At 35.0% G+C, this 57,671-nt stretch carries 50 protein-coding genes (1 of these 50 only partly in view); 11 read left to right on the forward strand and 39 right to left on the reverse strand.

Annotated elements, in window-relative coordinates:
• Nucleotides 1-238 precede the first annotated feature (238 nt).
• A complete protein-coding gene (locus DM447_RS15160; protein ID WP_112182028.1) occupies nucleotides 239-2,113 on the forward strand; it encodes a sensor domain-containing diguanylate cyclase in 1,875 nt (624 codons plus the stop codon).
• A 108-nt stretch (nucleotides 2,114-2,221) separates the two neighbouring features.
• On the opposite strand, the gene DM447_RS15165 is transcribed toward DM447_RS15160, so the two are convergent.
• On the reverse strand, nucleotides 2,222-3,457 hold the full coding sequence (locus tag DM447_RS15165) for a dicarboxylate/amino acid:cation symporter (protein ID WP_112182029.1): 1,236 nt from the start codon (nucleotides 3,455-3,457) through the stop codon (nucleotides 2,222-2,224).
• A 274-nt stretch (nucleotides 3,458-3,731) separates the two neighbouring features.
• Here DM447_RS15165 and DM447_RS18715 point away from each other — a divergent pair, with 274 nt between their 5' ends.
• Entirely contained in the window at nucleotides 3,732-3,860 is a 129-nt protein-coding gene (locus DM447_RS18715) for a hypothetical protein (RefSeq protein ID WP_255421362.1), read from the forward strand.
• A gap of 38 nt (nucleotides 3,861-3,898) precedes the next feature.
• Here DM447_RS18715 and DM447_RS15170 read toward each other — a convergent pair whose 3' ends face one another.
• Nucleotides 3,899-4,687: an SDR family oxidoreductase gene (locus DM447_RS15170; RefSeq protein WP_112182030.1), complete on the reverse strand. Its 789-nt coding sequence runs from the start codon at nucleotides 4,685-4,687 to the stop codon at nucleotides 3,899-3,901.
• A 376-nt stretch (nucleotides 4,688-5,063) separates the two neighbouring features.
• Between DM447_RS15170 and DM447_RS15175 the strand changes: the two genes are divergently transcribed.
• Entirely contained in the window at nucleotides 5,064-5,447 is a 384-nt protein-coding gene (locus tag DM447_RS15175) for a hypothetical protein (RefSeq protein ID WP_112182031.1), read from the forward strand.
• 47 nt (nucleotides 5,448-5,494) lie between these two features.
• On the opposite strand, the gene ggt is transcribed toward DM447_RS15175, so the two are convergent.
• The gene (gene ggt, locus DM447_RS15180) at nucleotides 5,495-7,135 is read right to left on the reverse strand and encodes a gamma-glutamyltransferase (RefSeq protein WP_112182032.1); all 1,641 of its coding nucleotides are present in this window, start codon (nucleotides 7,133-7,135) and stop codon (nucleotides 5,495-5,497) included.
• A gap of 149 nt (nucleotides 7,136-7,284) precedes the next feature.
• Nucleotides 7,285-9,969, reverse strand: a complete 2,685-nt coding sequence (locus tag DM447_RS15185) for a GTPase domain-containing protein (protein WP_112182033.1) — start codon at nucleotides 9,967-9,969, stop codon at nucleotides 7,285-7,287.
• A 456-nt stretch (nucleotides 9,970-10,425) separates the two neighbouring features.
• Between DM447_RS15185 and DM447_RS15190 the strand changes: the two genes are divergently transcribed.
• Entirely contained in the window at nucleotides 10,426-11,520 is a 1,095-nt protein-coding gene (locus DM447_RS15190; protein WP_112182034.1) for an NAD(P)-dependent alcohol dehydrogenase, read from the forward strand.
• 63 nt (nucleotides 11,521-11,583) lie between these two features.
• On the opposite strand, the gene DM447_RS15195 is transcribed toward DM447_RS15190, so the two are convergent.
• From DM447_RS15195 to nagA, 7 genes are all read right to left on the reverse strand, one after another.
• Nucleotides 11,584-11,823, reverse strand: coding sequence for a Parvovirus coat protein VP1-like protein (locus tag DM447_RS15195; RefSeq protein WP_112182035.1), 240 nt, complete (start codon nucleotides 11,821-11,823; stop codon nucleotides 11,584-11,586).
• A gap of 79 nt (nucleotides 11,824-11,902) precedes the next feature.
• Nucleotides 11,903-12,793 carry a 5'-nucleotidase gene (locus DM447_RS15200; RefSeq protein WP_112182036.1) on the reverse strand — a complete coding sequence of 297 codons (891 nt, stop codon included), beginning with the start codon at nucleotides 12,791-12,793 and terminating at the stop codon, nucleotides 11,903-11,905.
• Between the two features lie 167 nt (nucleotides 12,794-12,960).
• Nucleotides 12,961-13,986, reverse strand: a complete 1,026-nt coding sequence (locus tag DM447_RS15205; RefSeq protein ID WP_112182037.1) for an RpnC/YadD family protein — start codon at nucleotides 13,984-13,986, stop codon at nucleotides 12,961-12,963.
• Nucleotides 13,987-14,110: 124 nt separating this feature from the next.
• Nucleotides 14,111-15,007, reverse strand: a complete 897-nt coding sequence (gene murQ / locus DM447_RS15210) for an N-acetylmuramic acid 6-phosphate etherase (protein WP_112182038.1) — start codon at nucleotides 15,005-15,007, stop codon at nucleotides 14,111-14,113.
• 25 nt (nucleotides 15,008-15,032) lie between these two features.
• Nucleotides 15,033-15,758 (reverse strand): GntR family transcriptional regulator, encoded by a 726-nt coding sequence (locus DM447_RS15215; protein ID WP_112182039.1) that lies wholly within the window; start codon nucleotides 15,756-15,758, stop codon nucleotides 15,033-15,035.
• Nucleotides 15,759-15,837: 79 nt separating this feature from the next.
• Nucleotides 15,838-16,575 (reverse strand): glucosamine-6-phosphate deaminase, encoded by a 738-nt coding sequence (nagB, locus tag DM447_RS15220; RefSeq protein ID WP_112182040.1) that lies wholly within the window; start codon nucleotides 16,573-16,575, stop codon nucleotides 15,838-15,840.
• Between the two features lies 1 nt (nucleotide 16,576).
• Nucleotides 16,577-17,746, reverse strand: coding sequence for an N-acetylglucosamine-6-phosphate deacetylase (gene nagA / locus DM447_RS15225; RefSeq protein ID WP_199286620.1), 1,170 nt, complete (start codon nucleotides 17,744-17,746; stop codon nucleotides 16,577-16,579).
• Between the two features lie 464 nt (nucleotides 17,747-18,210).
• On the opposite strand from nagA, the gene DM447_RS15230 reads away from it, so the two are divergent.
• From DM447_RS15230 to DM447_RS15245, 4 genes are all read left to right on the forward strand, one after another.
• Nucleotides 18,211-18,966 carry an SDR family NAD(P)-dependent oxidoreductase gene (locus tag DM447_RS15230; RefSeq protein ID WP_112182042.1) on the forward strand — a complete coding sequence of 252 codons (756 nt, stop codon included), beginning with the start codon at nucleotides 18,211-18,213 and terminating at the stop codon, nucleotides 18,964-18,966.
• Between the two features lie 200 nt (nucleotides 18,967-19,166).
• Entirely contained in the window at nucleotides 19,167-19,967 is an 801-nt protein-coding gene (locus DM447_RS15235) for a protein kinase domain-containing protein (protein WP_112182043.1), read from the forward strand.
• A 501-nt stretch (nucleotides 19,968-20,468) separates the two neighbouring features.
• Complete coding sequence (locus tag DM447_RS15240) at nucleotides 20,469-22,655, forward strand: type IA DNA topoisomerase (RefSeq protein ID WP_112182044.1); 2,187 nt, start codon at nucleotides 20,469-20,471, stop codon at nucleotides 22,653-22,655.
• A gap of 58 nt (nucleotides 22,656-22,713) precedes the next feature.
• The gene (locus DM447_RS15245) at nucleotides 22,714-23,511 is read left to right on the forward strand and encodes a DUF817 domain-containing protein (protein ID WP_112182045.1); all 798 of its coding nucleotides are present in this window, start codon (nucleotides 22,714-22,716) and stop codon (nucleotides 23,509-23,511) included.
• A gap of 161 nt (nucleotides 23,512-23,672) precedes the next feature.
• On the opposite strand, the gene DM447_RS15250 is transcribed toward DM447_RS15245, so the two are convergent.
• The 6 genes from DM447_RS15250 to DM447_RS15275 all read right to left on the reverse strand — a co-directional run bounded on the left by DM447_RS15250 (nucleotide 23,673) and on the right by DM447_RS15275 (nucleotide 31,273).
• Nucleotides 23,673-25,070 (reverse strand): sugar porter family MFS transporter, encoded by a 1,398-nt coding sequence (locus DM447_RS15250; protein WP_112182046.1) that lies wholly within the window; start codon nucleotides 25,068-25,070, stop codon nucleotides 23,673-23,675.
• Between the two features lie 229 nt (nucleotides 25,071-25,299).
• Nucleotides 25,300-26,868, reverse strand: a complete 1,569-nt coding sequence (locus DM447_RS15255; protein ID WP_112182047.1) for a response regulator transcription factor — start codon at nucleotides 26,866-26,868, stop codon at nucleotides 25,300-25,302.
• A 15-nt stretch (nucleotides 26,869-26,883) separates the two neighbouring features.
• Nucleotides 26,884-28,308: a sensor histidine kinase gene (locus DM447_RS15260; protein ID WP_112182048.1), complete on the reverse strand. Its 1,425-nt coding sequence runs from the start codon at nucleotides 28,306-28,308 to the stop codon at nucleotides 26,884-26,886.
• Complete coding sequence (locus tag DM447_RS15265) at nucleotides 28,305-29,306, reverse strand: sugar-binding protein (protein ID WP_232824137.1); 1,002 nt, start codon at nucleotides 29,304-29,306, stop codon at nucleotides 28,305-28,307. Before DM447_RS15265 ends, DM447_RS15260 begins: the two co-directional genes overlap by 4 nt.
• Before the next feature lie 134 nt (nucleotides 29,307-29,440).
• Nucleotides 29,441-30,415 carry an SIR2 family protein gene (locus DM447_RS15270; RefSeq protein WP_112182050.1) on the reverse strand — a complete coding sequence of 325 codons (975 nt, stop codon included), beginning with the start codon at nucleotides 30,413-30,415 and terminating at the stop codon, nucleotides 29,441-29,443.
• 159 nt (nucleotides 30,416-30,574) lie between these two features.
• A complete protein-coding gene (locus DM447_RS15275; protein ID WP_112182051.1) occupies nucleotides 30,575-31,273 on the reverse strand; it encodes an HAD family hydrolase in 699 nt (232 codons plus the stop codon).
• A 142-nt stretch (nucleotides 31,274-31,415) separates the two neighbouring features.
• Here DM447_RS15275 and DM447_RS15280 point away from each other — a divergent pair, with 142 nt between their 5' ends.
• The 3 genes from DM447_RS15280 to DM447_RS15290 all read left to right on the forward strand — a co-directional run bounded on the left by DM447_RS15280 (nucleotide 31,416) and on the right by DM447_RS15290 (nucleotide 34,897).
• Nucleotides 31,416-32,216, forward strand: a complete 801-nt coding sequence (locus DM447_RS15280; protein WP_112182052.1) for a Cof-type HAD-IIB family hydrolase — start codon at nucleotides 31,416-31,418, stop codon at nucleotides 32,214-32,216.
• Nucleotides 32,217-32,392: 176 nt separating this feature from the next.
• Nucleotides 32,393-33,919, forward strand: coding sequence for an IS1182 family transposase (locus DM447_RS15285; RefSeq protein WP_112182053.1), 1,527 nt, complete (start codon nucleotides 32,393-32,395; stop codon nucleotides 33,917-33,919).
• A 132-nt stretch (nucleotides 33,920-34,051) separates the two neighbouring features.
• Nucleotides 34,052-34,897: a DUF1206 domain-containing protein gene (locus tag DM447_RS15290; RefSeq protein WP_112182054.1), complete on the forward strand. Its 846-nt coding sequence runs from the start codon at nucleotides 34,052-34,054 to the stop codon at nucleotides 34,895-34,897.
• Nucleotides 34,898-35,092: 195 nt separating this feature from the next.
• Here the strand turns inward: DM447_RS15290 and DM447_RS15295 are convergent, their stop codons facing one another.
• The 22 genes from DM447_RS15295 to gmd form a co-directional block, all read right to left on the reverse strand.
• On the reverse strand, nucleotides 35,093-36,487 hold the full coding sequence (locus DM447_RS15295; RefSeq protein WP_198663192.1) for a M24 family metallopeptidase: 1,395 nt from the start codon (nucleotides 36,485-36,487) through the stop codon (nucleotides 35,093-35,095).
• 270 nt (nucleotides 36,488-36,757) lie between these two features.
• On the reverse strand, nucleotides 36,758-37,885 hold the full coding sequence (locus DM447_RS15300; RefSeq protein ID WP_112182056.1) for a GGDEF domain-containing protein: 1,128 nt from the start codon (nucleotides 37,883-37,885) through the stop codon (nucleotides 36,758-36,760).
• A gap of 322 nt (nucleotides 37,886-38,207) precedes the next feature.
• Nucleotides 38,208-39,989: an ABC transporter ATP-binding protein gene (locus DM447_RS15305; protein ID WP_112182057.1), complete on the reverse strand. Its 1,782-nt coding sequence runs from the start codon at nucleotides 39,987-39,989 to the stop codon at nucleotides 38,208-38,210.
• A 32-nt stretch (nucleotides 39,990-40,021) separates the two neighbouring features.
• Nucleotides 40,022-40,315, reverse strand: coding sequence for a lasso peptide biosynthesis PqqD family chaperone (locus DM447_RS15310; RefSeq protein WP_112182058.1), 294 nt, complete (start codon nucleotides 40,313-40,315; stop codon nucleotides 40,022-40,024).
• Nucleotides 40,308-41,234 (reverse strand): phosphoenolpyruvate carboxykinase (ATP), encoded by a 927-nt coding sequence (locus DM447_RS15315; RefSeq protein ID WP_112182059.1) that lies wholly within the window; start codon nucleotides 41,232-41,234, stop codon nucleotides 40,308-40,310. The genes DM447_RS15310 and DM447_RS15315 overlap by 8 nt, the downstream gene beginning before the upstream one ends.
• A gap of 124 nt (nucleotides 41,235-41,358) precedes the next feature.
• Entirely contained in the window at nucleotides 41,359-41,511 is a 153-nt protein-coding gene (locus tag DM447_RS15320) for a paeninodin family lasso peptide (RefSeq protein WP_112182060.1), read from the reverse strand.
• A 15-nt stretch (nucleotides 41,512-41,526) separates the two neighbouring features.
• Nucleotides 41,527-43,446 (reverse strand): asparagine synthase-related protein, encoded by a 1,920-nt coding sequence (locus tag DM447_RS15325; protein ID WP_112182061.1) that lies wholly within the window; start codon nucleotides 43,444-43,446, stop codon nucleotides 41,527-41,529.
• Nucleotides 43,443-43,901 (reverse strand): lasso peptide biosynthesis B2 protein, encoded by a 459-nt coding sequence (locus DM447_RS15330; RefSeq protein WP_112182062.1) that lies wholly within the window; start codon nucleotides 43,899-43,901, stop codon nucleotides 43,443-43,445. Before DM447_RS15330 ends, DM447_RS15325 begins: the two co-directional genes overlap by 4 nt.
• 1 nt (nucleotide 43,902) lies before the next feature.
• A complete protein-coding gene (locus tag DM447_RS15335; protein ID WP_112182063.1) occupies nucleotides 43,903-44,589 on the reverse strand; it encodes a response regulator in 687 nt (228 codons plus the stop codon).
• Nucleotides 44,590-44,629: 40 nt separating this feature from the next.
• A complete protein-coding gene (locus tag DM447_RS15340; protein ID WP_112182064.1) occupies nucleotides 44,630-45,808 on the reverse strand; it encodes a phosphohexomutase domain-containing protein in 1,179 nt (392 codons plus the stop codon).
• Between the two features lie 101 nt (nucleotides 45,809-45,909).
• Nucleotides 45,910-47,289: a sugar phosphate nucleotidyltransferase gene (locus DM447_RS15345; RefSeq protein WP_112182065.1), complete on the reverse strand. Its 1,380-nt coding sequence runs from the start codon at nucleotides 47,287-47,289 to the stop codon at nucleotides 45,910-45,912.
• An 80-nt stretch (nucleotides 47,290-47,369) separates the two neighbouring features.
• Complete coding sequence (locus DM447_RS15350) at nucleotides 47,370-48,545, reverse strand: nucleotidyltransferase domain-containing protein (RefSeq protein WP_112182066.1); 1,176 nt, start codon at nucleotides 48,543-48,545, stop codon at nucleotides 47,370-47,372.
• A 6-nt stretch (nucleotides 48,546-48,551) separates the two neighbouring features.
• A complete protein-coding gene (locus DM447_RS15355; RefSeq protein ID WP_112182067.1) occupies nucleotides 48,552-48,851 on the reverse strand; it encodes a PqqD family peptide modification chaperone in 300 nt (99 codons plus the stop codon).
• Nucleotides 48,852-48,879: 28 nt separating this feature from the next.
• Nucleotides 48,880-50,091, reverse strand: a complete 1,212-nt coding sequence (locus tag DM447_RS15360) for a glycosyltransferase family 4 protein (protein ID WP_112182068.1) — start codon at nucleotides 50,089-50,091, stop codon at nucleotides 48,880-48,882.
• Nucleotides 50,092-50,117: 26 nt separating this feature from the next.
• Nucleotides 50,118-51,632 (reverse strand): oligosaccharide flippase family protein, encoded by a 1,515-nt coding sequence (locus tag DM447_RS15365; protein WP_162632668.1) that lies wholly within the window; start codon nucleotides 51,630-51,632, stop codon nucleotides 50,118-50,120.
• A gap of 35 nt (nucleotides 51,633-51,667) precedes the next feature.
• Complete coding sequence (locus DM447_RS15370) at nucleotides 51,668-52,774, reverse strand: polysaccharide pyruvyl transferase family protein (protein ID WP_162632670.1); 1,107 nt, start codon at nucleotides 52,772-52,774, stop codon at nucleotides 51,668-51,670.
• Nucleotides 52,775-52,812: 38 nt separating this feature from the next.
• Nucleotides 52,813-53,814 (reverse strand): glycosyltransferase, encoded by a 1,002-nt coding sequence (locus tag DM447_RS15375; RefSeq protein ID WP_112182071.1) that lies wholly within the window; start codon nucleotides 53,812-53,814, stop codon nucleotides 52,813-52,815.
• A 41-nt stretch (nucleotides 53,815-53,855) separates the two neighbouring features.
• Complete coding sequence (locus DM447_RS15380; protein WP_112182072.1) at nucleotides 53,856-55,013, reverse strand: glycosyltransferase family 4 protein; 1,158 nt, start codon at nucleotides 55,011-55,013, stop codon at nucleotides 53,856-53,858.
• A gap of 13 nt (nucleotides 55,014-55,026) precedes the next feature.
• Nucleotides 55,027-55,599 carry a glycosyltransferase gene (locus tag DM447_RS15385; protein WP_162632672.1) on the reverse strand — a complete coding sequence of 191 codons (573 nt, stop codon included), beginning with the start codon at nucleotides 55,597-55,599 and terminating at the stop codon, nucleotides 55,027-55,029.
• Entirely contained in the window at nucleotides 55,586-56,167 is a 582-nt protein-coding gene (locus tag DM447_RS15390) for a glycosyltransferase (RefSeq protein WP_112182074.1), read from the reverse strand. The genes DM447_RS15385 and DM447_RS15390 overlap by 14 nt, the downstream gene beginning before the upstream one ends.
• 25 nt (nucleotides 56,168-56,192) lie before the next feature.
• Nucleotides 56,193-57,146, reverse strand: a complete 954-nt coding sequence (locus DM447_RS15395; protein WP_112182075.1) for a GDP-mannose 4,6-dehydratase — start codon at nucleotides 57,144-57,146, stop codon at nucleotides 56,193-56,195.
• A gap of 3 nt (nucleotides 57,147-57,149) precedes the next feature.
• Nucleotides 57,150-57,671: the 3' portion of a GDP-mannose 4,6-dehydratase gene (gene gmd / locus DM447_RS15400; protein ID WP_112182076.1), read on the reverse strand. It continues 468 nt past the right edge of the window; the window shows 522 of its 990 coding nt (coding positions 469-990); its start codon lies beyond the right edge, outside the window; its stop codon occupies nucleotides 57,150-57,152.

Below are 57,671 nucleotides of genomic sequence, written 5' to 3' on the forward strand. Positions count from 1 at the left end.
AATTTTGAATGAACCGAATCCCCTCTTATTATTACTGTATGCCTAACCCCCTTTCCATCCATGCAAAAAAATCCAATTGGGTCACCGTTATATAGCCACACTATTAGCCGTTTTTTATTATTAATAACATTAAAGATCAGACAGTGACAGCACCTTGGTTCCATGATATTCTTACAATGCGGATTTCTTATACATATAATTTAAAGTTAATCAGATTTTGGCTAGAGAGGGATAAATAATGAAACTGAGACGATCGATCTTACCCATACTGTTTTTCATTATACTGACGCTACAAGGATGCTCGAATCAACTAGCTGAGTCTGAATACTTAGCTAATAATGGCCAATTGGATCTATCTAAATGGCATGATACGAATTCTCTAATTCAATTAGATGGCGAATGGGATCTTTATTGGAACCAATTACTTGAACCAGTTGATTTCATAAATGATCCATCTATACAACCAACCGGTACAATATCTTTACCAAGTAACTGGCATACCACTTCTGTAAACGGGTCGTCACTCCCTAGAGAAGGTTTCGCTACTTTCCAAGTAAGCGTTACCAACGTGAAAGACGAGGTGTTAGGTTTAATGCTTCCCATTATGTATTCAAACTATATTATATGGATCGATGATAAACCTCTTGCTAAAAGCGGACAAGTTGGCACAAACAAGGATACAAGTGTTGCACAGAAAAATACCCAAGTTGTTTATTTTGCGCCTGAAGATAATAAATTCACTATCACAATGCAAATATCTAACTACGACAATGCCGCAGGTGGCATGTGGGAATCTATTAAACTAGGCGGATTTGAAGCCATCCATCAAAGTAATTCCAAAAAAATTTTTGTACAATCTATCTTACTTGGAGTTTTAATTTTATCCGGTATTTATCATATTAGTTTAGGTTTATTCAGGAAAACTGAATCATATTTCTTATACTTTGGATTATTTTGTTTAGTTGCTGGATTTCGTTATTTGCTGGTTGGTGAAGTTTTTATAACAAAAATGTTCCCTATGTTTGATTGGGATATTCTTATGAAACTAGAATACATAAGTCTATATAGTCATGTCCCCTTATTTGGAATGGTAATATATCGCCTATATCCAAAAGAGAGTAATAGATTATTCACTCTAATAACTATCATCGTCGCCAGTATATACGCGTTATTAACCATTTTTACTAATGCAAAATTCTATTATCATTTTTTAACCTATTTTCAAATATTTATAATTATAGGTGTACTCTATGTGTTGTTTGTCGCTGCCAAATCTCTTAGAAATAAAAGAAATGAAGCTGTATATCTACTTGTCGGAATCATTCTTTTAATGGCTTCCGTTCTCTTTGATACATTTGGTTTTATTCTTGCCTATCCTGAGTTAAATTTCTATCCTATTGGAATTGCACTCTTTATTATTTCTTTCTCAATAGTTCTATCCAAAAGACTCTCAAGTTCACTTGAACTCTCAGTTAATCTGACTAAGGATCTATCAAAATTAAATAATGAACTAGAAGCTAAAGTCGACCAGCGTACTAAACAAATTCAATTGGCTAATGTTAAATTAGAAGAACTTAACGACAAACTTAAAAAGATGGCACTAATTGATGGTCTAACAGGTATACCCAACCGGAGACGTTTTGATGCATATTATAAAGAAGAATATGAAATATGCGTGCGTGAAGATAAATTCCTGTCTCTATTATTTTTAGACATCGATTACTTTAAAGACTATAACGATTATTATGGACATCAATTGGGAGATGAGTGTCTTAAAAAAATAGCTACTGAATTAAATAGTTGTATAACAGGCTTATCAGAAGGAATAGTTGCGCGATATGGTGGCGAAGAATTTGTCTGTGTATTACCTAATTCCAATGAAATTAAAGCAAAAAAAATTGCGCAGGAACTTAAAGAACGAGTAGAAAAAATACAAATATCTCATGTGAAATCCCCAGTTTCCAAGTATGTAACATTAAGTATTGGGTTAATTACTGTCCGTCCTAACAGCATGATAAACAAAAATAATATATTAAAACAAGCGGATCAAGCCTTATACCAGGCAAAGACATCTGGAAGAAATAAAATCTCCATTTTTCCGAATCTGCAATAACATGTATCATTGAGAGAGAAGCACATAAACCACTAAAAACCTGTACGCAACATATTGAAATGTTACGTACAGGTTTATTATTTCTAAAAGTAATTTATTAGGTTTTCACTATGAATTTTCGGATAAATTAGGTTCACTATCATATTTCTTTTCCGTTTCGGCTACGATGACAGCACATGCTGCGTCACCTGTAATGTTAAGTGAAGTACGAGCCATATCAAGTAAACGATCGATACCGATAATTAATGCTATTCCTTCAACAGGTAGGGATACTTGTTCTAGTACCATCGCTAACATGATGAGACCTACACCTGGAACTCCAGCTGTCCCAACACTAGCAAGTACAGCTGTTAGAACGACCATAATCAATTGTGCAAACGATAGTTCTGTTCCATAAACTTGAGCAATAAATATCGTTGCCACACCTTGCATAATAGCTGTGCCATCCATATTAATCGTAGCCCCTAATGATTGAACAAAGCTACTGATTGGTTTAGGTACACCTAATTTTTCCTGCGCAGTTTTCATTGAAATTGGTAGTGTTGAACTACTACTTGATGTACTAAATGCTACAGTCATAGCTGGGAAGAAATTCCTGAAAAATAAAATTGGATTCATCTTTCCAAGCAACATAATTGCTGAACCATACGTTACAATTCCATGAATTAATAAGGCAATTAAAACAACACTCATATAAGAGAACATGGCATCCAGCCCATCTAATCCCATTCTACCAACTGCTGATGCTAATAAACCAAATGCACCATATGGCGCAAATTTCATAATAATATTTACAAGAAACATCATAATATCGTTTCCTTGTTCTACTAATTTATAAATACCTTCTGATTTCTTACCGAGCACCGCTAAAGCAAAGCCTACAAAAACAGCAAACGTAATAATCTGTAACATATTTCCTTCTACCATTGATTGAATTGGATTAGTAGGGATAATACTTGTAAACGTTTCTACTACAGATGGCGCTTCAGTAGACTCATATTCAGCACCTGATGTATCGATTCCTGTATTTCCTGGTTTAAATAAGTAAGCTAACCCTATTGCGATTGAAATGGCAACAGTTGTTGTCGCTAAGAAAAAGCCCAGTGTTTTAGCACCAATTCGTCCTAACTTTTTTGGGTCACCTAAGGAAGCAGTTCCTAATGTGATCGAGAAGAAAACAATTGGAACAACTAGCATCTTAATTAAATTAAGAAAAACAGTACCCAGAGGACTAAATAGATAACTATCCAGCGTAGTAAATAAATCAGGGGCTGTAAAATGTAGTAGTATGCCAATCCCTAAACCAAGTATAAGACCAATAAATATTTTTTTCGTTAAACTCATCTTGCTAACCCCCTATATGATTAATCCTATTATTTAAGACTACTTATACTAATCGTCGACTCATTTTTAAAAGAATATAAAATACGCGACCTTATAATTGAAATATAAAATCAATCATTTGTCAATTTCAGACTATTAAAGATTAAATTGAAATAACTTAACTACTAGTGCAAAATAACACGAAAAGAGAAGAATGTTTTATTTAGTAAACGCTTACAATATGGTGTATAATAAAGTTATAGAAAATATTACCTTAATACAGGAGGGATCGACCATGATCATATTTGTTCTAGGCGCTTTACTTGTTGGTATCATAGGTGTATTTATAATGAGCTTGATGGTAGTTGCTAAAAGAGCTGATGAAATAAGTGAAGAAAGAAGACATATTATCCAGCATCCCTAAAACTCCGGGATGCTTTTTCTTTGAATCAACGTACTAGTTCATAACAAGGATTCTGCCCCATCAATATATACCTCTGTACCTGAAATATGACTTGCGGAATCTGACGCTAAGAAACAAACCAAATCCGCCACTTGAGCAGGAGCACCAGCTTTGTGTTCTAATGGCTGACTTCCATTTGGGTAATTAACCGGTATTTGAACTTTTTTGAGATTATCCTGCTCAGCAAACGTATTCTTTCCTATATTCGTTTCTATCGCACCTGGACAAATAATATTAACTCTAATCCTATAAGTAGCAAGCTCTAAAGCTGCCATCTTACCAAATGCAACCTGTCCTGCTTTACTGGAACTATAAGCTGACATCCCGATCCCAGAAAATGTTCTATTGCCATTAATAGAACTCGTGATAATAATACTACCACCCTTTTCTTTCATATGTGGAATAGCATACTTCACTGTGAGAAATGTACTTTTCAAATTTGTCGTCAGTGTTTGGTCCCATTCCTCAGGCATTATATCTTCAATAGGTGCAACCTTCCCATTTATTCCTGCATTAGCAAAAACTATATCGAGTCTTCCCCACTTACGCACAATTTCCTCGATACTACTTTTCACTCGCTCTGGGTCTGAAATATCTGTATCCGTTATGATTGCTTCTCCACCCGTAGCCTCAATTTCACTTTTGACCGCTTCTGCATTTTTTTCCTTTAAATCAACTAGGCCAATTTTTGCGCCTTCTTTGGCAAGTCGAATAGCAGCTGCTTTACCAATTCCAGAGCTAGCACCAGTAATGAACGCTACTTTTCCAGCTAATAATTTTTCTGTCATGATATAATACCTCTTTTTTTAGTTATTGTTTACAACAGATGTCTAACTATGTATATTCCTTAGACTAAAATCATGTATATTCGGCGAGACTAACAGTAAGAATACGTAAAGGAGAAGATTACATTGAAAGAAAATGATTTCCTCAAGGGACTAAGATGGGGGTTACTACTTTGTTTACCATTTTGGGGAATCGTTATTTTTTTAATACTAGCCATGCGTTAATTATTTCCTGTCCTATCCTTTTACTTGGAACTGAGTAAGAATAACTCCCTTTTTTCTAACATAAGGTGATATAATTGGATCAAGCCTTCTCATCTCTACTAGTAAGACTAAAGCAGTCATGTACTACTAATCCAGAAAGCGAGGAGAGTTTATGATGTCAGTGAAAAACAATGTAATTGATTTCAGCGACTATAAACGAAAAAGAAATGGATTAGATAGACCTATTTTTGATGAACCGACAAAGATTCACGTCGGAGATCCGAGTAATCCAGATACGTCCGCTACCTACATGGTAGTATGTAATTTTGTTCGGCATGATCGTCAATTTTTAGCACTAGAGTGTGAGAATAAATTAGAAAAACAGTGTGTTATTGTAGAAGGTATCTTAGAAAATGGCTCTTTGTCAAAAGTAATCCCTATTACAGAAGCGGAATACCCTGAAATGGAAGCACTATTCAAAAAGATTTTCTTGAAAATTAACAAAGAAACAGGTCAAAACAATAAACCTGCTTTACGATTAGCTACAAAAAGATTCTAATAAAAGAGAGAAGCAGGACATGTATCCCGCTTCTCTCTTTTTCTACTTCAATATCCAAGTGCTGCTCCATCTCCTCTAGGATCCGCAGCTCCAAATTTCACATGATTCTTTTGATTAACTAATATTGCTCCAGCATGACCCATTACATCAGAAAATGGCGGTACCATTTCGATATCATGTCCTTTTTGTCTTAGAGCAGCTATTGTTTTCTCGGAAAGACGTTTTTCTACCTTAAGTGAATTTGATTCCTCTCCCCACGTTCGGCCATAAAGCCATCTTGGTGCCTCGATCGCTTGTTGAAGATCAAATTGATAATCGACTATGCGCGTAACTAAAGCAGCCTGTGTTTGCGGTTGGCCTTCTCCACCCATTGTGCCGTAGACCAAGTGTGGTTTATTATTCTTTAGTAACATAGCTGGATTAAGTGTATGGAATGGTCTTTTATTTGGTGCTAAACCATGTATGTGGTTTTCATCAAGATTAAAGAAACTTCCTCTATTTTGTAGTAAGACTCCTGTTCCTTCAGGTATAATTCCTGAACCAAAATCATGATAGATACTTTGAATAATCGAAACGGCATTACCATCTGAATCAACAATACCAAACCAAACTGTATCCCCTTTTGGATCTAAGCTAGCCAGTTCCTTTGCCTTTTCCTCTTCCACAATGCCTCGTGCAATCTCTTCTCCATATTCTTTAGATAACAGCTGCTCTATCGGCGCCTCCATATACGCTGGATCCGTCACATATTGGTCTCTAGCCTCAAATGCCTTTTTCGTTGCTTCGACAATATAATGAATATACTGGTCTTCTCCTTCTTTTACCTTACTAAAATCAATTTGATTTAGCGTATTAAGAATCATAAGAGAAGCTAGACCTTGGGTATTTGGTGGTAGATTGATAGCTTTAAAACCACGATAATCTGTTTCGATTGGGTGCACCCATACCGCACGATGGTTAGCGAGGTCATCCTTCGATAATAACCCTCTATTCTTCTTCATATCGGCAACAATTTTATCAGCTATCTTTCCTTGATAAAACGCTGATACACCTTCATCTGCTATAGCCTTCAACGTTTTAGCTAAATCAGGTTGTTTAAAAACTTCTCCCGCTTGATAGATATCTTTACTCTCTTTAAGATATGTCTTTCTAAATCCATTAAACCTTTGTAGATAACGATTCTCCTGTTGTGTAGAGTCAATATTTGTTCTTGTCCATTTTTCCTGACTTGGTGTTACTGGAAAGCCCTTTTCCGCGTAATCAATCGAATCTTGTAACAGCTCCGACCACTTAAGCTCCGAGCCCATTTCATTTTTTGCGTATGTATAAACCTCATCCCAACCAGAAAGCGCGCCTGGAACTGTATTAGCAGCTTCATAGCCTCGTGAAGGAATACGATCATGTCCTTTTTCTTTATACCATTCAATCGTAGCATTTTCACTAGACTTCCCGCTTGCATTTAATCCTTTTGTTACGCCTGTTTTCGCATTATAAATAAGCCAGAAGTTATCCCCACCTAAACCGTTCATATGCGGGTAAACAACAGATAAGACAGATGCTGCTGTAATCGCTGCCTCAACAGCATTTCCTCCTTTTTGTAATGTTGCAATTGCTGCTTGTGAAGCTAAATAATGAGGTGTGGTCACCATGCCATTCATTCCCATAGTTGTTGGTCGATATGATTTCATCGTAATCAGCCTTTCATAATGCATTTGTTTTCTAACTTAAATCATACTATTGCTAATATTCTTTATTTTATAACAAATACGAATTAAATCAAGACAGGTACTACATAACACTAAAGAACCTCTCAAGAGACTTGAGAGGTTCTATGCATCTATTCTCTTCCAGCAACTGCCATCCAATCGTATTGACGTAGCTTTAATTCAAACAAGTTAAGTGGGTCACGGTAGATTTCTGGATTTTTTTGCATGCCAGTTAATGCTGCATTATTTTCCTCAATCTCCGTTTTTGTTTCCCCTAACGTTCTATTTAATACGGCAATTGGCTCCTTGAAAAACATACTAATATCTCGTTCTAGCGACCTCTCAAATAGTTCGAATTGTTGCATGAAATTATTCGTAATGGTTATCGTTGTCGCCTTATAGTCTTTATTTTCAATGTATTGCTTATATTTATTATGAAGCAATTCCTTTTGCGATAGTGCATCAAATAGCTTTCCAGCACCTTTTAATAAAAACTGTGATTGCGTAAAACGCATGAGAATATTATTTTTTTCAAGTTGAACACTTCCAAGTGTCATTCTATCTACATCACGACGCCAATCATCGATAACTTTAAAATCACAATTTAGAACGATCTTTTCTTCTCCATATAGTTGATTGAAACTTTCACTCATCTCATCTAAATAGGACTGATTTTCATTGAACGCCCCTTCACTTTCCACAATCCAACTTTGAATTGCCGCTCGAAAGTTTGGCATTGCGGTACCTTCTAAATAGGCAGTCACTTGTTTATTCATTTCATCATTTAGTTCGACATGTATTTTACCAAAATCACTATCTTTCGTGACCATCTTAGAACAATTTCGGAGGATTTCTGGTACTTTTTTCATTATATCTTTTTTCATTTCATTTTTAATCGTACTATAAGCGTGTTTTGTAACACGAACTTGATTCTCTTCCATATCACTTAATTGATTAAATGCGCCATTTAGCTTTGCGACAATTTCTTCATTCCATTTGATATGGTCAACGATATCATTTTCCATTTCTACGCGTTTTTCAAGCAGATAGGCAATTGATTCCTTCATATAATAAAGAAGACTATTTGATTGTGCATTTTGATTTTTCAAATTTAAGGATTGAACAAGCGTAGATAACTCATTGAATAACCCTGTAGTCTCTTCATTTTCGTAAAAAGTAAATATTTTTGCACCTGGAAAATATTTTGTAATTCTTGTCGTTGTTTGTTCCACTATCTCATTATCTATTAAATTGTCTTTCTTACTTAATAGAAAATGAATTGGCATTGTTGGAATGCGTTCGCCTATTCTGATAACTGTATCCAACTCTTTCCCTGTTAGAGAAGTATCAGCGTCAAGGACAAATAGGATACTATCGGCTACATGCATATCTCTAAATCGCTCACCCTTACCCACAAGCAATCCAAGCTTATTTTCATTTAGAAAGGAATGTGGCATATCGCAACGAATAAACGTATCCTTCTGTTTTGAAAAATCTTTCAAATCACTCAAATCAGTAATGTTTTTAATCTCTTCATCTGAAATCGCCTGAATATCCGTTTCTTTAGCATCTTTAAAAAGTATGGTAGCTGCGCTTGCATGGTCTACGAGTTCATCACCTAATAACCTATTTACAAAAACAGACTTTTTACTACTTGCTGTTCCGGCAACAAGTAAGTGGTGATGATCAACATCCAATAGCTCACTAACCATCGCTTCCATTCGCTTACTAACAGATAAACTCTTACTGTCAGCCCATTTCCTAATCGATTCAAAGAGGTCTAAAGCATCACTTAAAAGCCTCGGATAGGTTCCAGCATTACGCACCAAATTTTCCGCCTCATTGACTACAGAATCTTCAAGATCCGAAGGGAAAACCTCGTTCCAAGCAAGTACAGCAGCTGACGCAACCAAAGCGTCTGATTCAGTAGATAATTTGATCCAATTTGTTAAATGATTTGCTATTAAATAAGAGAACTCCCTTATTACATACTGCCCGTTTATCAATGAAAAATAGGTTTCTTTATATAGGAGAGAAAGATCTTTCCAAATAAGCCCATACTCTGGTGCAGTATCCAAAATCAAGTCATTGATCTCTTTTAGCCAAGTGAAGTAATAATCTGTTTCCCTATAGCTCTTCCATAGTGCAGCAGTAAGACTTTCAAAACGAACATGATCGCTATTGTAGACCACCATCAAGACATCACTAAAATAGCCTGGCTCCATTTGAGCTGTATGTCCTTGTCTTATATACGATTCTAAAGAGTCTACCCAAACAGGTGATTGCGTTCGAATAACTTCATCAACCGCAAGCGCTACTGCATTATCATAATCATGATTTTCCTCAAAGAAAGTACGAGCAGTATTCGTGACATCTGCATCGTCTGGGTTTAGACGTACCGCTTTCTTTATTGTTTCTGTTGCCATATCAAGCTTCCCCTGTTGTATGTAAAGTGCCATTAATTGCAAGAATACTTCTATTTTCAAAATATCTGAATCCGTTTCAATTTCTTTATAATTCTCCTCAGCAATAGAGAATGCATGCATTTCATAATGCGCATCGGCAATATTTAATTGTGCCCAAGATTGTAACTCATTTGATACATTTTTCCATTTATAAATAGCCGTTTCAAAGTCTTTATTCAAGAAGTAAACTTCACCCTGAGCAAAGCGAATCGAAGCTAAATCGTCCGTCTCATTCTGTTGAGCTATCCTATATTGTTCACCCAAAACCTTAATTGGATGTTCCTCTTCATTGCTTTCCATAAGCGTCTTATAAAAAGATTTACTGATCAGTTGTTTCTCTAGTGTTGTCATTTAAATCCCCCATAGCACGTATTTAGAAATGTGCATCTTCATTTTGCACATATACATTATCGATGTCTTAAAAGTCCATTTTTCTACTTTCTTTCATTGTAACAAATATTATGTTTGTACATTGTTTCATTTTCTTATCATTTTTAATACATGCTTAATGAGCAGATTATTTAGAGGATAATCCGCTGTTTAGTTAATACATAATCAATGGTTAGAGAACTCATATGTTTCAAATCATAATAGATTTCATCAGAAATGATTAGATATCCTTACAGACTATTCATCCTAAAAGATCAAGTTGAATTAATTGAAGCGCTTTCAAATGGTGTGTTAACATTGTATTATACTAGAAAAGGAGGTATGGATTTCATTTAATCGTAAATCAGATGGTTACAATAGTAGATTCTAGTAAAATTCACAGACAAACTTTTCAAAATAATAACTGGAGGGAATTTAATGGAAATTAAAGCAATTGTTACAAATGAAGAAGAACATTTTAATTATACGACGATAGCATTGGATGATCCTGGTGAGAATCAAGTGTTAGTAAAAGTTGTTGCTTCTGGTATTTGTCATACTGATGCTACGGTGCTCGATGGATCCATACCAACACCTTATCCGGCTGTTTTAGGACATGAAGGTTCTGGAATAGTCGAAAAAGTAGGTAGTAATGTAAAAAGTGTAGTAAAAGGGGACCACGTTGTCTTAGGATTTTCCTATTGTGGTCATTGCGAAGGTTGTTTAAGCGGAAATCCCGGTGGATGTGAAAACATGATCGCGTTAAATACTTCTGGTACAGATGAGAACGGAGAAACACCACTTCATTCAACAGAAGGAAAAGACATATCGCAATTTTTTGGTCAGTCGTCTTTTGCACATTATTCTGTAGCTGATGAAAAAAATGTTGTTAAAGTTTCAAAAGATGTAGATTTAAAACTATTAGGTCCTTTAGGTTGCGGAATTATGACAGGTAGCGGTACAATCCTTAATTCTTTAGCACCAAAACCAGGATCTAGCATTGTTATTTATGGTACTGGTGCCGTTGGTTTAAGTGGTTTAATGGCTGCGAAGATTAGTAACTGTTCTACAATCATTGCAGTTGATATTCATGATAGTCGTTTAGAGTTGGCGCGTGAATTAGGCGCAACACACACTATTAATAGTACAAAAGAAGATCCAGTTGAAAAAATTAACAAAATTACGAATGGTGGCGCCAATTATGGATTCGAAACCACTGGTGTCAACACCGTAATTGTTCAAGCCGTAAAATCTTTACGTGTTAAAGGGGTACTGGCCTCAGTAGCAGTAGGTAAAAAAGATGTGACATTGGATTATACAAGCGATGTGGTTTTTAAAGCCGTAACGATAAAAGGTGTCATAGAGGGCGATGCTGTTCCACAAACGTTTATACCAAAACTAGTGAAATTCTATCAAGATGGGCTCTTCCCATTCGATAAACTAGTGAAATTATACAAATACACAGATGTGAAACAAGCATTTGAAGACTCGAAGAATGGTAGTACGATTAAACCAATACTTGTTATGGAATAAGGGACTTTATTTTATAAACTGTTAGCTTTTGTTAAAGCTAACAGTTTTTTATGATGAAAAATATTAGTACCTATTGCGTTTATTTCCGATAACTCTATTCATAAATCTAGCATCTCTCCCTATTTTATTAGGTTGATTTGCTAATCGACTCGTTTGTCTTAAGAAGATATCATCACACACTTTTTGACCATATCTTCGGTAACAAGCATCATGTTCTATACAAATTGCATCTAATCGATTAACCGGCGTACCAGGACCGCTGCAACCAGGACCACAATAACGATAACCAGGATAACAAGGCATACCAGATTCCTCCATTTCATATTTTATAATATTATATGGGAACGGAGAGAGAACGACTGTGTGTGCAACTTACTGCTATTTATTTATTTTTGTAGGGTACTCTGGCTGATGGAATGTTTTTTGATAAATGAACTTCCTGATCATCAAAGAAGATATGCGCTCCAAATGCTTCTAGAATCTTTTCTTTTGAAGCCCCTCCAAGAAAAAATGCCTCGTCAATTCGAATATCCCATGATCTTAAAGTGCGAATAACACGTTCGTGGGCATGCAAATTCCGAGCTGTGACTAAAGCTGTTCGAATCGTCTTTTCATCTGATCCAAACTCTTTTTGCAGGAATACCAAAGTCTTTAATAATTTAGCGAAAGGCCCTTCTGGTAATGGATTTTTCGCATTATTCCTTTCATGTTCCTCAAATGCTTCTAATCCCTTTTCTTTATAGATTTTTTCCGATTCATCAGAGAACAGAACTGCATCGCCGTCAAAAGCAATTCTTATTTCTTTCAATGTTGATTCGTGATAAGAAGTATCATTTTGATAGATTAAGCCTGCCGCTACTCCAGCATTAATTGCTTCTTGAACATCTGATTCATCTGCCGAAAGAAATAAGTCGACATCAAAAGCATTTAAATAAGGTACTAATGATGCACCACTTGTTAAAGCAGCCCTTTGAATATCTAAATCATATTCTTTAAACGAATTAAATATACGAAGACTTGTATCAGGGTTATTACGAGACATTATAACTACTTCTGTTTTCCTTTCTCCTTCGGTCACTTCATTTAACTTTAAAATGCCTTTAATAAGACTAAAACCTAATCCAGGTTCTAATTTCTTATCCTCATGTTCAATTTGATAATTGGAATAAGCTTCTACCCCATCCTTTTCATATATCTCATTTTCTTTTCTAAGATCGAATAAAGCTCTAGAAGATATACCAATAACTAAGTACTCAGAAAAATTGAAAGCCATTTATCTATCTCTCTCCTCTACTTTAAATCTATACTAGATTCGATTATTACTTTAAATAATGAAACTATCAATTAATTATAGCATGTTACAAAAAAGCCTTGCAGCGATTACTCTCCACAAGACTCATCAGACACCATTATATTTCAAGAAGTTGTTGAACCTAAAAATTATTTCAAGTACTCTCTTACTTCATCTATATTTTTGAAATTATCTATATGGTCGATAACCAATTCTAATGTCTCGATTTCTTGTTCATTTAACTTTTTCTCCATCTCATCTGGAAGGGGAGCTACAAATTTTGTGATTAATCGAATAGCAACAGCTGCAAGTGCCTCTGTTTTTCCTTCGATCTTGCCTTCTATCTTTCCTTCTATCTTTCCTTCTATTTTTCCTTCTATTTTTCCTTCGATCTTTCCTGCTTCCCTTCCTTCACGCAAACCTTTATCACGCCAGGAGTTAGGCAGTTTTTTCACGAATTCCTCTAGACTTTCATCTTTGGATTCTCGCAAACTTTCCATTAGAATTTCCTCCTCTGTTTGATTTAGACTCATATACGACTCAAAAAAGCCGAATATTAATTCCATTTTGGCTGGATTCAGTTCCATTCTCGCTAACATACGTAAGAATTCCTTTTTCACTTGTATTCTCTCTGTCTGTTTATAACCCATTTTACTTAATAATGCCGCTGCGATCGGATTATCAGACGTTAAAAAAGTACGCCAATTATGTTTCTTTAATTCAACTTTTAAAAATTGGAAAGTTAATACATGGTGAAAAGGAAATGTCATTTCAAAAACGTCTGGTTCATCTCGAATCGCATCATAGGTAAATAGTGCAATTGGAAGGATTGGTTTTCTATATTTAGTATACAACAAACTGAAGTATTGAAACATTCTTTCATCAAAATTTTCTTGCGGATAACTCTGTGATTCTACATGTATAATGAGTAGTGTATCCTGTTCTTTCCATGTTGCTTCCATCACCATATCTGCTTGGCGTCTTTCTCCATGAATTAAATCAGTAAATACTTCATCTGCTAGGGGCTTTAAGGATGAGAAATCTAGTTGTTGGTGAATCTCGGGGAAAAATAGCGATATAAATTCTTCGAAAAATGTACCGATCAACTGCTTGAACAACTGATCGTGGTCCATGTATATAGGCCTATCTTCATGAACTGTTAATAACGCTGGCAATCATAATCACCACCCTTTCATATAGTTACTATAAGTATACATCAAAGGAGCATACAAATAAAGAACTAATGTTCGTTTTTTCCGGATCGTTTCATTTCAGAAAGTGACTAAACAGGCAGGATTACTAGAAGAAATCATGTAATGCCTTTTTCAAGTGTCCGTTTGATTCTCGTAAATATTTGTCCGCTTGTTCAACACTTGCATCTGTCATACTTATAAAAATAGCCTTTTTCAAATCATTTCTTGTTTTTTTCATAAGTTCTTTTGCTTCAGGTTCTGATATATCTGTAATCGCCATTAAAGATTGCTCAGCGCGTTTGACTAACTTTTTATTGATAAGTTGTACTTCTACCATTTGATTTTGATAGACTTTTCCGAGTCGAATCATTGTAGCTGTAGACAACATGTTGATAATCGTCTTTTGCGCTGTACCTGCCTTCAACCGAGTTGAGCCGCGTATAACCTCAGGACCAACCACAGCTTCAATTGCGCAATCACTTATAGCAGAAGCAGCTGCTTCATGATTACAACTTATCGCTATCGTCACCGCGTCCACCTCATTCGCATAATTGATTGCCGCCAGTGCAAATGCGGTTGATCCACTAGCAGTTATTCCGATCACAACATCACGCGAATTTAATTTATACTGTTCTAATTCCTTCATAACCTTAGCGCTCTCATCTTCATGCTGTTCAAGTGGATGCCACATCGCCTCATAACCTCCAGCAACAATCGCTATCCAACGATCTGCTGAAACGGAAAAGGTAGGTCCTAGCTCGACCGCATCAAGTACACCAATTCTCCCACTTGTTCCAGCCCCAACAACAAATACACGTCCACCTTTGTTCCATTGGGAGACGATTAAATCAACAGCACGTGCTATATGAGGTAAACAGGACTTTACGCCTTGATATATCACGCGGTCTTCTTCAAGCATTAATGTAACAATATCCATTGCATCCATTTCATCTATCGCTAAACTGTTTTCATTAACCGATTCCGTAATAGGTATTTTTTTCATTGCATTCACCCCGATACATAGAAATTTAAAGCCTCGTTAATTCAATCATAAACTTGTATCTATCTGCACGATAAGAGGATTTGACCACTTCAACTATTGTGCCGTCTTCAAGACTAGTTGCACGCTGAATTAACATAATCGGTGAATGTTCTGGAATTTTTAAGTATTCCACTTCTTCATTGTTTACAATAGCTGCCTCAATTTCTTGCGTGCCTTTAGCAATTTTCAAAAGAAGTTTCTCTTCCATATATTCATATAGAGATTGTTGTACGATTTCCTCTGTTAAGCCTTTTACTTTATTTGCAGAAATATAAGTACGCTCCAGTGCCATTGGTTCTTCTTCAGCTAAACGAATTCGTTTTATTTCATAGACCGGACCATGTTCTTGAATTCCCAACTGATTTGCTAGTTTGCTGTCAGCAGGAATAATCTCAAAGCTGATTAACTTACTACTTGCTTTCATACCTCTTGATTTCATATCCTCAGAAAAGCTAGTTAGTCCTTGTAAACTTTGTTCTAACTTTTTTTCCTTAATAAATGTTCCTTTGCCTTTTACACGATAAAGATAACGCTCATTTACTAGATTCACAATTGCCTGGCGTATTGTCATTCTACTTACGTTATACTTATCAGCATATTCACGTTCAGATGGAATCATATCACCTGGTTTTAAATCACCTTTTTCTATTAATTGTTTAATATGTTGCTCTAGTTGGTGATAGATTGGAACGGGTGAATTTTTATCAATCATTCTCGGTTACCCCTTTCAAACGTGCAAACAATCTATTCATTTGATCCAATGAATAGATTATCTCTTTAAATAGCCTTATTTAATTAACATTAGCATACTGCAATGCTTCTTCATCTGCAACAATCGTTACATTTGGATGATGGTGCAATGCAGAGGCTGGAAACGACGGATCCCATTTTTCATCCTTTAGTAATCTTGTAAGTGCATCACTCTTTTTTTTGCCAGATACTAATAGTAATATTTCTTTACTTTGCAATATGGTGCTAATTCCCATCGTAATTGCATGCGTAGGTACTTCCTCTAGACTATTAAAAAACCTTGCATTTGCAGTACGCGTCATGTCAGTCAACGTTTCTACATGTGTTCTAGTATCAAATTTCGTTCCTGGCTCATTAAATCCAATATGACCGTTACTTCCTAATCCAAGCAACTGTAGGTCAATTCCACCTTGATTTTTGATTTTATTCTCATAAAGCATACACTCATCATTTAAATTGTTAGCTAAACCATTCGGAATATGGGTTTGTTCTTTCGGTAAATGAATAGGATCGAATAGCTGCGTTTCCATAAAACGATAATAGCTAGTTGGATCAGTTGGACCGACACCTACATATTCATCTAAATTAAACGTTGTTACGTGCTGGTAATCCGTTTTATTCTGCTGATAATCATCTATCATATATTGATACGTTTCAATTGGTGTACTTCCAGTAGCTAAACCTAGCGTGAGTTTGTCTGATGACTTGATACGCTTTAATAGTAGTTCTGTAGCAATTCTGCTCATATCGCTATAATCCGTTGCCGTAATAAGTTTCATTTTATATCTCCTTCTTATATGCAAGTGCGCCTCGACATAGCGTCATAGTAATATCCAACTGTTCATCCAGAATGACGATATCAGCATCTTTACCAGTTGAAATACTGCCTTTTCGATTATACACGTTTAATTCTTTTGCCGGTGTCGTTGAGGACATCTTAATTGCATCTTCTATTTCACAATTAGTGAAAGTAATGATATTTTTAAATGCTTGTGCCATAGTTAGTACACTACCTGCTAACGTGCCATCTGCAAGTGTTGCTTTACCATCTATAACCGTTACTTGTTGTCCACCTAGATCATAACTTCCATTTTTTAAACACTTTGCCCGCATCGCATCTGTTATTAATAGTAATCGATCTGCCGTTTTTTGTTGGTAAGCTAATTTGATTGCCTCCGGTTCAACATGAATACCATCTGCGATTATTTCGGTTATTAATTCTTCTCTAAGTAAGGCTGCGCCAACAACACCAATTTCGCGATGATGGAATTCACGCATTTGATTAAATAAATGTGTGACATGCGTTAGACCAGCTGTAATTGCTTGATCAACTTCTTTAAGCGTCGCATCCGAATGACCAATAGAAGCAATAACATTTGATTCTTTCAAATAATTAATCAGTGCATTTGCGCCAGCTTTTTCAGGGGCTAATGTCACTAGTTTAATCGTATCATTCGCAATAGTTTGCCATTTTTTAAATAACGCTAGGTTAGGATCAATCACATGTTCAACTGGCTGTGCGCCAGCTCTTTTTCGATTGATAAAAGGACCTTCTAAGTGCACACCTAATATCTCAGCTTGCCCTGATGATTGTTGGTTCTTTATAAAGTCACCTGCATTACTTAATGCATTTTCTATTGATGATTGCTCTTGGGTAATGGTTGTCGCCAAAAAACTGGTTGTCCCTTCAGATGGAAGAGAAGTGACAATGGTTTGCAAACTTTCTTTCGTTGCATCCATTGTATCTGCACCGTTAACACCATGAATATGAACATCAATCATTCCAGGAATTGCTTTTGAATGATCTGGTAATCTTATTAATTCAAACCCCTCATGATTTGTAAGTTTATCCATATCTTCCACTTCGGTTATTGTTCCATTAACTACTTTAATATAACCATTTTCGATCTTGCCATTATCTGTGTAAACTTCCAAATTGGTAAGTAGCATATTATGATTATTCAATTTCTCACCGCCAGTAATTTTTAATATATAAATAATGATATCACCATAATGTATAGTTGTCTAGTTAACTAAAGCAATTAGTTAAAAATATTAAATACCACTTATTTGTATAGACAATTTTAGTTAAGATTAGTTAAAATAAAATCACTAATAAACGTTTGATTAATAAGGTTTAACACATTAAATTATAATTTTAGTAATATTATATCACAATGAAAATTGGTATAGACAACTATATCACATTTATGCTGATATCTATGTACTTGATTACATTAACTAAGTGAAAGGTTCACACTAATAGTAAAATTTAATATTACTCCCAAAGTAATTTTTATACTTCTTACAAGGATCATCATCAATAACTTTATAATCTTTTTATTTTCAAAAGTAAAATAAGAAGCGTATAATTTTATTAGTAAACAACTATTCTTTAAAAAGGAGTCTTTAAAATGGAAAGTTTAAAAGGACAAGCAATCATCGTAACAGGTGGAGCTAGCGGAATAGGTAAAGAAACTGCTTTAAAGCTAACAGCTAGAGGAGCTAGTGTAGTTATTGCGGACTTTAATGAAGAAGGTGCAAAACAGGTAGTAACAGAAATCGAAGCAACTGGTGGAAAAGTCGCTTCATATAAAGTTGACGTGGCTAACGGGGATGAAATCAAGGCCTTAATTGACTGGACAGTTGAAAAATTCGGAACGTTGAACGGTATATTCAATAACGCTGGAATTGGCCTCGTAAAGCCATTCTTAGAGATGGATCCCGAATCTTATCATAAAGTAATTGATGTTGATCAGCATAGTGTATACTATGGCTTATATTATGGCGCCAAGAAGATGGTTGAACTAGGCGTTAAGGGTACTATTGTTAATACTGCATCTATTTATGGATCACTTGCAGCAGTTGGAAGCTTTAATTATAATGCAGCAAAAGCAGCTGTTGTGATGATGAGTAGATCTGCAGCATTAGAATTAGCAGAATATAACATTCGCGTTGTAGGTGTCGCGCCTGGATTTATTGACACACCAATCATTGGTGATGATGAAGAAACGAAGAAGTTCCTAGCAGAACAACATATGCGCGGTGAATTAATTAAGCCAGATAAAGTAGCGAGTGTTGTATCATTCTTATTTAGTGAAGATGCTAGTGCAATCAACGGACAAACACTACCCGTAGATGATGGCTTCTTAAGCTTTAAAACAAAATAATTAAGTGTTAAAAGAGTAGCTTCGATACGGAGCTACTCTTTTTTTATTAAGTTAGGTGTTTTATGTCAGTACTTATCTTTTGTGACTAAATAGAAACCGTTTTTGTTTCAAGTATTAGTAACCATATTCTTACCCCTAAGTGCGAATAATGAAGTATAATGAAGTAGCAATTATATTTAGAAAACGCGGTGAAAAAGTTGATGAAAGCTTTCGAAATGGTTGGGCAGGGATATAGATTATTAACAGACCGGCGCTATAACCGAGGGGATCTGTTAGCAGACAAATACCAAGTGAAGTTAACATTAGGTATGGGTAGTTATGGGATCACTTATTTATGTGAAAACATAGAAAGTGAACAATTGTGTGTACTAAAACAAATGACTAAAAGTAAAAAAAAGACAATCATGCATGAGCAATACAAGCATGAAACGCAGATACTGGAACAATTGGATCATCCTAATATTCCAATGTTTTATGAACGTTTTATATTTGAAAATAATCACTTTTTCTCTATGGAATATATAAAAGGACGTAATCTAGAAGATATTTTATTTACAGACAAGCTCAAGTTTAAAGAAAGAGAAGCGTTACTATTAATTAGAAACTTATTACAAATTGTTGCCTATGTACACTCGATGGGGATGATTCATGGAGATCTCAGAATACCTAATGTGATTCTACAAAACAATAAAACCTATATGATAGATTTTGGATTAGCCGAATTATTTCAACATACACCAGGAAAAGGTAACTTGAAGAAAAAGACTGACTTACTTAGAGAAGATTATTTTGATATAGGCGATCTGTTGTTGTTTTTACTCTATTCTAATTACAGTTCTAACGTAAAAAAAGGTCGTTCTTGGACGGAAGAATTAACGCTTCATCCAGAAACGACGCATTGTTTAAAGAGATTACTAAGTATCGAACAACCATACTCACATACGGAAGCAGCATTAGATGATATTAATCATACAATAGCTTGTTTAGAAAGTCAGTCTTAACTACTGCTGCTTCCGTGTCCTCTTCTTTTATAACGACTACTCCCTTGATATGGCGAGTGTCTATGATGACCACTACTACTATGACGACTATATTTACGGCGACTCGAACTATGGTTATAGCTTCTATGCTTTCTCTTACTACTGCTACCAGTGTATTGTTTTAATTTTTTAAAGAATTTATCAAACATATTAAAAACTCCCTTCGTTCTACATATGAATACGTCTAATTGGTCAAAAGGTTTCAAAAAAGAAAAATAGTCCCCCTTATAATACCATGAGATTTGGCATGTCGGTGAATAGTACAAAAATAAATCTATGATAGAGCTATTGTGATCCCACCTCCAACTTCAAAGCTGTTTGATGCCTCCATTTCCATCCCGACAAGATTTTCTCTCAATCAAAGAAAATATCGTGTTATAATAAACAAACATATATTAATCGCTTCACCACATTTCCATACCCTCAAACATAAATAAATCCCTTAATGATTGGAGTACAACAATGAAATTATTTATAGCTGAAAAGCCCTCGGTAGCAAAAAATATTGCGGATGCATTAAAAGTAAAAGAGAAAAAAGATGGTTATTTTGATGGCAATGGATATATAATCACTTGGGCTTTCGGTCATTTACTAGAGTTATATGATTCGAAAGATTATGATGAAAAAATGGCACGATGGAAATTGGATAACTTCCCATTTATTCCTCCTGCATTTCAATATAAAGTGAAAAGTAATCCACGAAATCGGAAACAACGTGATGCAGGGGCAGCAAAACAATTGCAAATCATTCATTCCCTTATTAAGCGACAAGATGTTGTTGCAATTGTTTCTGCTTGTGACTTCGATCGAGAAGGCCAACTGATTGGAGATAGTATCATTTACAATAGCAAAACAAAGAAGCAGGTTTACCGTTTACTTTTAAATGAATGGACACCAAAAGAAATACTACGTGGAATGGAGAATCTAAAGCCTAACGAAGAAATGAGGCCATTACTTCATGCAGGTTTAAGCCGGCAATGGACAGATTGGGTGATTGGTATTAATCTGACTTCTGTCGCAACCTTGAAGTTCCAAAAAGGTAGAGGGAAGGTACTTAATATCGGCCGTGTACTGCTACCTACTTTAAAAGTAATCTATGATCGAGATAGTGAGATTGAACAATTTAAACCCGAAGATTATTACAAGTTAAATGCAAATTTTCAGACAGTTGAAACCCAAGTATATCAAGGTACATATATTGAAAAAAATGCTAAATTCAAGGATAAAACACAGTTAGTAGCGGTACAAAAGCAGATAGAAAATCAACCTGCAACGATAACAGATAAACAGGTTGAACAAAAAACAGAATATCCACCATTTTTATTTAATCTATCTAACTTACAAGGTTATATTACAAACAAATATAAAGGTTGGACGTCAGATAAAGTCTTAAAAGTGGCCCAGTCAATCTATGAAAAGAAATTCATTACATATCCAAGAACATCCAGTACTGCTTTAGAAGAGAGCTTAGTTGATAAGACAGCAAAAGTCCTTGAAGCTGTTTCGACCGATTTACCTTATAGAAATGAAATTAAATTTCAAAAGAATAAACGTATATTTAATAATGCAAAAGTAGAGAGTCATAGTGCGATTATACCAACCTATCTGATTCCAAAACGCCTGACAAGCGATGAACAGATTGTCTACACCGTAATTAAAAATCGTTTCATCATGCAATTTATGCCAATTGCAAAATATGAGGAAACAACAATTAAAACAGAAGTAGATAACGTCAACTTAGCAGGGTTCTTTCAAACAAAGGGAAAAGTACAAATTACAGAAGGTTGGAAAAAGGTAGAGCGGATTCAAACAAAGGACGTACTTTTACCTGCCGTAGAAGTAAATATGAAAGTTCAACTATTAGATACAGAACTATCTACCCATGCGACAAAACCTCCCAAAAAGCATACCGAGAGAACGCTTCTCCGTGTTATGGAAACGTGTGGGAAGTCTTATAAAGATGACGATAGTGAAACAAGTGAAGCAATAATGGGAACAATTTTACAAGGATTTAGTATTGGTACCGCGGCAACCCGTGCTGACACAATTAAAAAACTTAAAGATGTCGGTTATATTACAACAGAACAAAAGAACTTAACCTGTACTGCATTAGGAAAAAGATTGGTAGAATCCTTTCCTATCAAACAATTATTTGATCTGGAATTTACAGGTCGGTTAGAGAAATCCTTATTCGATATGGAAAAAAGCAAAATCAGCAAAAATGAATTTCTTAATGAAGTATATGCATTCACCACTAACGCTGTTTCTACTATAAAGGGAACAGAAGCGATAACAATTCGAAATATCCCTGGAAGCGAAAATAATGAAGCAACTTCTAAGGAATCACTTGGAAAGTGCCCTGCATGTGGAAGTCATGTGATCGAAGGCGTAAAAGGTTTCGGATGTAGCAATTGGAAAAACGGTTGTACCTTCGTATTATGGAAGAATGATAAATTCCTAGCAACGATGAAAAAGTGTGTAACCAAAACAATGGCAAAGACGCTGTTAACAAAAGAAGTTGTCCACGTTAAAGGATTAACAAGTAAAAAGGGCAACACATTTAATGCCTTTTTACGCTATCATAAAAATCTCGACAATGACTACTACAGCTGGAAAATGGCTTTTAATGAGAAAGAGTTTATTAATTAAATATGCTATGAAGTAATGTTTCAAAATGGATTATGAAAATAATGGAGGGTAAAATCTCATGCGAGCCTTTAAACAACTTTACCTATTTGGTTGGCAACAAGCATTGTCCTGTATCTTTCCAGTTGTCATTTTTGCTTCACTTGCACTTACCAAGCTAGTTTCACTCCCGCTACTTTCTCGTTATGATTGGTTATTGCTGCTTTGTCTCGTCACACAGGTCTTGATGGTTTATACACGTCTGGAAACGTGGGATGAATTAAAAGTGATTACTATCTTTCATTTAATCGGACTTGCTCTTGAACTATTTAAAGTACATATGGGCTCGTGGTCCTATCCCGGTGAAGGTTACTCTAAATTATTCGGTGTGCCATTATATAGTGGCTTTATGTATGCCAGTGTGGCCAGCTATTTATGTCAGGCATGGCGGAGACTTAATGTTCGCTTAATTAAATGGCCTCCTTTTTTACTTGTTGTTCCACTTGCTGCAGCCATTTATTTAAACTTTTTCACACATCATTTTTGGATTGATACTAGGTGGTTCATATCCGCACTAGTTATTGTTGTCTTCTGGAGAACATGGGTAGTGTTCGAAGTAGGAAGCAGGTTCTACCGTATGCCACTTTCCTTATCTTTTGTATTGATTGGATTTTTTATTTGGATAGCTGAAAACATTGCAACATTTTTCAGTGCTTGGGAATACCCCAACCAAGCAGAAGCCTGGACTCTCGTTCACTTAGGAAAAGTAAGTTCTTGGCTATTGCTTGTTATTGTCAGCTTTTTAATAGTAGCGACGTTAAAACAAGTAAAAAATACACGTTCTACTGGTGAAGGCATAGATAATTCTGCAGGTAATTAATTATAGTAAACTCAAATTTTTCACCAAATAAAATAACCGACCTATTGTTGAATTAACAACTACTAGAGATCGGTTATTTCATCGCCTTATTTACTTTTTTCCTGAATTATTATCCTATTACCAAGCTACATATAGATGAAATTGAAATTACTCATTCACTATTAACGTACACTTGCTATTTTATCTTGGCCATTTTTATTCTTTGGCTTCCAAATCAATGCGATTTCTTCTAGGGATTTATTTTTTGTTTCTGGAACAATTGTCATTACAAATGTAAAGCAGATAACGTTAATTGCTGCGAACATCCAAAATGTAAATGCACCACCCATGCCATTAATTAGCATTGGTGTAAATTGACCAATTGACCAATTCGCTCCCCAAAGAAACATTGTTGCAATTCCAACAGCTTTTCCACGTAAATGGTTTGGAAAAATCTCCGGTATCATAACCCAAGGAATTGGTCCCATGGAAACACAGAAAGCAGCTGTGAAACCTGCAATGAAAATTATCAGTAAAGGACCACTGTTTTCTGGCGTAAAGTAGAACACGCATCCAATTAGCACCATAAAGATCGCCATTAAACTCGAACCGATAGCCATTAATTTTTTTCTTCCTAATCTATCAATTAATAGAATCGCAACTACAGTAAACACAAGTTGTACACTACCAATAATACTTGTCGCCAAAAATTCTGTGTTATTTTCAAAACCAACACTTCGGAAAATATCTGGACCATAGTACGTAACCGCATTCATTCCAATTACTTGATTAAACAAAGCTAGAAATATCCCAACACCCATTGCTGCCCGAAGACCAGGCTTGAATAACTGTTTAACTGAAGTATTCTCTTCCACTTCAATAGAATGCTTTATTTCTTTAGCTTCCTTTATCGCTACTTTTTCTCCATTAATTTTCTTTAATATCTGAAATGCTTCTGTTTCGTTTCCTTTTTTAATTAAGAATCTTGGACTTTCTGGAATAAAAAACAATAGAATCAAGAAAATAATTCCTGGGAAAGTTCCATATCCCAACATCCAACGCCAACCAGTTTCTAGACCCCATTCATAAGTTCCACTATTTGCTACACCAAAATTAATATAAAAAGTAACCGAAATACCTATGATCGTAAACAATTGATAAAGTGAACCTAAACGTCCTCTAATTGCAGGTGGAGCACATTCACTAATGTACGTAACAGATAAAGCAGAAGCAAAGCCAATACCAAATCCACCTAGTATTCTAGCAAAAACAAGCATTGTTACGTTTATAGCAAGTGCAGAACCAAGGGCAGAAACAATAAAGAACACTGCCGAAATGATAAGGATGTTTTTTCTTCCATATTTATCACTTAAAAAGCCTGACATCGCGACACCTAAAACACCACCAATCATTACACATGAAATGACCCAACCTTCCATCGCTGGACTCAAATCATATAAAACTTGTAAATAGCCAATTGCTCCTGAAATTACTGCCGTATCAAAACCGTATAATAAACCACCCATACCAGCAGATGCCGTGATTAAAATTACATACCAAAAAGAATGTTTTTTTACCATGATGATCCCCCTCCATTTTTTTAAGCTAAACCCTACAAATGATTCCGTTTAAATATTTCGTTTTAACTTATATTTAATTTATCAAGAATTCGTTTATTTGTTAGCGCTTTCGTCTGTACATTCTTGTGAAAACCTAGATTATCTTGTGAAACGAAAAAATGAGACAAGTATAAGCTTGTCCCATTCAGGTCGATCACAATGCATTTATATATGAACTAATCGTCTTTTGTTACTGTTGATAGTTAGCTCGATAATAACGTGGGCTCCAACCTGTTTCTTTCTTGAAAACACGGCTAAAATAATTTGGATCTTTGTATCCGATAGTCAGTGCTATTTCTTTTAATGGCATAACACTATCTAACAGCAGAACTTTCGCTTTTTCAAGTCTCGTATTTGTTAAATAGTCTATAAAGGTTATTTGAAAACGTTCTTTAAATAATTTACTTAAGTAATAAGAGCTAAGACCAATCTCTTCGGCCACTTCCTCTAATGATATTTGTTCATGAAAATGAAAATCGATGTAGTCTTTTGCTTGAATTAGCAAGCCTTGAACACCATCTGTACGCCAATTCGAAATTTGCTCAACGATATAAGAAAGATGGGTTTTTGTTGCTTCTTTTATTTGCATCGACGTTTCTAAATGTGTGAAGCTCATCTGGAAATTTTCCATTATCCCAAGCTCTTTCATCGAACGAGTTAATACAATTATAAAATCTTCTAGTGCCTTCTTCATGATTTTCACTTTATAATTAGATGCATCTTGAATTAATTGGTAATAAGAATCAAACCTTTGTAATGTTTCTTGTAGGTCTCCATGTTTAATAGATTCAATTAATGCTTTCTCTACTTTAAATGGAATTAACGCTTGTTGTGTTTGTTTTAATTTAGGACTATAAACCAAATAGGAAGCTTTCTGATGGTGATGAACAAACTCTAAAGCATAACTTGCTTCCTGATATGACTGAGAAAAGTCATTCACATTCGTTATCACTGCACCGACTCCAGCTAGCAGACGAATTTGATCAATTTTATTCTGGGCGGTATGAATGATTGATCGTGCGAATGCTTGTCTCATTTCTAACGTTACATCATGATGGCTATGAAATAAAGTAAAGACAGGTACTTGAAATCCAGTTAATGGTCCAACAAGACAGTGATAGTCATGTTCATCTAGTGATTGTTTCAGTAATCGATACCAGTCACTCTTTTCATCTCGACTCGGTTTTAACGTACTAGAATCAAAAGAAAAAACCGCAACAAAACCTTGGCTCTCTTCTAATTGCAACCATTGATCCCAATCTTTTTCACTAAATTCATGCACATGATTCATCATCAATGAAATGACAAATTCCATTTCCACCACGGAATTAGCTCGTTCAAGACGATGATCGATCTCAACTTTTTTGATTGCTTGCTGTTTTTCACTCTCCAGTTCATTTACCATGCGATCATATGACTCTAAGACATTAGAAACTTTATTTGGCTTCAATAAATACTCTTTTATACCTAACTTCATGGCTTCCTGCGCGTAATTAAATGTGTCGAATGCAGAAACCATAATACACTTTATCTTAGGCATAACAGCTAGAATCTTCTTAATTGCTATAATACCATCAAAAACTGGCATCTTTATATCCATAAAAATCAAGTCAGGCTTATGTTTTAAAGCTAATTCCACCGCTTCTTCACCATTTCCAGCTTCTGTTACAATTTCAAAATTGGAACGATTCTTTTGTAGAATAAGTCCTAATCCTTGTCTTTCTAATGGTTCATCATCCACCAACATTATCTTTATCAAGCTACTTTCCCCCTGTTACTGTTGTTTCTTTAACCAAATCGAAACAGTAGTACCAATTCCTAGTCTCGAAGAAATGGTAACTTCACTATCTTTGTCAAATAATTTAAGTCGATCAATAACATTCCTTAGTCCAATCCCTGTTGAGTGTCCTGATCTTTTTTCGGATAGAACGAGTTCTGGCTCTTCTCTTTCTTCTAATAGGTGATCAATTGTATCTTGGTCCATACCAACACCATTATCGCTAATATTAATTACGACTCTTTCTCCATCTTGATAAATACGCAATTCGATTTTGGCTCCAGCTGCCATCGATTCTATGCCGTGCATAAAAGCATTCTCTACAATTGGCTGGAGGGTTAGACATGGGATAGGTGTCAACAAGCACGTTTGATCAATATGTTGAGTGAACTCCACACGATTTCCAAAACGCGTTTTTTGAATAAAGAAATATTCTTTTACAACTTCCACCTCATCCCTTAGAAATGTATCTCGATCGATATTGCCAATATTATAGCGAAGTAACGCTGAGACGGATGCAATTAAATCATTTGTCCGCTCCGCACCTTCAATAATTGATGTTTTAGATATTGTATTTAGTGTGTTAAAAAGGAAGTGTGGATTAATTTGATTTTGTAGACTTTTTAACTCCATCTCTTTTAATAATTGAGCAAGCCTAGCCTTTTCTTCAATTTCCGCTACAGATTGTCTGATATTTCTTTTCATTTCATTAAATGTTTTAGTTAAAAACCATAGTTCGTCTTTTCTTGAAATGACAACATCCTTTCCAGAAAAGTATCCAGAAGATATTTCTTGTGCCGCCCTTGTTAAGCGATCAATCGTTCTCGTAATACCATTAGAAAACCAAATTGCAAATAAAATACTAAGGACGATAAAAGAAATGAATATCGCAGTGCCCATATTTTTTGTTTGCTGAATTTTTTGATCCTCAAGCTTGTATATACCCTGATAGTTTGATAGTTCATTATTAATAAGATCGAGTGTTTGTGAATGAATGTATGTTGATGTTTTTTCTGCTTCACTTAAATGAATCGAATAATTTTGAATATCCTGATCGTTTACTCCTTGAACTGTCTGATCCGTGTGTTCAATAAAACTTGTGATTATATTCAGATAGTTTTTCTTTGTTATACCTAACATTTCTCTATTCGTAAAAGTCTGTTGTAAGTCGCGTAACTCTTCTTTATCTTGCTTATATGAATCAAGGTTATCTGTTATCGGTTCTTTTACATAAAGTTGTAAAGATTGATACATTTGATCCGTTATGTTGGTGATATCATTTAATAGTAATAAATGATTCGAACTTTCTTCATATAACTCCTTTACTTGTTGATCGTTTTGTTCACGAACAAAAAACAGAACTAAAATGAATAATAAGAGAACAATAAAATAAAGTAATAGCTTCGACCGTATTTTAATCATGGGGTATCGTCCTTTGGTCTTGTCCAATCAGCTAAGTCCACTCTGCGGATAGCGGTTGCATCGGTATGATTGATTTCTTCAATTGATCTATCCTTAATAATATCAAGCATAATTTCAATGCTTCGGTAACCCATTTCATATGGTTGTTGTTCAATAAGTACGTCAATTTCACCGTTTTTCAATAAATCTATATTTTCATCCAGTGTATCAAAACCAATTACATACAAATTACCTTGTAGATTTAAAGAATTTGCTGCTGCAACAATGCCGCTCGCATCAAACGAACTCGTACCGTAAAATGCTGTGATTTCATTATGCTCCGCTAACATGGTATACGCTTTTTCCTCAGCTTCCACGCCTGTGATATTTGATTCATCAATCCCAACAATCCTAATTCCTTCGATTTGATCCACAATATTTTTAAATCCTTCTATTCGAAGTTGGTGATGTACATTATCAAAACTACCCGTAATAATTCCTACAGTTGCTTCTCCATCAGTATCTTTGACTAATGCCTCTCCCGCTAACTGTCCTGCAGCGTAGTTATCAGTACCAATATAAGCAGAACGTAAGCTTGTCGGAGAATCAGTATCAATCGTTATAACAGGAATACCTGCATCCACGGCTTTATTAATCATTGGGGTGAAATCTTCATTCAATGCTTGCACAATAATCCCGTCCACTTTTGATTTAATCGCCATATCAAGAAGTTCCAGTTGTTCCTCTGGATTTGATCGATTTGGTCCATCGTATTCAACAAACACATCGTATATGGACTCTGTCGTTTTTGCTCCATCCCCAACTAAACGCCAATAATCATGATCCATTTCCTCACCGATTAAGGAAAAGTGATAGGTAGGAAGAGATGAAGATGGTCTGGCATTAGTCAATCGCTCATCATAAGTATCCGCTTTCTTATAAAATGAAAAAGAAAAAGCTAGCCCCACAATAAACAATACTAGTAAAAAAATATATAAGTAGGATATGCGTTTCATCATTACCTCCTGGCAGTCAGACATATAAAAAGGAATAATATACCGTCTAATTCTTTCAATTATCGTATCACATTATTGCATTACAAGCACAGGGGTGTTTCAATCTAGTAGATCATAGCAATTACTTTGAATCTTACTTACACTAAATGAGGCGGACCATATTCTCGTGTTTCTCTCACTATATGACGATTCGATTCAATAAAAGCAATCAATTCTTGAATAGCCTCGGAGTTATACGAAGGATTAACAATATAAAAGGAACAACCCTTTGGTAGTTCAGAAATAAAATATTTTATTTCCTTTCTGTCCGGATTTCCAAATGAGTGACCAACTATTACAAATGTATTCACATCAAAGTGTTGCACACAGTTTGAATAGCTCTTAAATAGATCTTGAATCCATGCTCTTTCTTTATGGTAATTTTCCTGCGTCGGTGGTATTAAGTCCGGTTGTAATCTAAAATCATCTACATCATGATAGGAAACTGTTGTCACAAAACCTTTTCTATTTGATTTATGTATTTGATTCCCATTCATTCTTGCACTCCAAGTAGAAGTATTATCTTCAGCCGTCCTTAAATCTGGAGCTATTTCAAAATCAATTGACCCATGTGGCTTGAATAATGGTATGCCGCCTCTTTCATTATTTGTACCAACTCGATGATATCCTGTGATAGGATGTGCTTGCCTAAAAGCATTCTCTAAAATCAAGTCATAATTAAAAGATATCAAACCGATTATATCTTTTCTATATTTCTTCATCCACATTGTCCATGGCCACTGCACTAAATTATATTTATCCATTTCTAATTGAAAAGTCGAATAAGATAGAGCTAGGAATTTCCTTAATTCGGATTCATTCTGCTGGTCATACTTTTTCCAATGGCCAAAATCTAAAAATTCATTCATCGCATCAAAATCAGATTGATTATGAGAGAGAGGCATTAACTTATTCTTGATTGTATCCAGCTTATTAATAAACGGATCAAATTTTATGTTTGGATTATGAAAAGATTTTAATGGTGAGGAGGTATCAAGCTTCAACTGTAAGTAGTGTATCAAATCAACAGATAAACCATTTCCAGCCAAAATAAACATTCTTCTTTTTCTCATAATGATGACTCCTTGTTTTGATTGAGGATATTATATTAGTATCGGAAAAGAACTATTGTCTGTATACATTAAATTAAACTACAGATTGATACAATAAAAAATAGGAATCAGTTTTGGACCGATCCCTAAAGTGAACATTTAAATGTGGCTTTTTCGATTTTACACAAATAATCCTAACAGCTCTTTTGCACTAAACACTTCTTGATCTGGTTTAAACGGAGCATCAACTGGCAATTCTCTTTTGCGATGATTCATCCAGATTGCATGCCATCCAACTTGTTTTGCTCCTAAAACATCTTTTTCAAAAGAGTCCCCGATATATACAGTTTTTGTTCTATCAAGCTGGAGCTTTTCTTCGATAATCTGAAAGACTTCTTTTTTCGGTTTTGCATGACCAAGGGTTCCAGAAATAAAGATATTCTCGACCGGAATCCATTTATTAAGTTTTAACTGCTCAATTTTCCGCTTCTGATGTTGCTCTTCTCCATTTGTTAGGATCGCAAGCTGTTTACCCTGCTTATAAAGCAAATCCAACAGCTCTTCTATTTCCTCAAACATTGCGATGTTTTGTTGTTCATCAACATACGCTTCATGAAAAGCTGCTGCTTTTTTTGTATCTATAGGTATATCAAAATTCTTACAGGCAGCTATAATACGACCCGTTTGCCAATCGAATTCTGATATTTCGCCTGCTTCACTTTGATCAAATAAGATCTCACTATATTTACGACTAACTTTGTATATCTGATCAATCTCTTCATATGTAAATGATCCTTCAAACATCTTTCTGAACGTATGATGAAAGGATAGCGCTTGATCATATAATGTGTCATCCACATCAAAAATTATTGTGTCCATTAGAATAGCCTCCTCAACTTCTTTCTAATATAACACGTATTAATCAGAAAAAATAATCTTGAATTTTTATCATTTCAACCCTTTTTCTTATAAAATCTAGTAGAATTAAAAGAAATGTTGCAAATAGAAAGGATTAAACTAAATGGCCTATAAAATGATAGTACTAGATTTAGATGACACGTTATTGCGCAATGATCAGACAATTTCTAAGCGCACAAAATTAGCTTTGATGAATGCACAAGAAAAAGGGATAAAAGTAGTCCTTGCCTCTGGTCGACCAACGTTTGGCATGAAAAAAATTGCCGAAGAACTTTCTTTAGCGAAATATGGGAGTTATATTCTTTCGTTTAATGGGGGTAAGATAATAAATTGTCATTCTAATGAAGAGTTGTTGAGCAGTACCTTATCTGTAGAAAATATAAAAAGAATTTATGACCTAAGCCGTCGTGAAGATGTTTTTGTCCATACTTATGTAGGTGATGAACTTATTACAGAAGCCGAGAATCCCTATACAACGATAGAAGCTGAACTTACTGGACTACCAATAAAATTAGTACCTAATTTTGTAGACTTTGTTTCTGAACCCGTTGTTAAGATCTTAATGGTGGACGCTCCTGATAAATTAAAGAATGTTGAAAAAAAACTTCAAGCTGAATTAGCAGAAGAATTTAGTGTGATGCGTTCGAAGCCATACTTTCTAGAATTCACGGAAAAAGGTGTAACAAAAGGGACAAGCCTTGACCACTTAATCAAAGCTTGTGGCATTAAACGTGAGGAAGTCATAGCTATCGGTGACAGTTACAATGATCAAGCAATGATTGAATTTGCCGGTCTCGGTGTCGCAATGGGAAATTCCCCAGATGACATCAAAGCAATAGCTGATTACGTAACAGACACAAATATGAACGATGGAGTAGCAAAAGTTGTTGATAAATTTATTTAAAGGGAAGCAGGGGACGGTTCGGGACCAGTGAAAAAGTCTACGACTTTAACTCAATTATTCAAATTCACTAAAATTTAATAAAATCTACCAAATTTTTGCGATATTTCAACGAGAAAAAATCCCCTGAATGGTATAATTAGTATGACCAAATACCAAACCATTAGGGGTTTTTTTCTATGCTTCGACTAGAGCCAAAACAATTAAGTCTTCACTCTATATTATATAGTAAAATACCAGAAAATCATATACTTAAGATCATTTCAACTGTAGTAGATTTTAGCTTTATCAATAAATTACTAGAGAACAGTTATTGTAAGCAATTTGGACGACCGGCGAAAGAGCCGGAATTGATGTGCAAACTCCTTTTTCTGCAACATCTCTATAATTTATCTGACGAGAAAGTTATCGAAGAAGCCGGTTTGAATTTAGCTTACATGTACTTTATCGGTATTAATCCTGAGGACGATCTTCCAGATAAAAGTCTGCTTTCGAAGTTTAGAACACAGCGTTTAGTAGAAGGCTCGCTTGACGAGATGATTACGGAAATTGTTAGGCAATGTGTAGATAAAGGCATCATTGAGGGGAAAAGTGTAAGTATAGATGCCACACACATGGAAGCCAACACAATAAAGAAAACACCAGAGCGTCTAATGAAACATTTAGGTAAAAAAATTATTCAGACCTACGAAGAAGAAACAGAAAAACCATTAGAAAATGTGCCATCGGCACCTAACTATAAAGAAATTGAGGACCACAACGAAGCAAAAACTGTGATGAAGACTTATTTGGAAACAGTGATTGATCAAGCAGAAGAAAAGACTTCTGAGAAAGAATCAAAAACGTCAGAAATTATTCAAAAAACAAAAGATATTCTTACTGATCCTAAATTTATGCATCAAAAAGGGGTCCGTTCTCTCATTGATGAAGATGCACGAGTTGGTCGTAAAAGTAAAACCCAAGGTTTTTATGGTTATAAAACGGAGTTTGTCATGACAACAGATGAACGAATTATTACATCTGTTCGAACCGCGAATGGTGCTTATATGGATGGAAGTTATGCCAAAGAAATGTTGGAAGAAACAAAGCGATCTGGTGTGAAGGTGGAAGAAGTCTACGGTGACAAAGCCTATTTCAGAAAGGCAATTCTGAATGTTATAGAAGAAACAATGGCGAAGGCATATATACCAGTAAGTCACTCCGTTTACAGAATAGACGAAAGCGAATATACCTATAATAAAGATTCGGATGAATGGTATTGTAGTCAAGGCAATACGACTGTAGACAAAAAACGTTACATTTCAAACAGAAAGGATGGAAAAAGAGAAGGCTATAAATATTATTTTGAGCTCAATCAATGTAAAACTTGTCCGTTTCATGACCTGTGTACACAAAAGCGTGCAAGAAGAATTCTAACTATTGGGTTGAACACAACAGATTACTATGAGATGTCTCAATATCAGAAGACAGAAGAGTTCAAGGAAAAATATAAAAAAAGGGCTTCAATTGAAGGTAAAAATGCGGAGCTTAAAAGATTTCACGGCCTATCCAGAGCCAGGGGGTATGGTCTATTAAGTGTGTCCATACAATCAAAATTAGCTGCAATCGCAGTTAATATGATGAGGATATCAGCAATAGTGTCCTCTTCATATTCATCTGTTTTAATAAAAAAGTACATTTTTAGAGTTTCATGGTCATTCAGATAAAGATTTATTAAGAAACATAGAAAAAAACGCTAGTTTTTCACTGGTCCCGAACCGTCCCCTGCTTCATTGGTTTCTTTTTTAATAAGAAAGGGAATGTTAATATGAAACACTATTATAGGAAGAAGGTGACTTATGGAAATAACAAACTCTAGCAAGACATCAACAGAACAAGCTAAAGAAGAATTGAAGCCCTGGATTAGACGCCTTGCAAGAATCGGATATATGGCAAAAGGTTTGGTGTTTGTGATGGTTGGTATATTAACGTTTATGGCAGCGATTGGAGTTGGTGGCAACACATCAGGTACACAAGGAATGTTTAGATCTTTAGCTGGAATGCCTTTTGGTGAAATATTACTCTGGCTAATTGTTATTGGGTTATTATTATATGAAATGTGGTTACTCATTAAAGTTATTGAAGATCCACAAAATAAAGGAAAGGGATTGAAAGGACTTTTTTCACGAGGAGCAAGTTTGGTAATTGCCATTATATATGGCGGACTTATTTATAGTGCTTTTAAAATAGCTATAAATGCAGGAAGTAGTGGTGGTAATACCGAGAAAACAATAACCGCTAAGTTATTATCACAACCTTTGGGACAATGGATCATAGTAGCAATTGGAGTAATTATCATTGGTTATGGACTATTAGAGCTTTACAAGGGAGTTACTACAAAGTTCATCAAAAGATTTCACACAGAGGATATGAGCTCGCATGAATATAAAATTGCTAAGAATGCCGGGAGATTAGGTCTAGCTTCACGAGGAATTGTGTTCTTTATGATTGGTTTTTTATTTATTAAAACAGCGTGGACTTCTAATTCCGATCAAGTAAAAGGACTAGATGGTGTCCTATCAGAATTATCTCAAGAGCCTTACGGACAGTTAATGCTTGCAATAACTGCAATGGGGCTATTCTTATATGGTGTTTACCAAATTGCGAGGGGTAGATATCAACATATGGGCTTAGGAAAATACTGATGAAGCAGGAGACTGTTCGGAACCAGTGAAAAAGTAGTTATTTTTAAAAACGGTCTATTTTTGGTGTATATAAATGTCTCATCACACGACAAACGTGGCTTAGAAGCGATTCTATGGCCACGTTTTTTAATTATATTTTTTACTTTGAGAAAGTTGGACTTTATCATCGGTCCCGAACCGTCCCCTGCCTCCAACTTAATTAACTTTGAATGCATATTTTTTATTCAATAAAAACGGTCGGTAATAACCATTTATAGTAGACAATGGAAGAACTTCTGGCTTAAGACGAATACCTAGCGTCTTAATCATATAATCTCGACGTGCTTGTATTCTTCGCCATACATCTGGATAATTTTCTGCAATTTGCTTTCTTAATCCTTCATTAGCTATAGCTATACCATCTTCTGCATTTGCTCCACCATATCCAGGAACACTCGGGATGATATCAACCTGGAACAGCATGCCACTCGAAACAGCAATATCTGACCCAGGGTACATTGGTGATGACATCCACTCTTCTCCAGCCGTTAAGTGACCGGGATTTAATTTCCAACCATAAACCGATTTAGGAAGAACAGATTCAATTACCTCATACATATCTGAACCAGTCATACCAATTTCAATATTTTCATACCAGGCAACATTAGCTGCAAAGTATGGTCGAGCTACTGCTTCCAGATAATCTGAGACATCTTCTGGTAATTCTTCTGCAGATGTAACCACGTAGCCAGAACGATTAGTAAGCCCACCTTTGAAACCAAGTGTTGATGAAAATTTATCACCAATACTAACCTTTTTAGCTCTTGGTGCTACAACAGCATTAGTAAAACGATCACCTGTTGCACAGATTGTCTGGACATTATTTGGTTGTCCGTAAGCTGCCAATTCATCAGCTAGCTCCATTTCAGTCATACCCGGTTCTAGCTTGTCCAGCATTTTCATCATACGTGAAGAGGCTAAGGATGCTCCAAATTCATAATGTGCGATTTCATTAGCATTCATATTGACTCGAGCTCCTGTACCGGGATGAATAAAAAGTGAGGTTGCGTTGTACACATGTCCTGCTTCCCCAACAAGTTTTTTAACAGCTTCTACAATAAAATATGGTGTATCAAACAGCTGCTCATTTTCATCCATTTCACTTGTAAACATCTTCCACCCAGCTATACCTATTTTCATACCCTTTTCAATGCCAGCAGATTGAATTAATTCTGAGAATGTCTTACTATTTCCCATAGGTTGATTTGGTAAAGAGAAATGAGGAATAGCAATTGCCTCTACAGGAATTCGACTATATTGTTGCATGCGAAGCGATTCATTTCCTAATAACATATATGTCTTTCCGCTTTGATGCAAAACCAAGACAGCTTCTTCAAACCTCGGTTCAAATCCTGCGAGATAACCAAAGTTAGTACCATGTTCTCGATCTGCATAAACTAAAAGAACATCCATCATTTTCTCTTTCATACGCTCTAACACTTTTTCTTTATGAAGTTGCATGGTTTCATCCGTTAGATCAACTGGTTGGGTTGCACTTTCTATTATAGGAGCCGATACCTCTTCATACTTAATCTTCTCTTTATAGTTCATCATAAGGCGTCCTTTCCATTCATTCTCTGATGTTTTGATTCATCTCACGAACTATGTTCATTTGTGGATATTCATTCTTGAATGCCATAATAAAACTCATCACCTGTAAAATGACACACTTTCTTTATTCAGCATTTCAAATATATCACTGCAACAGGTATAAGACAAATACCTATAATTCCGTAAAAAGTGTCGGTTATTTTCTAACTCAAAGAAAATTAAGTTGATAGATAAACCAAAAAGAAGCAGAAACCCTGATATCCTGCTTCCTTAAAGGTGAGAAGTGGCAGGCTCTATACTGTTCGTTTTTTTATCTTTATACATTTTCTTATCAACAATAGTAAAAAGTTCATCTGCATTCATCGTTTTTGAATATTCTTGGTAACCATAGCTAAAAGATAGTCTATTAATAAATTCATCTTCATGTTTTTTTAGCAATAGATCTATGCTTGAGATAAATTGTATCACCTCTACATCCATTTTCTCAATCACGACAATAAACTCATCTCCCCCCAACCTTGAAACGAGTGAATTATTGTTAAAAACTCTCTGCAATATTTGAGCGAATGCGACGATCACTTGATCTCCTTTATTATGGCCATATTGATCATTTATGTTTTTAAAATCATCTAAATCAATTAAGATTACAGAAAAATACTTATCAGCTTCAATTAAGTGCTCTACATAGTTTTCATAACTTTTCCGATTATATAATTTTGTAAGATAGTCTTCCTCTGACGATGTAGTTTCCAAAAATACATAGGCAACCAATATTCCTAATACAATAGATGTCCAAGAAAAGTATAATCTTGAATCAAACAGTTGCACGACCATTCCAACTATAGGCAGCATAAAAAACACTAAGAAAATATTAATTACATAGAATTTAATTCTTTTTCTATTTATTATCACAAAGAGAAACATATAGATATATAGACCTGCTAGTACCAAATAATGAATCCATTTATAATCACCACTACTGAAACCATTTGTGACTGGATCAACTTCAAAATAAATTGGGTGAAATATGTTAATCATTAACACTATAAATGTAATAATACTTATACCTTGATAAAATATTCGTTTAGAGATTCGTTTGGGGGCTTTAAAAACATGGTAGTCAACATACGATAACATTAACCCACCTAAGATAGGTCCCATCATAAACAATAAAAAATTTGTGGAGTATTCTAACAAAAAGGAACCAAAAAATTGCATCCCATCAAATATCCATGTTAATGGTTCAATCACGATGGCGACTGCACTGGCTATTATAATTACCTTGAGTAGTTTTTTCCCAAAACTTTTTACCTTAGATTTCATTTTTATAATTAAAAATATCACCATTAAAATCATTATTGCAAAAATATTTATTTGAAATTGCACTAAATATTGCATATCTCGTCCCCCACAATTAATCTATCATCAAGTAATTGTTTTTATAGTTTAAATAATTATATCCATATTTTTCATCTGAGTCAAAACTCCTACTCCTATACACTTTTCATAAGGAAGATATAAAAGCTAAAAATGAGTTATTGTAAAATATAATTTATAATGTTATAAGTACTTAAATCAGAAGTAAGTGCACATAAAAATTAAGCAACCCAAAAAAGGTGCACACATACATGATGTGTGCACCTTTTTATACGCTTATGATGAAACAATAAAATGCAACTCCCAAAAGGAAACAGAGAACCACCCGCACCTCGCTTCCTCTCTATGCCTGATTGACTAATTTACTAAAAACACCTGTGGTTTCATCTGATAGTTGTTGGTATCCGCCTTGTTGTACGACTTTACCTTCATCTAATACGATTACTTGATCAGCGTTGCGGATTGTGGATAATCGGTGGGCAATTACGATGATCGTCATTGTGCCTTTTAATCGTTCTATTGCTTGTTGGATTTTCAATTCGTTCTCTGTGTCGAGTGCACTCGTTGCTTCATCTAATACTAGAATAGATGGTTTACGTAAAATTGCTCTAGCTAATACAAGTCGCTGTCGCTCCCCGCCTGATAACTTAATTCCTCTATCACCAATAACCGAATCCAGTCCGTCTGGTAATTTCCCAATAAACGCTTCAGCTGAAGCGAATTCAAGTGCTTCCCATAAATCAGATTCACTAGCTGTTGGAGAAACAAGCAATAAGTTTTCTCTAACAGTTGTATTAAACAAAAATGGATCTTGAGAAACATAACTGAGTGATTCTCTTAAAGAAAGTAAACGATCACCTTGCAGTGGGATACCATCAATTAACACCAATCCGAATTCTGGCTGATTAAGTCCCATTAGCAAATCAATTAACGTACTCTTCCCGGCACCAGACTTTCCTACAATTGCCGTTATTTGATTGGCAGGAATAAATAGATCGATATCCATTAAAGCGAATGTCGGTTTCTTTTTATCATAGCGAAACGACGCATGATCACATAAAATACCTTTCTCAATTTGAATCGGTTTAACAACAGCTCGCACCTTCTCTTTAAACTCGATTGCATCATTTGTTTCCTTTTGCATCGATCGAACTACTTTTAATGAAGGAATTGTCATAGCTATTTGCTCCATTGAACCTTGAATCCCAGCGACTCTTGGCCACAATCTTGAAAAGATAACGATAATCAGCGTTAATTCTGCTGCTTGTGCTGCAAATAAATGAATTGAAACAAAAATAAAGATTGCGATAAACACTGCCGAAGAAATTTTATAATAAACTTGTGAAGTAGCTTTTAATTGAGTGAAATTTACTTGTTGGTCCTGCATTTCCTTGGTAATGGAACGATACCAAACCATCCTTGGCTCTTCTAATGAATTACTCTTGATATCCTTGATTCCATTAATTTGATCGGTTATTCCTCCCATAAAGCGTTTTCCTAATTCAACATTTCTACTTCCTAATAACACGGACCGTTTTAAGAATTTACGGTTGAAAAATAACAACAGTAAACCACATCCTAAAACGAAAGTAGTAATAGTAGGCGATAGAATAAAGGCAAGAACTATTTGAACAATTGTAAATATAAATGAGGCTACTAAATTTAAAAATGCCTGTGTACCAGCATTAGTCCGTCCAATTTCTGTAGTTAAAATATGTATAAGGTCTGTTTTTCTATTTCTAATAAAAAAATCCCAATTCGCCTTTAGCATCGATCCATACGTATCTATTTGGAGATAGCGTAAAAACCCTTGCTGGATAATCGCATTCTTAATGGTAATATGTCTTTTTAACAAATTTTGACCTATAGCAATACCTACATAGGTTGTCAAAATTAGAATTAGACCAATAGTAGTAGAAAAGTTATCTAAAAAACCAAACAAATTTGCAAAGGGCAACTCTGCTGCATCAAGCGCTACAATACCACTTATACTTATCATTGGAATAAGCAGCAGAATGCCAACACTATCAAGTAAACCTATTCCTAACATTGCAATGGTATTGATATAAAGTACCTTACCGGTATGACCATGTATTTGTTTTAAAAAATATAAAACGTGTTTCATCTCTCTCACCTCCATATCCTATTTTTCAACAATCACTCATGAAGTCGAATTAGTCCTTCTTTAGCTAATTGATTAATAAAAGCAAGCGTCTGCTCCTCGCATTCTTTTTCCGTTACTTCATAACGATCGACAAGCTTTGTTACCAACGCTCGAATCGAAATCCCTTCTTCAACTTCACCCCATATTTCGCCACCTAAAATACCAAAGTTATAATACTTTCCATTTGTAACGTTTAACATTACTTTTTCCCCATTCATATCACTTACAATATTGCCCTCTACTTGACTAACTAGTTGATCAATCGATATAACATCTATTTTATTCATGTGAAATTTTACTCCTTTCAATCGTCTCTAACATCAAATCAACTAATTCATCCGCTGTAAATCGATTTGTTGGTCGGTGAATCCGATATAATGGTATCTGAGTTGCTAATTGTACGGATGTTTGAAAATGCCACTCCATCAAATTGGCTTTAGCAAGAAAAAAATTACGATACGTGTGTTTGAAAAGCATTTGAAATCGCTCTAGCCCCTCAACTAAATTGATTGAAATATGATCGTTATCCGATTTAGTAAGCTCAAATACACCTGCTAAAGGCGTTATTTCGTCAGTAAATTGATCACTAACTGGTATCGAGAATTTTGTTTCTCGATCAATAATCGGTTTGAATTTGCTTGTATCTCTACCATAGTAATCTAATGTTTTTATCCATAATTTTTGGTAAGGATATGCTGGAATAGTTACTGGTTTTCCTTGATTTGAAAATACAACCGGGATTATATCATCCGTAAGAAGTTGATATCCTTTTTGTAGAAATGCCGATGCTAGCGTTGATTTACCTGCACCAGAATCACCAACAATCGCATATGCCTTTTTATCAATAACTATTGCACTACCATGTAAAGGTAGGATCTTTCTTTGCATTAATATCGCGCCCATACATGTACCAAGTAGGTATAACCGTAGTGCATCTTCACTGGTATCTGTTACTGGTGAAACAATAATTTCATTTCCATTACGAATAAGAAAAGTAGCAACTTTATCAATACGAAACAGAATCAACATTTCTTTAACATAAAGCGTGTGCTTATCTTCTACTTTTTCCGACCAAATAGCATCTAAATCACCTGTTTTTATCGAAACATCTATACAAGAATAAGGATCCATAACTACACTTAATTCTGGTAATTGTAGATAACTGTCTATTGTTAATCCAAAAGCTTTATACATGTTTTGTTTCATCACTCATCCACTCTTCATTTCTAATTTTTTTATAAAAAAGAGCTCTTATAAATTAAATAAGAGCTCTCACATAACATCCTACTAATTCATTTTATAAGTAATAAACCTAGGCAATCACCTAATATTAGCTAGCACCAATCATAGGATTTCCTTCTGGATCTAGAGGGATTTGTTCTGAATCATTAAAATTACCATCAAATTTACTATAATCAGTTCCACCCATTGTCTTACTAACATCTAACACTTCTAACTTCGGTGCTTTCCACTCTTTTTTCATACGTATCACCTCCTTTCAAAAATTTTTAGTAATAAATCGATTGACAATCAAACAACGCATCAACAGACTATAATCAAAACCACGATATTCTTGTTGTGGTCCCTCTTCAGCCTTTGCTATAGCTTTTGCTAACAGTTCTCCATTAATAAACGCTAAAAAACTTGGATCCATAGTTAGTTTCTTCGCCTCATTTACGAAAGAATCCCAATCTGGTATCATCCGATGAATCCAATCAGCTGCTTGAACACCTCTAGTACGTTGATTTAGGCGAATACTGTCAGGCAATATCTTCGCCGTCGACCTTCGGATAAGCGCTCGATCTAATCCATTTTGTGTATATTGCTCTTCTGGCAATGACAAACAAAAACGAACAACTCTTATATCATTTGTTGGATCCCGTTTCCATAAGGAATAACGTAACGATAATTTGCAATCAAGTGTATTACCTGCATTCCAAGGAAGAATATCTTCAAATAGGATTCGCCTTTGTTGATATATATTTGGCGTGCCAAACCAACCTGAATCGTCGATACCATGTTCCTTTAGTTTTTGAAAAACACCTATTTTATCAGCAAATTCTGAATTAATTAACTTAGTGCCAGCAGTTTTTCTCTTATGAAATGGAAAAGCTGTTTTTGCAATCACAGGAAAAAGATAAGATCTAGCTGCACCTAATTTTTCACTATATGATTTAAGTTCTTGATAGAATCGAATCCATTTAAACTTTTTTAAAAGTACTGCGTAATGGTCTATTGGAGTTCCCCAAGACACCGTGAAATTCCCTCTATCCCCATTTAATAAAATGCCAACATCCTTTTCTTGTGCTTTTTCGAACATGCCACTTAACCAAAAAGAATTTTCAAGGAATTTATACGGCATTTCCATCACATCAAGATACGTATCAATTTCCGTAAAAGAACTTCTACCTTCAAAGTCAGCATAATAATCATCTATCCCTCCAACATATTCCACTGTTTGCTTAACAGCCGGACGCTCATTAGGGAATTGATGTCTCGGAGTATAATCAACAAAATCACTCGGTGGTACATAACTAAATGTATACAACATTTTATCGTTTTTCTTAAGTTCTTTTACCGCAAAACCAACTACCGAACCAGAATCCAATCCACCACTAAGTTGCGAACCCACATTACGATATGTTCGCAGCCTGTCGTTAACAGCTCGTTGATACACTTCTTGAAAAGCGGCTACATATGCTTCATTTGAATCTAATTTCAAAGCTTCTTTAGGATAAAATGACCCATATTTTTTAAGCTCTATTTCACCTTTAACTAAACTAAATGAATGAAAAGGAGGTATTTGTTCTAGACCTAGATAAGGTGTCATCCGCGCGTCGACTGTGTCAATCATTCCTGAGATGGCTAGAAATTCAGCAAGCCATGCTTCATTTAATTTTTTCCGAGTAAAAGGTAACTCAAGTAAAGGTTCGATCGTTGTACAAAAGGCAAAATCAGACTGGTTAAGATAGTAATATAATGTTCGATAACCAGAAGGATCTCTCGCACCAAATAACTTCTGCTCGCGCTCATCCCAAATCATAAATGCGAAGTCACCAATCAAATATTTCGGTGCATCTTCTCCCCATTTACAATAAGCAAGCAAAATCAACTGACTATCTGGCATCCCTTTTCTTTTCGCTTTATCAACTTGTAAGGATTCAAATAGCTCCGCTCTGTTATCAATGATTGCGTCGGCTGTGATCGCCAATTGTCGCTCTGGATTATAATAAGGCAAGACTTCACCAACAGATTCAGGTGTAATCCATTGTGCATGGCAACCTAGGAAAACATTTTCTTTTTGCCAAATACTTACGTCATCTGCAGGAAATTGACTTAAGTTATCCATCATACCTGAACTAGCTTCAGATGAGACGGGTTGTTTATTAAGATGATATATTCCAGCAATCGCGCTCATAGACTTCCCTCCTCTCTATCAATAAATTTGCCAAACACACTAACGACAGTGAAGTTATTCATCACACTACTACCGGTTACATAAAAAGGGCCGCTTCTTAACCATGCATGTGCGATCAGTTTACCTTCCTGATCTATAGCTGTCCCTAGATATAACGTGCTTTCTATCTTTCTTCTTTCTAGCATTTTCATTGCAGCAATTGCTTGAACGAGACACGCACTTTCCCAAAAGGTGTAACGGCTAATAAGTACAACCGCTTTTGCTATGTCGTTAATAAGCGCAGGGTTTGCGTCAATATTTTCCGCTGTCTCCTGTGATTTTTGACCCAAACTAGGAGCAACTCGAGCAAATGGTAAGGCTTTTAAAATACGAGCCCAAGCTAATAGAACCAATACTTCGACATATAGACGTTTTCTAGCAAAGGGTAAGAACAGTATTTTTTTTAGTTTATCCATGTCAACTTGTCGACTTCATCAGGATCTGCATCAGTTCTCTTCGACTTCTTACATGCAATTTCTTATACATCCCCGATATATAATTTTTCACGGTACCCTCTTTAATCGAAAGTTCCTTCGCTATCATCTGATTTGTCCACCCTTTATTAATATATTGAATCAACCGATAATCACGATCATTTAAATCTAGATCCTTTTCCTGGCGAAAGTGTTCTTTAATCGCGTACATGGATCCATCTTGTTCAATCCCTTGTAACGTTACTAACCGCTCAGAAAAATGGTGAATAAGATGTTGTGGTGCAACAAATTGTCCTTCGATAATAAACCGTAACATTTGTTTAAATTGGTCTAAACTCGATTCCTTTAATACGTAACCATCTATCCCAACAGATAATGCCTTCTCAATAAAAGATTCACCAGCTAAATCCGTTAACAAAACAACCTTTGTTTTCGGAAATAAATCTTTTAATTTCTCTGCGCAAATAACACCAGCCATTTTTTGCGTTTGAATATCTAGTAAACAGAGATCAGGAAAGACTTCTCTTCTATTAATAAATTCAATTGCTTCTTCCCCGCTATCGACACTTGCGATCACAAAGAATTCATCCATTTCTCTAAATATATTTATAATCATTTCACGAAAGAGTAACTGATCTTCAGCAATTAATACCGTATACTTTTTATTCATCCTATTCTCTCCTTGCGTCAGTCAAAACGCTTTTCATCCATCACCCACCAGATTTCTCGGTAATTTCTAACAGTCCTTCAAACAGCGTCATTGCTTTTGATTTATAATAAACCGCTACTTCAGCAAGCAACATACAGATTTGAACCGCGTCTCTCGCTTTTAAAAACTCTTGCCCACTATTAAGTGGCATGTTTACTATATTATTCAGATAATCCAGAAGTAACGCATTCCTCTCCGTTTTCGTGAGTACCTGATAAATGTCCTCGCAATTTTTAACTGCAACGCCCACTTGATTCACATCTGGATCTGTTGCAAATAGAATAGCCGCATCTAAACGTGCACCATATTCTATCGCTAGTGTATAAGCCTCTATGTCTTCTGGATTTAAGCACGTTACCGTAGAAAAAGTCGGATCTGCTAACTCTTGCTCAACCACGACATGGACATTCGTAAAGCCAATCGAATCAAAACAGTTTCGGACGAGTGAATTACCAGCACCATGTAAAGGTGTGTATACTATACATAAATCATGATAGGCTTGGATCAGCTCGGCTTTACCAGTTATCTTTTTAAGTTCCATCATATACGCTCGTTCCAATTCATTATCATGAAGAATCTTTAATAATTTCAAATGAAGTAGTTCATCTTTATCTGCTATTTTAATCGCTAATTGTTCTTTCACTTGATTCACTTTGTAGATTAATAATCCAGCTTCCTCGTCAGAAAGATTCTCTCCATCTGGTCCATAAACTCTGAATCCATTATATTCTGCTGTATGTTGCCCCGCTGTTATCATCACACCTGCGTAAGCATGTAAATAACGAATAGCGAAATTGAGCAGTGGCACCGGGCGCAATCGGTCAAACAAATAAACAGGGATACCATGAATACCCAAGGTTTTAACTACTTCTAAAGCAAACTCCGTTGATCGAAAGCGTGAATCATAGGCAATTACGACCCCTCTTACACGGTGATAAATACTTTGTGCTTCCATATAACGAGCTAAACCTTCAGCTGCTTTTCTGATCGTATAGATATTGATTCGATTTGGCCCTGGACCAATTTCTCCGCACATACCATCTTGATCAAACGTAATCGTTTGATCAAAACAATCTTCTAATTCGCTTAGATCCCTTTCAAAAACTTTTAATTGATGTCTGATCCCACTATCCAGATCATCAAATTGTTTCCACTTCTCATATTCCTCTATCCAATCCATAGGCCCTCCTCCTCAAAAGCTGCTGCTCCTGTTAGAAATCAATTTTATTAACTTGCTAGCATGTTAGATTCTTGCTTTTGAGAAGAAGCATGGCTTAAACGTTAGTTACTTAACATATACGCGCGCATAATGTCTTCAATATCTTCCCATTTCATTGCGAATCGATGAACATCTTCTTCTACTAATTCACTACCTGTTTGTACTTCAATGAACTCCATATCAGTAGTTGCTCTAATCGCATGTTTCGTAGCTAATGGGATATTTAGTACGTCACCAGATCTGACGTGACGAATTTGATCGTCAAGCACTAAGACACCATCACCTTTTATCACCGTCCATATCTCACTTCGTTTGTAGTGAACATGGTAGCTAAGGTTTTTACCAGCATTTATACCAATTCTTTTCGTTAAAACTTCGTTGCCTTCTTGATATTTTGTGTATTCTAGTACACGATACCAGCCCCATCTTCTTTCCTCATACATGGGACGACCGGCAAATCCATTAACATAATCTTTCACTTTCGCACTGGCAGCTTTATCTGAAACAAGAATGCCATCAGGGCTTGCAGCAATTACCACATTATCCAAACCAATCAATGCAATCGGAATATCCAACTCATTAACGATATGAGAATTCTCTAGTGTTTCATCAATTATTCCTTTGCCTACCAAATTCGATGCCATTTCTTCTGTTAGTGTGTTCCATGTACCAAGGTCTTTCCAAAAACCGTCATATGGTAGCGCGACAATATGTTTTGCTTTCTCAACTACTTCATAATCAAAACTTGTTTTAGGTAAAAGTGGATACTGTTTTAAGAGCGCGTCATATTGAATCGGCAATCCTTTTTCTTTTAATAGATTTAAAATATAATCCAACCGAAAGGCGAACACCCCACAGTTCCATAATGCATCATTCAAAATCAGCTCTGTCGCAGTCACTTCATTTGGTTTCTCTTTAAATGAATCAACCGTTACATAACGCTTTTCATCAGCTTTTTTCGGAACAATATAGCCATATTTTTCTGAAGGATACGTTGGTGTCACACCCATTAACGCTAAATCTGCATCAGATTCTAGCAAGATATCCTCTAATTCTTTTACTTTCGAAAAAAAGTGATCCTCTACATAAGGATCAACTGGTAGCATTGCGACCACTTCATCCGGACTACAACCCTTCACATCAAACAAGTAAACAGCAGCAAGTGCAATTGCAGGAAACGTGTCACGACGTTCCGGTTCTACTACCATTGGTACACCTACGCCAATCTGATTATGGATCATATCAACTTGATTCTTACTTGTTGCAATAATAGAATCTTTCGCTAAATCATTCTTTGTTAATTGTCCCCAAACGCGCTGAACCATTGATTCTTTATCAGCAAATTCATTTGTTAATACTTTCAAGAACTGTTTCGACCTAGCATCATTTGATAGTGGCCATAATCGTTTACCAGAACCTCCAGATAAGAGTACGAGTTTCATATTATCCCTTCCTTTCTATTATTTTTAAGTATTAAAAAAATCAACTGATATAACAGTTGATTAATAGACATAGTGAACGACTAACCTTTGACAGAGAAGAACCGTCTGCGCGTATAGCGCCACAATCCGAGGATAGGCCGTAATGGTATATAGAGAAAATAAAGTGACTTTGGTAATGGGAGTACTTGTGCATCCCATGAATTCGGGTAGGCTTTTCGAATAAAAAATTGCCATTTCTGAGAGCGATTTTTAATACTGTACAGATAATCCGTACAGCTCTTTTCCCACCCTGATGGTGGATGATCTACATCTACTTTATTCTCGATAAAAGTTGCTGCTTTTTTGGCGAGACTTCTTGCCTTATGAGATGATCCGTATGGTAGTAATTCTGCTGGTATTGGTTGATCTAAAACATCACTAACAAGATGAACATATTGCCCAATTAGGTAACTATAGTTGCACTTTTTCAATAAGAAAATCAATCTTTGATGATCGTCTGTTCGTTTAAGTAATTGATCAATATCTGTCAACCATCTCAATCTAAACCAGCCATGTCGTGCGCCGTGGGTGATTAAATGATACAGTAGATATGCTTCATCGAGCCCATAAACTGCAGATGTCGTGACCGGAACACGGATTTTATGTTGCCACATCTCCTTGAAACTTGGTTCATTTGTCGGACCTGGGTTTAACTTCCAATGGATCTCAATTTCGCAACCTTTTTCTTTATTGTAGAATTCAATATGATGATTCTGCACCTTCCAGTCTTCCAGCATTCTTGGCGGTTCATATGCTATCTGATAACCAAGCGTACCGAGAACGTCAGTCATTTTATCTAAATCTTCTAAATCTATTAATACATCCAAATCATTCGATGTCCGTGAAGATAAATCCTCGTATAATTGATAAGAAAGAATAGGCCCTTTTAAGATGATCACATTTAGACTATGTTGTTGGAACACGTGACATACACGTTCCATTTCAGCAGTTAGTTGCATCATTCGCATCGTATTCTCTACGTAATGACGATGTAAAGAAGCAACTACCTCAGTTGGAACAAGCGGACTATCTAGCAGCTTGATATTTTTATAGATAGTCGGATAAACACGATGGTAGCTCGTTAGTTCTAAAAACACTTCCCAATTCACCTTTGAAAACAAGTGCTTATTCTGCTTGAGTAGCTTCACTTTTTCACTATCTAAAAGCTCTATTAATAATGTAAGTTCATTAGACCGATGACCAACCAATTTTTTCATCAATAATCACCTTGATTCCTGGTCCGTTTCAATTAAACCTGTCGCTAATAATTCCGTTATAAACTGTTCAACGATACTTCTACACTCCTCATTCGTAACCTCAAATTCAGTAGTTAAAATAGTAACAATCTGATCGATCGTAGCTGCCATCGAAAGAACTTCCCAAATGACTTGCCCTATTTCGCCTAGGTCGTAACATGTGCCATTGTCCATATTTACGACCATCTGCTTCTGTTCATTACTATGAATCACATTATCTTTGGATTGAATATACATTTGCTGATTGGTCAATTGACTGTTAATCATTCAAACTATACCCCCTTATCCTAGTTACTTACATCCTCACTTTGTACACTCTCTTCTGCCACTTAATACCTGTAATTGAAAATGTCTGTGTGACTGTTTTCTCTTCTACAGGTGACAACTCTTCTTGTCTACTCGCTATTTTCGCATCAACAAAATCCTTTATTTCTGTCCGAAAGCGATCTGGTGAAAACTTAATAGCGTGTGCTCGACAATGCTGTGGATTTATTTCTAACAGTTCAAATTGTGCAACAGCATTTTTGATAGCTTCAGCTGTTTGATGATAAAAAAATAAACCAGTAGGATCTACTGATTCATTAAACCCCCGAACAGTTTCCCGAGAGCCCCCTTTACCGTATGCAATCACAGGCGTCCCGCATGCCTGTGCTTCTAATGGTGTGATTCCAAAATCCTCTTCCGCAGCAAAAATAAACCCCTTCGCACGTTGCATATGACTTTTCAATACATCAAAAGATTGATAACCAAGCAATTTAACATTCGGACCGGCTTTCGCTTTAATCTTCTTAAAGTCAGGACCATCGCCAATAACAATCAACTTCTTATCCGGCATCAATGAAAAAGCTTCAACAATCGCATCAATCTTTTTATACGGAACCATTCGAGAAGCAGTTAAATAGAAATCTTCTTTTTGTTCATGAAAAGCAAATGCTGATACATCAACAGGTGGATAAATCGTTTCAGACTCTCTACGATAAACTTTCCAAATTCTTCTGCCAATAAAATCTGAAACAGATATAAAAAAATCTACACCATTCGAAGTCCTGGAATCCCAGTTTCGAACTTTGTGTAGAAGATATCTAGTAACAAAACCTTTAATTCCTTTGTCCATACCAGTTTCTCTTAAATATTGGTGTTGTAAATCCCAAGCATAGCGAATAGGTGAATACACATAAGAAATATGTAACTGATCAGGTCCAGTGATAACCCCTTTAGCTACAGCATGAGAACTAGAAATAATTAAATCATATTCCGATAAATCCAACTGTTCAATTGCTAAAGGCATAAACGGAAGATAATTCCGATATTTACGTTTGGAAAATGGCAACTTCTGAATAAATGTTGTCTTAACCTTTTTATTCATAATAAAGTCACGCTGACCTTCTGGTAAGTAATCAACCGTACTAAACAGATCAGCATCCGGATAGATCTTCAGCATTTCTTCTAAGACTTTTTCCGCACCACTGTAGACTACAAGCCAATCGTGGATGATAGCTGTTTTCATATAATCCCTCCTTACTTATTAGGTACTTAACTCGCTTTCCTTAAAACCATTCTCTTTAATGGTTTTACCAACATATCCTTCTCGCTTCTATTCATAAAGTATCGAAACATGATTCCACCATAAAATGCAGTTAATAGTAAAGAAAATACTAAAATATCAAACCAAGTCGTAACACTTAGTAATCTTTTAAGTATGACTCCAATTATAAAAACAAGCGTCATTGGAATGAATAGCACAAAAACTTCTTTAAAATATCGCTTCATCTCGATACCAACTTTAGCATAGTTGAAATTCATAACGATCGTATTGATTATCTTCCCTATTAATGTTCCAATTGCAACCCCAATAACACCATAAGTAAGGGCTAATGGAATACTAATAGCTAAATTTAAAATTGCTACTCCTAGATACAACTTTGACTGAAAAGCGTGTTTGTTTTTTGCTTGTAAAATAGACGTGGCCAGTACTTGAACTACTGGGATAAACCTTGATGACATAACTAATAACGCAACCCAATAGGCTAAGACATAATCAACACCAGCCCAGATTACGATAAATTCATTACCAACAAGAGCAAATCCAGTTAAAACAAGAGCAGCTAATAAAAATTGAATCCTAGAAACTTTAATAAACATATTTGTCAGTTCATGATTTGATACATTCTTAGATACCATTTGAACAAGTCTAGGTAAGAAGAAACCACTTAAAACCATTGTTAATTTTGTATATAATCCGTTTATCACTTCCGCTACGTTATAAATAGCAACAGCAGCTGTATTTACTAATGCACCTAAAATAAACATGTCCGTTCGGCTATAAATAAAATCAGCTAAACTTGCAATAAAGACCCATAAGGAATACATAGAAATCTCTTTCATCAGTTTGAAATCGAATTTATGTAACTTAATTTTAGTTTTAAGTATGACAAAACAATAGTAAACATCAATTAATGATAATAAAAAATTGACGATTGATATTGCTATCAAAACGCCAATCGAAGAAAATCCCATAAATAATATCGTAACAGTAATAATTGGATTTGTTATGAATCTTACTACAGTAATTAATTTATTGAAGATGAATTTTTCATGTGCAATTATGATTCCATTAAATAGTTTAAGAGGAAAAGATATTCCTAATGTAACAGCAACTATTTGAAGCATAATTGTAAACTTGGCCACTTCATCCGGGGTTAATCCATTTGAGAATATCTTATCCGCTCCAGTAGCAGCAAGCATTCCAGCTAAAAAAGCAATTAATCCGATAATAGTGTATAAAACCAAGAACATCGCATTAATGTTTTCATACTCTTTTTTATTATCCTTTTCTTTAAACTGTGTTACATATTTTACAATTGCATTTGAGAACCCAAAGTCAAAAAGAAATAACATCCCCATGATAGACAGCGCTAATGAATATAAGCCATATTCTGCCTGCCCGAACAGTCTTAGTGTAATAGGTGTAATTAATAAACCAGTTATTATATTAATAAATGTACTAATATACGTTATTATCACACCAAATTTAATTTGCTTACCCAAGATTTTACCTCTTTTCTTACTGTTATCCATTAAAATTAAACAATATTCTCAATACCCTTTTCCTTTATGACTTCCTCAGAAAAAATAGTCTTTAATATTTTACTATAATAGATTGACGTGAAATTATTTTCATAGTTTAATTCACTTTCCTTTAGGTCCAACAATTCATTAATATGCATAGTGACATCTTCCTTGTTCTCTACAAATCTAATGTATGGAAGATGCTTGATCCACTCATAAGTTCCTTCAACCTTGTGGTTATAATTCCCGAATACAATACAAGGTGTAGATGTTATAGCTGCAAAAACCATTCCGTGTAATCTGTCAGTAATTACCAATTTTGATTTTCTAAAAGAAGACCAGATTTTTTCAAGTTCTTCTTCTCTATTATCTTTATATATTGTCTTATTGATGACAGTGTCAGTAAAATTAACATTATTTTCATAAGTAGTGACCTTTTTTATAAGCTTATCTTTATAAGTATCATCTAAAATTCCTTCAACATCATTCCTAAAACAAAATAAAATATTACTTCTAGTTTCAGATCCTTTGGTTTGATTTAAATATAATACAATGTCAGGGGTAAGCAGCACATTATTATTTTCAAACTCATTTTTCATAATTCCAAATGATTTCTTTTCGCGTGCTACTAGAATCAGACGTTTGTGTGAGTTATATATTGCTTTAGTTTTATCAAATTCTCTTTTTCCAACTGCAGAGTCTTCAAAGTAAATGGTTTGAGGAAAAAGAATTATTTTCTGCTTTTGAAATAACCCAATAATTTTACGTCTAATTTCTTCCTCTCCTAAATATTCAGATCCCATATTCCCACCACCTTGAAGCATTACTACATCACTTTCCTCGAGATACTTTTTAAGTGTTTTCAAAGAAAATTTAATCTCACTAATCTGAATTTCAAATACATTATAAGTCTTACAATTTTCTTCAAGAAATTTTTTTTCAGCAAGAGTTATTGCCTGATCTCCTAAATTACCGTGCTGAGGAGTATCTATTAATATAATTCTAGATTTATCACTTTTCTTAATCATTTCACAAGTTTTTTTAGCATTTAATCTGATATAAAACCTATTAAGATGCCATTTAAATTTTTTAGCTACATACCTTCTAATTTTGCGAACCATCATCATAACCACCTTTTAAGTAAAATCATTTTCACTTTTTAATATTCAACCTTTCGTCTTATATTTACAACTTTATAGATCCATCTAATTATGAATACTGGCGTATAACGAAAAAGGTTTCTAGTTATTTTCATTTTTTTAGGACTAGGAAATATAGAAAACAAATGCACATTCATTTTATAGTAGTCTATTAGACAATTTAATACTCGCGTTTTATTTTCAAAGTTCGACTTTATCACTCTGTTTATCGTAGCTTTAATCATTCCTTCTAAACTTTTAGTTGCCTTTTCCTTTAATTCAAATAAATCATTATCATTATAGAATTGTATCTGATTATAGTATGCCTCTAATTTATCCAGACTCTTAATGGTAAAACCTTGACCCATTATACTGTCTGATCTCTGCAAATAGAAATACATCTTTTTAGAAGTAATCGCTACTGTATTTGCACGATATAAAATTTGATAAGTCGTTAATTCATCTTCATGAACTTTACCTTTCGGGAAAAAAAGATTGGTGAAAAGATTACTTTTAAATAATTTGTTCCAAACTACAACCGTGTCCCCATAATTTAAATTATATAAGTTGTGAAGAATATCTAATTTGTTTAAAACAACTACATCTTCTATCGTTAAATCTTTCCTTATTGGTGGTGTGAATTCTTGATTTTCTTCTACTATCTGATAACCACATTGAGCTATATCAGCATCATTAGTTAAGATCAACCCCAATAAAACTTCATAAAAACTCAAATGAATATAGTCATCTGAATCTATAAAACTAATATACTCACCAGTAGCAATTGCTAAACCAGCATTTCTAGCATCTGAAAGTCCACCATTTTCTTTTCGAATAACTACTATTCTTTTGTCCATAGAGGCATACTTATCGCAAATTTCAAAACACCGATCTGGTGAACCATCATCAATAAGTATTATCTCTAAATTAGAATATGTTTGATTTATAATACTTTCAATACATTTACTTAGGTATTTCTCTACTTGATAAATTGGCACAATAACACTTATCTTTTGATCCATGAATTTACCCTCACTCTTTTTGACATTATATAGCGTAATTACTAATACCCTTCTATCAAGTCTCTACATAAATCTTTATAAGGTGATTTGAATTGATTATTCTGATGTGTATTTTTCATGCCCTGTTTTGCTTCCAATATTGTTTTTGCAAGTGATCTCGAGTCCGTGCGCTCAGCATAATAAATATTATTCATCATTACTTGCCATTCTTGTAATCCCCCACTATTAAACACAACTACAGGTTTACCTGTTCCACGTGCTTCCGGGACAACTAAACCAGCAGCTTCATACCAAATAGAAGGAACAACAACCACATCTGTTTCTAAATAATATTTACTTACTTCATATCCATTAACTCTTCCAATAAAATTAATATAGTTATCTAAACCCTTTTTCTTTACTAGAGCTTTTAACTCATCCTCATACCACCCTCCTCCAACAATTTCACACATAACATTAATATTATCTTGTTTCATTCTTGAAATAGCCTCTATTAAGTATTGAACTCCTTTGTTATATGACAATCTCCCTACATACAAGACCTTTAATACGTCTGTATTGTTAGTTACTTTTATTGGCCCTAAGTCAGTAAGGTTTCCTAGTGTAATATCAAATAGCTTTATTTTTTCAGACTTTATATTCTCTATTTCTAATGTTTTCTGCATTGCCTTTGTTGCAACATAAACAGTCTTACACTTATTTAGTATTACATGTACTTCCTTACTTTTATTAAATAGTCTATATGCCTCTTTCGGTGCTTTATTCGTACCACATTTTCTAACATACCAATTGACCATACACATATTACCAGTGGCAGCTTGGCAAATTTGATCATTATCCCTAAATAATCTAGTTCCAGATGGACAGGTTGCATTGTGTACAATAGAGAGAACATTGTATTTGGAGACAATCTTGGTAATTTTATCTGTAGTTTCAACACCCACGTGCCAAATGATTGCATCCGGATTATAATCTTCTATATAACTAAGCCAGGCACTACTGAACTTTATAATTTCACAGTTAAGCTCATCCCCCCAACTAGATGTATTATCATGATCTATACATATAAGTGATGTTTTAACTCCTTTGTTTATAAGTTTTTCAGTTAAATCATATATAAATCTTTCTTTTCCTCCACCACTATGGAAGTCATCTGCGATTTGTAATATTTTCAATCTATCACCCTCTAAAATCGTCATTTTTAAACTGGTTTTATCTAATCTTTTTCTTTTTATAATTAGTAAGTGAGCGCTCTACCAAATTAACAGTGTTACGAACGTGGAATGAGTGTTGGAATTTTAGATATCCATTAATTGCTACATCTTTATATAATTGCTCATCCATTATAATTATATCGATCTTTTTCGCTAACTCATTATAATCTCCAGGCTCATAAAAAATCCCTGAAACACCACCCTCAATAATCTCTAAAGGACCACCAATTGCCGATGCAATTACAGGCTTCTTAGCAGCCATACCCTCTATGATTACTCGACCAAAAGGTTCTTCTCTTATCGAGGCATGCACAATTATATCTATTTCTTTTATCATTTCACTGACATCATCTCGATGTCCAAGAAAAGTAATATAATCACAGTCTTTAGCAAGTTCAATTATCTCTTTCTTATAGGCATGTTCTCCTTTTTTATCAAACAAAACATCACCAATAATTAAAAACTTCACCTTTGGATTTTCTAGGTGAAGTAACTTCGCTGCTTTTATAAATACGTCTTGGCCTTTCCATCTTGCGATTTGTCCTATGATTGCAACTTTAAACTCCTTCACTGGTTGTAACCTCCTCGACCGGAAGAATGCCGTTATAAACTACCTTAATCTTTTCACTTTGTTCAAATTGCTTCGAAACAGCCTTTGAAATACAAATAACTTCATTTGTTAAATGAGAAAGCCTTATAAATAACCGTTTATTAAGTCCATCCTCAAGTATATCTCTGACATGCCAAATTACTTTTGTAAACGATAACTTCCCAATAATAGCACCAATAAAATGTGCTTTCATTGAGTTGGTGTATAATACATTCGGCTTGTTTCTCAATGTGAATAGTAATAATCTAATAACTGGAATCACCATATAAAAAAGTGAAAATAGCTGAAGAAAACTTCTTTTATCACGATTATATTTTAATATTTTATTTGGAAATGGAACGACAGTAACATCTACATCGTTGATTTGCTTCACTTTTTCTACTAAGGCTCCTTCTTCGAAACAAACAAGTAAAACATCGAATTTATCTTTATTTATAAATCGAAGAATATCCAACAAACTTCTTTCACCACCACCTATTGTTGAAGTGTGATTCAAGAATATAACCTTTATCCTGTGATCTTTTATCAATAGTGTAACCCTCCGCTTAAAAGATTTATATTTTCACCGATACCGCGGCTCTCCACCAATCAAGTGTATCTTTCAAACTATCTTTAAAATCATGTTTTGGTTTCCAATCAATCGTCTGTTGGATTTTCGTCGAATCCCCAACAATATTTTCCACTTCTGAAATTCTATATTTGGCATAATCAATTTCTATATTTATTGGTACATCTGCCAATTCAATCAAGTAATCCAATATTTCTGAGATTCTCCTTGAAACACCAGATCCGATATTATATACACCATTAGGAACATTATTTTCTATTAATAGTACATATGCATCAATGATATCTCGAACATCTGTAAAATCTCTTTCTGCTTCCAAGTAACCTACTTTAATACTATTACTAGCTAAACCCGCTTCTACTCTGGCAATTTCAGATGCAAAGTCACTAATCACAAATCCTTCTTGTTGACCTGGTCCAAAGTGATTAAATGGTCTTACATGGATATGGTTCAGGTGATACTTTTTTGCGATTTGCTTCGCTACTTCTCCAGCTGCAAATTTACTAGTTGCATATGGATTCTGTGGCAAACAAGGACTTGATTCACTAAGCTTGTTGGTATATTTTGCAGTTATACCATACTCTTCACTTGAACCAATAGTAAGTATCTTTGTGCTTAATGACAATTCTCCAACAACCTCTACAATATTAATTGTTCCTATAATATTGGTGGTCATTGTATACGTTGGATCAACCCAAGAATTTATTACATTACTTTGTGCAGCTAAATGGACAATCACATCAGGCTTTATATAATCAATCGTATTTTTGACTTGTTCCTTATCTAAAATGTTTATCTCTACAGAACGTTGTATCCTTACTATGTCTTCCATCTCATCTATTTGTTTGACTCCTAGAAATACTTCGTGATTTCTACTTACCAATTCCCGCTCTAAATACCTTCCCACAAATCCGTTTGCTCCTGTAATGAGGATGCGCATAATTTACACCCCTGCAACTAAACTTACTTCTTTTTTAACCCTTTGCAAGTCAGCATCTACCATCATTCTTACTAACTCATTTAAGCTTGTTTTGGGCTTCCAATTCAATTCCGTAATTGCCTTTGTTGGATCTCCTAATAATACTTCTACTTCAGCTGGACGATAGAATTTAGGATCGATAATAACAAAGTCCTGATAATCCAACTCCAAATATGAAAAGGCTATATCACACATTTCTCGTACTGTTGTTGTCTTCCCAGTGGCGACTACATAGTCGTCTCCAACTTTTTGTTGTGTCATCAGCCACATTGCTTCAACATAATCTCCAGCAAAGCCCCAGTCTCTTTTAGCATCGATGTTACCAAGCCTTAACTCGCTTTGTAATCCAAGTTTAATCCTTGCCGCTGCATCAGTAACTTTTCTAGTAACAAACTCAATACCTCTTAATGGCGATTCATGATTGAACAAAATACCACTTGATGTATGCATACCAAAGCTTTCGCGATAGTTTACCGTAATCCAATG

It is taken from the genome of Paraliobacillus zengyii, from assembly GCF_003268595.1.
GTDB lineage: Bacteria > Bacillota > Bacilli > Bacillales > Amphibacillaceae > Paraliobacillus_A > Paraliobacillus_A zengyii.

What these genes read in the sequence shown, in the direction of transcription:
- DM447_RS15160 (WP_112182028.1), top strand. Translation starts at nt 239, where the DNA reads ATGAAACTGAGACGATCGATCTTACCCATACTGTTTTTCATTATACTG.
- DM447_RS15165 (WP_112182029.1), bottom strand. Translation starts at nt 3,457, where the DNA reads ATGAGTTTAACGAAAAAAATATTTATTGGTCTTATACTTGGTTTAGGG.
- DM447_RS18715 (WP_255421362.1), top strand. Translation starts at nt 3,732, where the DNA reads ATGATCATATTTGTTCTAGGCGCTTTACTTGTTGGTATCATAGGTGTA.
- DM447_RS15170 (WP_112182030.1), bottom strand. Translation starts at nt 4,687, where the DNA reads ATGACAGAAAAATTATTAGCTGGAAAAGTAGCGTTCATTACTGGTGCT.
- DM447_RS15175 (WP_112182031.1), top strand. Translation starts at nt 5,064, where the DNA reads ATGTCAGTGAAAAACAATGTAATTGATTTCAGCGACTATAAACGAAAA.
- ggt (WP_112182032.1), bottom strand. Translation starts at nt 7,135, where the DNA reads ATGAAATCATATCGACCAACAACTATGGGAATGAATGGCATGGTGACC.
- DM447_RS15185 (WP_112182033.1), bottom strand. Translation starts at nt 9,969, where the DNA reads ATGACAACACTAGAGAAACAACTGATCAGTAAATCTTTTTATAAGACG.
- DM447_RS15190 (WP_112182034.1), top strand. Translation starts at nt 10,426, where the DNA reads ATGGAAATTAAAGCAATTGTTACAAATGAAGAAGAACATTTTAATTAT.
- DM447_RS15195 (WP_112182035.1), bottom strand. Translation starts at nt 11,823, where the DNA reads ATGCCTTGTTATCCTGGTTATCGTTATTGTGGTCCTGGTTGCAGCGGT.
- DM447_RS15200 (WP_112182036.1), bottom strand. Translation starts at nt 12,793, where the DNA reads ATGGCTTTCAATTTTTCTGAGTACTTAGTTATTGGTATATCTTCTAGA.
- murQ (WP_112182038.1), bottom strand. Translation starts at nt 15,007, where the DNA reads ATGAAAAAAATACCTATTACGGAATCGGTTAATGAAAACAGTTTAGCG.
- DM447_RS15215 (WP_112182039.1), bottom strand. Translation starts at nt 15,758, where the DNA reads ATGATTGATAAAAATTCACCCGTTCCAATCTATCACCAACTAGAGCAA.
- nagB (WP_112182040.1), bottom strand. Translation starts at nt 16,575, where the DNA reads ATGAAACTTATTACGGCAACGGATTATAGCGATATGAGCAGAATTGCT.
- nagA (WP_199286620.1), bottom strand. Translation starts at nt 17,746, where the DNA reads ATGCTACTTACCAATTTGGAAGTTTACACAGATAATGGCAAGATCGAA.
- DM447_RS15230 (WP_112182042.1), top strand. Translation starts at nt 18,211, where the DNA reads ATGGAAAGTTTAAAAGGACAAGCAATCATCGTAACAGGTGGAGCTAGC.
- DM447_RS15235 (WP_112182043.1), top strand. Translation starts at nt 19,167, where the DNA reads ATGAAAGCTTTCGAAATGGTTGGGCAGGGATATAGATTATTAACAGAC.
- DM447_RS15240 (WP_112182044.1), top strand. Translation starts at nt 20,469, where the DNA reads ATGAAATTATTTATAGCTGAAAAGCCCTCGGTAGCAAAAAATATTGCG.
- DM447_RS15245 (WP_112182045.1), top strand. Translation starts at nt 22,714, where the DNA reads ATGCGAGCCTTTAAACAACTTTACCTATTTGGTTGGCAACAAGCATTG.
- DM447_RS15250 (WP_112182046.1), bottom strand. Translation starts at nt 25,070, where the DNA reads ATGGTAAAAAAACATTCTTTTTGGTATGTAATTTTAATCACGGCATCT.
- DM447_RS15260 (WP_112182048.1), bottom strand. Translation starts at nt 28,308, where the DNA reads ATGATTAAAATACGGTCGAAGCTATTACTTTATTTTATTGTTCTCTTA.
- DM447_RS15265 (WP_232824137.1), bottom strand. Translation starts at nt 29,306, where the DNA reads ATGATGAAACGCATATCCTACTTATATATTTTTTTACTAGTATTGTTT.
- DM447_RS15270 (WP_112182050.1), bottom strand. Translation starts at nt 30,415, where the DNA reads ATGAGAAAAAGAAGAATGTTTATTTTGGCTGGAAATGGTTTATCTGTT.
- DM447_RS15275 (WP_112182051.1), bottom strand. Translation starts at nt 31,273, where the DNA reads ATGGACACAATAATTTTTGATGTGGATGACACATTATATGATCAAGCG.
- DM447_RS15280 (WP_112182052.1), top strand. Translation starts at nt 31,416, where the DNA reads ATGGCCTATAAAATGATAGTACTAGATTTAGATGACACGTTATTGCGC.
- DM447_RS15285 (WP_112182053.1), top strand. Translation starts at nt 32,393, where the DNA reads ATGCTTCGACTAGAGCCAAAACAATTAAGTCTTCACTCTATATTATAT.
- DM447_RS15290 (WP_112182054.1), top strand. Translation starts at nt 34,052, where the DNA reads ATGGAAATAACAAACTCTAGCAAGACATCAACAGAACAAGCTAAAGAA.
- DM447_RS15295 (WP_198663192.1), bottom strand. Translation starts at nt 36,487, where the DNA reads ATGAACTATAAAGAGAAGATTAAGTATGAAGAGGTATCGGCTCCTATA.
- DM447_RS15300 (WP_112182056.1), bottom strand. Translation starts at nt 37,885, where the DNA reads ATGCAATATTTAGTGCAATTTCAAATAAATATTTTTGCAATAATGATT.
- DM447_RS15305 (WP_112182057.1), bottom strand. Translation starts at nt 39,989, where the DNA reads ATGAAACACGTTTTATATTTTTTAAAACAAATACATGGTCATACCGGT.
- DM447_RS15310 (WP_112182058.1), bottom strand. Translation starts at nt 40,315, where the DNA reads ATGAATAAAATAGATGTTATATCGATTGATCAACTAGTTAGTCAAGTA.
- DM447_RS15315 (WP_112182059.1), bottom strand. Translation starts at nt 41,234, where the DNA reads ATGAAACAAAACATGTATAAAGCTTTTGGATTAACAATAGACAGTTAT.
- DM447_RS15320 (WP_112182060.1), bottom strand. Translation starts at nt 41,511, where the DNA reads ATGAAAAAAGAGTGGAAAGCACCGAAGTTAGAAGTGTTAGATGTTAGT.
- DM447_RS15325 (WP_112182061.1), bottom strand. Translation starts at nt 43,446, where the DNA reads ATGAGCGCGATTGCTGGAATATATCATCTTAATAAACAACCCGTCTCA.
- DM447_RS15330 (WP_112182062.1), bottom strand. Translation starts at nt 43,901, where the DNA reads ATGGATAAACTAAAAAAAATACTGTTCTTACCCTTTGCTAGAAAACGT.
- DM447_RS15335 (WP_112182063.1), bottom strand. Translation starts at nt 44,589, where the DNA reads ATGAATAAAAAGTATACGGTATTAATTGCTGAAGATCAGTTACTCTTT.
- DM447_RS15340 (WP_112182064.1), bottom strand. Translation starts at nt 45,808, where the DNA reads ATGGATTGGATAGAGGAATATGAGAAGTGGAAACAATTTGATGATCTG.
- DM447_RS15345 (WP_112182065.1), bottom strand. Translation starts at nt 47,289, where the DNA reads ATGAAACTCGTACTCTTATCTGGAGGTTCTGGTAAACGATTATGGCCA.
- DM447_RS15350 (WP_112182066.1), bottom strand. Translation starts at nt 48,545, where the DNA reads ATGAAAAAATTGGTTGGTCATCGGTCTAATGAACTTACATTATTAATA.
- DM447_RS15355 (WP_112182067.1), bottom strand. Translation starts at nt 48,851, where the DNA reads ATGATTAACAGTCAATTGACCAATCAGCAAATGTATATTCAATCCAAA.
- DM447_RS15360 (WP_112182068.1), bottom strand. Translation starts at nt 50,091, where the DNA reads ATGAAAACAGCTATCATCCACGATTGGCTTGTAGTCTACAGTGGTGCG.
- DM447_RS15370 (WP_162632670.1), bottom strand. Translation starts at nt 52,774, where the DNA reads ATGGTTCGCAAAATTAGAAGGTATGTAGCTAAAAAATTTAAATGGCAT.
- DM447_RS15375 (WP_112182071.1), bottom strand. Translation starts at nt 53,814, where the DNA reads ATGGATCAAAAGATAAGTGTTATTGTGCCAATTTATCAAGTAGAGAAA.
- DM447_RS15380 (WP_112182072.1), bottom strand. Translation starts at nt 55,013, where the DNA reads ATGACGATTTTAGAGGGTGATAGATTGAAAATATTACAAATCGCAGAT.
- DM447_RS15395 (WP_112182075.1), bottom strand. Translation starts at nt 57,146, where the DNA reads ATGCGCATCCTCATTACAGGAGCAAACGGATTTGTGGGAAGGTATTTA.